Genomic DNA, 57,277 nt, shown 5'->3' with positions numbered 1-57,277 from the left:
AACAGGGTATGCCGATGACACCGATGGAGGTTCATCTGCGTCGCATCCTGTCACATCTGCGCACCATGCATACCATCTCCTCGATCGCCTGGCGTCAGCGCCCGCATCATGGGCTATGGCTCAGCCGTCGGTTACGTGATTGAGTGGCGGATGACACGCTTGTTGTCTTGGCGAAGGCATTGCCTGCTGGGGCGCGGTCGCGTCTCATAACGAAACCGGCCGCGCGAGGCGCGGCCGGCAGATCTGGCGTTGGACGGGTTACCCGTCGTGTCGCGGGCGAGCGATTAATAGTAAGAGTGATCGCCGCGTTGGTGTTCGGTCAGATCGCGCACCCCTTTGAGTTCTGGGAAGCGTTGCAGCAACTCTTTTTCGATCCCCTCTTTTAAGGTGTAATCCACCATCGAGCAGCCGTTACAACCGCCACCAAATTGTAGGATGGCATAGCCGTCATCGGTGATTTCCATTAGCGAGACGCGACCGCCATGGCCGGCCAGTTGCGGGTTGATCTGCGATTGCAGGATATACTCCACGCGCTCGATCAGCGGCGCATCGTCGGCCACCTTACGCATCTTGGCGTTGGGTGCCTTCAGGGTTAGTTGGGAACCGAGCTGATCGGTAACGAAATCGATCTCGGCGTCTTCCAGAAACGGCGCACTGATTTCGTCGACATAGGCGCTTAGCCGTTCAAAATCCAGCTTATGATCATTGGCCTCGACGGCATCCGGCGGACAATACGAGACGCCGCATTCGGCGTTGGGCGTGCCGGGATTAATGACAAAAACCCGGATCTGAGTCCCCGGTTCCTGATTTGCCAGCAATTTGGCAAAGTGCTCTTGCGCTGCTTCGGTAATACGGATCATGGCATCTGCTCAATAGTTGACTTCTCCGGTCGGTTATAATACGCCGATCGTAAAATGCTCACAAGGTGCGACACAGGCAGATAACCTCTACCGACATCACACCTTGTGCGATTAATTGTAGGCTGATTTCGCTTAAGGTACTGCCGGTGGTGATCACGTCATCGACCAGTAATACGCGGCGTCCGGCCAAGGCGGGATGGCAGACGAAAGCGCCGCGCAGATTGCCCCGCCGCTCGGCGGCACTTAGCCCCTGTTGCGCCGGTGTCGAACGAACGCGTCGTAACCAGTACGGGTGGTAATCTGTCTGTAGCCAGTGAGCTAATGGGCGCGCCAGTTCGGCAGACTGATTGTAGCCGCGCTGCCAGTGACGTAGCCAGTGCAGGGGGACTGGTAGCAGCAGGTCGGGGCGTGTCGTAAGCAGACCGCGCCGTACCTGAAGATAGCGCAACAACATCAGACGCGCCAAGGGGGAGGCCAGCGGCCACTCGCCACGGTATTTGAAGCGCTGGATCAGGGTGGCCAGCGGCGGTTGATAGTCACCGATAAAGATCAGCCGTTGCCAGGGGGGCGGCCGTTGTAGACAGCGACCACAGAGTTGGCTGGGATCGGTGCTGGGCAAGCCGCAGCGTGGACAGCAGGGCGGGGGGCGGGGGAGCGCTCGGCGGCAGGAGCTACAGATACCGACAGGCGCGCGTAGTGGAAGGCGGCAGATCGCACAGCGGCCATGAAGTGATACCATGAGGCTTTTCCTGATAGGATCAAGATGAAAGGAGACGATAACCGATGAGCGCGCTGTATTGGCATCGTTGCGGGAGCGGGAAACACGATCTTGTGCTGCTGCACGGTTGGGGGCTGAATGGCGAGGTTTGGCGTTGCATTTTGCCTCGGCTCTCCACACAGTTTCGTCTGCATGTGGTCGATCTGCCAGGATATGGTCGCAGTGAGGCAAGCTCCAGTTTTTCGCTGGAAGCGATGACGCAACAGCTCTTGGCACAGGCGCCGCAGCAGGCCATCTGGCTAGGATGGTCGCTGGGGGGGTTGTTAGCCATGATGGCGGCGCTGAGCCAACCGTGGCGTTTGCGCGGGCTGGTCACCGTGGCTTCCTCACCTTGTTTTACGGCACAGGCCGACTGGCCGGGGATTAACGGTACGGTGTTACAGGGCTTTCAACAGCAACTGAATGCAGACTTCTCGCGTACGGTCGAACGTTTCCTGGCGTTGCAGACTCTGGGCAGCGAGAGTGCGCGCCAGGATGCTCGCACCCTGAAGTCGGTGGTGCTGGCGCAGCCGATGCCTTCATCTGCGGTGTTGAACGCCGGGCTGGCGATATTGCGCGCTGCCGATCTGCGTCCCCGGTTAAGTGAGGTGACGATGCCGTGGCTGCGTCTCTATGGCGCGCTGGATGGCTTGGTGCCGCGTCGGGTGGCATCACGGGTAGATGCGCTCGCGTTGCAGGGAGATTCACTGATTTTCCCTGCGGCGGCGCATGCGCCCTTTATCTCTCATCCCGAGCTATTCTGTACGGCGTTGTGCGACTTTGCTGGCGCGTTGACGCCGGAATAAAAAAACAGCCGCATGTGCGGCTGTGAAGTCGGCTGGTGGGACGTGTTTAGCGCGTCCGAGCCTGGTAGATGAGCGTTTGGCATTTCCTCTGTGCTTCGGGGCAGCTTTTGCAGCTGCCGTTTAGGCAGCCGCTATCGATATCGTCGACCTTTTCTACACAGCCCATTTGCTCCAGGCGTTCCAGCATGGCGCGTACCATGGCCGGTGTACCACCGACCTCACGGCATAGACGTTGTAGTTCGATGCGTCCATGCAACGTAACGGTATCTCGGACTTGTAGCAACGTAGTCATGATCGTGCTCCGTTACACCGCTTAGTGGCAGTTGCCACGGTTATTGCAGCAGCAGCTGGCACTGGCAACGTTGCTCAAGCGCACAGTGACCCGATCGCGGGAGCGGCGCAGTATGACCAGCAGTGCCAGGTTGAACACGATGACGGCGCTGATAGCGATCAAGCTGTAATCGGGATGAGCGTTGAAGTTCACCACCTGGTAGTACAGGGTCGCCAGTGAGTAAGCTACATTCAGTCCCCAACCGATGGAGAACAGCATCCAGCCGCGGCTACTTTCGCGGGCGATAGCCCCCATGACCGAGACACAGGGAACATACAGCAGGACGAAGATCAGGTACGCATAGGCGGCGCTGATGCTACCAAACTTACTGCTCATTACTCCCATGGAGCTGCTACCCATCTCACCGTCACCCTTACTGGCCTCGATCGGGTTGGAGAGTACGCTGATGCTGAATGTGTCCTTCAGGCCCTGCCAGGTTTCATCCAGCGCCTCTTTCAGTCCACCGACCAGGCTGTAGCTTTGCGCATCGAACTCCTCTTCATTGATATGTTCGGCGGTGTACAGGGTATTCAGTGTACCGACCACCACCTCTTTCGCCATCGCCCCGGTGATCAGGCCGACAGTCGCTTGCCAGTTGTCCTCTTTGACGCCGATCGGTTGCAGCAGCGGTGTTAACACTTTACTGGTCGCCGCCAGCGCCGAATCGTTGAGATCGCTGACTGGCTTACCGCTAAAGGAGAAACTGTTTAGCGCTCCGATGACGATACTGACGATGATGATGACGCGTCCGGCTCGGACTACGAATGCCTTCAGGCGCTGCCAGGTTTGCAGCAGCAGGCTCTTCAGATGCGGCACATGGTAGACCGGCATCTCCATCACGAAGGGCGAGGCATCGCCGCGCATCAGGGTGTGCTTCAGCATCAGCCCGGTCAGGATCGCCATGACAATGCCCAGCAGGTAGAGCGAGAACACCACGAAGGCACCATTCTGTCCGAAGAAGGCGGCGGAGAAGACAGCGAAGATAGCCAGACGGGCACCGCAAGACATGAAGGGCGCCATCAGCACGGTGATTAGCCGTTCACGTGGCGCATCCAGGGTTCGGGCTCCCATCACCGACGGGACGTTACAGCCGAAGCCGACGATCAATGGGACGAACGATTTCCCCGGCAAGCCTAACGCCTGCATCATACGGTCGACCACGAAGGCGGCACGGGCCATATAGCCGGAGTCTTCCAGGAAAGAGAGGAAGAGATACATCATGCCGATCTGTGGCACTAACGGTAGGACGGTATTGATACCGCCTCCGACGCCCTGGGCCAGGAAGATGGTGAGCCAATCGGGGAAGTTTAACGTGGCGCCCAACCACTGAATACCCTGAATAAACAGGGTAGCGGAGCCGATGTCGAACAGCGGTTGTAATGCTCCGCCGATGTTGATGGCCAGCAGGAACATCAGGTACATCACCAAGAGGAAGATAGGGATCCCCAGCCAGCGGTTGAGGATCACCCGGTCTAGTTTTTCCGTCAGGCGGTTAGGTTGGGCCTGTTGGCTGTTGCTGACCGCATCACAGATATCGGTGATGCTTTGATAGCGTGCGTTGGCGATGATCAGCGCCGGATCGTCTTGCAAGGTGCGTTGCAGGGTTTCGCGTACCTCGGGCAATAATGCCAGGGCATTGCTGGCTCGTGATGAGCTATAGATGTCGCCTTCTAAGAGTTGCAGGGCGATCCAGCGGCGTTGTTGCATGGTCAGGGAATCGGGCATGACCTGCGACAGACGGTCGACCTGATTGAGCAACAGTTGCGGATAATCGACCAATGCCTCGACCGCGCAGACTGGCGGCATGTCGATGGCACGCTTCAGGGCGCACACGCCTTCGCTACGGGTGGAAACCATCGGGATCACCGGACAGCCGAGTCGCTTGGAGAGTGCGTCAATATCGATCTCGATCTGTTGGCTACGGGCAATATCCAACATATTGAGCGCGACGATGCAGGGAATACCTAGTTCTAGCAGTTGTAGGGTCAGGTAGAGGTTACGCTCCAGATTGGAGGCATCCACCACGTTGATGATCAGATCCGCATCACCGCTGAGGATGTAGTGGCAGGCGATCTGCTCATCAAGCGACGTTTGCTCGGAGATGGTGGTCAACGAGTAGGTCCCGGGCAGGTCGACCAGCTTGACCTGATGTTCCGGCGTGTTGAATTGCCCCTCTTTACGTTCGACGGTGACGCCAGCCCAATTGCCGACACGCTGACGAGCGCCAGTCAACTGGTTGAATAACGTCGTTTTCCCTGAGTTGGGGTTACCGATTAACCCGATGGTCAATTGTTTCATAATTTACTGTTTTTTGGCCAAGACTGACACCGGCACGGGTGTCGATAACCCGCGCTATCCCATAAACATGTTGCCGCCCTGTGGTAAGGGGGCGTGGATGTATTATTGCGCGCCGACGGCAGCAGCCGGTGCGGCGTCGTGTGCGGCATGCCGCGCCTGCTCCAGCGGCTCGATGTTGAGCAACGCGAGATCTTTTTTCCGTAAGACCAAGCTGACTCGGCGAGCCTTCACTTCAATCGGGTCACCCAGCGGAGCGATGCGTACCACCGTAAAAGGTGCGCCTGGTAGGAACCCCAGCGAGAGTAGTTTTTGGCGATAGGCGGGGCTGATGGACGGCGAGAAGCCGAGAATTTTGTATTGATGACCCGGAAGAAGCTGGTGCATATAAACCTTCTTACTTGTTACGACAGTCATTGCGTTGGGCCGGCGTGCGGAGGTGCAATGATACGCTGCGGCATACTTACGACATTCAGCAAGTTGATGCCTGCATGCCAGTCAATACGTAGTATAATTAAATTGATAACTATTTGCATCCGCATTTGGCACTAAACGTCATGCGACGCGTGTCGATGACATCGGCATGGTAACGCGGTACATAACCTGTACCATGGCTGTGTTTTAGCACTATTTTAGCAATACAGCAAATGAGAATCATTCGTTAAAAAGGTTAACGATATGTACCTGCTTTTTGTAGGGTCTTTTGGCGTGCTTAACGATGCGGCGAGAAGATTGTGGCAAATAGCCAACCGAAAATTATTTTTTTATTGTTTTTTATCATATGGATATCTTTAAACATCTGGCATGTATTCTGGCAGAGCATCGCGATGGCGGTTGTGTTATGGCCGATGCGGTATACGTGTTTTAATGCTCGAACGTAACAACTTATTCACTTTTTTATGCGATTGACAGCGCATGCGCAGCTGAGATTGCGATGGCGTCTCATTTAGATTTGTATTTTGTGATATTGGTCACGCCCTCTTACGAGAGGGCGTGACCCGCGAACTCAGCGTTTCAGTTTACCCAGTGCCGCCGCTAACGCATCACCCATGGCGCTGTTGCTGCTACTGGCGCTACGCTCGTTACGTCCCTGAGGGTGCCGTGTCGGGCGCGATGACGGGCGGGCTCGCTCACCGTTGCGCTCAGCCATTGGCCGTCGGCTACCACTCTCGCCCGGCTGCTCGTCTAAGCGCATGGTTAAGGCGATACGCTTACGCTCCAAGTCGACCTCTAGCACCTTGACCTTGACGATATCACCCGCCTTGACCACCTTATGCGGGTCGTCGACAAACTTGTGGGCGAGGGAGGAGATATGTACCAAGCCATCCTGATGTACACCGATATCGACAAAAGCACCGAAGTTGGTGACGTTGGTGACACAGCCCTCCAGGATCATACCGACGCTCAGATCGTTCAGGGTTTCGACCCCCTCGGCGAAGGTGGCGGTCTTGAACTCCGGGCGTGGGTCGCGCCCTGGTTTCTCCAACTCACGTAGGATATCGCTGACGGTCGGGACGCCGAAACGCTCATCGGTAAAGTCCTTGGCGCTCAGGCCGCGTAGCGCGTCCGGGTTACCCATCAATAGCGCCAGACTCTGCTCAGTTTTCGCCAGGATGCGCTCAACTACCGGGTAGGCCTCGGGGTGCACCGTTGACGCATCCAGCGGGTTATCGCCATGGGTAATACGCAGGAAACCGGCACACTGTTCGAAAGCTTTGGGCCCGAGGCGACTGACCTTGAGCAGTTGTTCGCGGTTAGTGAAGCGACCATTGGCGTCGCGCCAGGCGACGATGTTTTGCGCCATCAGGCGCGATAGACCGGCGACGCGGGTTAGCAAGGCGACCGAAGCGGTATTCAGATCGACGCCCACGGCGTTAACACAGTCTTCTACGACCGCATCCAGCTTGCGCGCCAACAGGCTTTGGCTGACATCGTGTTGATACTGACCCACTCCGATGGATTTGGGATCGATCTTCACCAGTTCCGCCAACGGATCTTGCAGACGACGGGCGATGGAAACCGCGCCACGCAGCGAGACGTCCAGGTCGGGGAACTCTTGTGCGGCCAGTTCCGAGGCGGAATAGACCGAGGCGCCAGCCTCGCTGACGATCACCTTTTGCGCCGTTACCTGCGGGTATTGGCGTTGGACCTCGGCATAGAAGCGATCTGTTTCACGCGAGGCGGTGCCGTTACCGATGGCGACTAGCTCGACGCCATGCTTTTGGCACAGATGGGCGACACTGGCCGCCGCCTTGGCGCTTTGTCCGGTGTGCGGGTAAATGGTATCGGTAGCGACCAGCTTACCGGTGGCATCGACCACGGCCACTTTGACCCCGGTACGCAAGCCGGGATCCAGACCCATGGTGGCGCGCAGTCCGGCCGGTGCCGCCATCAGCAGATCGTGGAGGTTACGGGCGAAGACGTTGATCGCCTCCTCTTCCGCGCGTTCGCGTAGGGCCGTCATCAATTCGGTCTCCAGGTGCAGCAACACCTTGACGCGCCAGGTCCAACTAACCACCGCCTTACGCCAGGCATCCGCCGGCGCGTGGGCCAGGCGTAACCCGAGGTGATCGGCGATAAGCTGCTCGCCATAGCTTTCCCGCGGCGGTTCGTCGAACTGGGGATCGGGATTGAGGGACAACTGCAAAATTCCCTCATTGCGGCCACGGAACATGGCTAGCGCACGGTGTGAGGGGACGCTAGCGAGCGGTTCGTGGTGATCGAAGTAATCGCGGAATTTCGCCCCTTCCTCGGCCTTGCCTTCGCTGACACGCGCAACCAGATGCGCGTTTTTCCACAGGTAATCGCGGACTTTGGCCAGCAGCGCGGCATCCTCGGCGAAACGCTCCATCAGGATGTAACGGGCGCCATCTAAGGCGGCCTTGGCGTCAGCCACACCCTTAGCGGCGTCGATATACTGCATAGCCAGCGCTTGGGGATCGTGTTGTGGCTGTTGCCACAGCGTCTCGGCCAACGGCTCCAGTCCGGCTTCGATGGCTATCTGTCCACGTGTACGGCGTTTGGGTTTATAGGGTAGATAGAGGTCTTCCAGTTCAGTCTTGCTCTGCGTGGCCAGGATCGAGGCTTCCAGCGCGCTGTTTAATTTACCCTGTTCAGTGATGGACTTGAGAATGGTAGCGCGGCGCTCTTCCAGTTCGCGCAGATAGATCAGGCGGCTTTCGAGTTGACGCAGTTGGGTATCGTCCAACCCACCGGTGGCCTCTTTCCGATAGCGCGCGATAAACGGTACCGTGTTGCCTTCGTCCAGGAGGCGAATGGCGGCGTCAACCTGCTCGGTGCGCGCCTGAAGTTCAGTTGCGATAATGCGGCTTAATGCATCATTCATAGCGTTAGATAGATCGTCTTGATGGATAAAAGCCAGGCCCCGTGATACGGAGCCGAGCGTGAAAATACCAGTACCGCGCCAGCGATAGGCGGCTGGCGTGGCGGGAGAGCGGTTAGGCTTTGGCATACTCGATGGCGTTGACATACCACACCGCCTCGCCAGACGGCGTGATAACGGTGGCTGCGTCGCCAACCTCTTTCTTCAACAGGGCGCGCGCCATCGGTGAGTCAATGGAGATATAGTCGTTACGGCCAAAGATTTCATCATAGCCGACGATGCGGAAACGTTTGGTCAGCCCATCATCGTTTTCGACCTCGACCCACGCACCGAAGAAGACCTTGCCATCCTGTTGAGGGGAATAGTCGACGATTTTCAGTATCGACATGCATTTGCGTAGATAGCGGACCCGGCGATCGATTTCACGCAGGCGTTTCTTGTTGTATTGATAGTCGGCGTTCTCACTGCGATCGCCGAGACTGGCGGCCCAAGTCACTTTCTTGGTGACCTCCGGGCGCTCTTCGCGCCACAAGTAGTCCAGCTCCTGTTTGAGTTTGTCGTAACCTTCTCGGGTAATCAGCGGGGTTTTCATCTGTCATAACCTGAAAATGGAGGACGCCGGGATGCCATATTGCCCGATGCCGCATTGCATCGTCTTGCCCGGCGCGCTACGGTGGATAGCGCTGCGCCACAGCCTAACGCATTTTGCCAGCGCGGGCGAATAATTGGCGCGATAGTGCGGCCAACCTAGCGTAACCATAAGATAAATAACCTTTGTAACAATTTAGGCTAGAATATAAACCATTATCTGCTGTTTGAATAAAGCGAGTTTTCTGACAATAGATCGCTACGCGGGCGCGCGCTATTCTGGCGGGCGATAACCTGACTACACATACAGATATATAGACAAGCGCCGGGCTTTCTGCCTTTGGGAGTACACCATGCAAGAAAATTACAAAATTCTGGTTGTTGATGACGATATGCGTCTGCGGGCATTGCTGGAGCGTTACCTGACTGAGCAGGGGTTCCAAGTACGTAGCGTCGCTAACGCCGAGCAGATGGACCGTCTGCTGACGCGAGAGTCCTTCCATTTGATGGTGCTGGATCTGATGCTGCCGGGCGAGGATGGCTTGTCAATTTGCCGCCGCTTGCGTAGCCAGAGCAACCCGATGCCGATCATCATGGTGACGGCGAAGGGGGAAGAGGTGGATCGCATCGTCGGGCTGGAGATCGGGGCGGATGACTATATTCCTAAGCCGTTTAACCCTCGTGAGCTGCTGGCGCGTATCCGTGCGGTGTTGCGTCGTCAGGCTAACGAGCTGCCGGGAGCACCGTCGCAGGAAGACGCGGTGATAAACTTCGGTAAGTTCAAGCTCAATCTGGGTACCCGTGAGATGTTCCGCGACGACGAGCCGATGCCGTTGACCAGCGGCGAGTTCGCGGTGCTCAAGGCGCTGGTGAGTCACCCGCGTGAGCCGCTCTCCCGCGATAAGCTGATGAACCTGGCGCGCGGGCGCGAGTACAGTGCGATGGAGCGCTCTATCGACGTGCAGATCTCCCGTCTGCGTCGCATGGTCGAGGAGGACCCGGCTCATCCTCGCTATATCCAGACCGTATGGGGTCTGGGCTATGTCTTTGTTCCTGATGGCAGTAAAGCATGAGACGATTGCGTTTCTCGCCGCGCAGCTCTTTTGCCCGAACCCTACTGCTGATCGTCACCCTGCTGTTTGTCAGCTTGGTGACCACCTATCTGGTGGTACTGAACTTCGCGATTTTGCCGAGTTTGCAGCAATTTAATAAGGTATTGGCCTATGAGGTGCGGATGCTGATGACGGATAAGCTCCAACTGGAAGATGGTACCCAGTTGGAGGTTCCGCCGGCGTTTCGCCGCGAGATTTACCGCGAGCTTGGTATTTCGCTGTACACCAATTCGGCGGCGGAAGAGAATGGGCTTCGCTGGGCGCAGCATTATCAGTTTTTAAGTCAACAGATGGCCCAGCAACTGGGCGGGCCGACAGATGTCCGGGTCGAAATCAGCAAGAATACGCCGGTGGTATGGTTGAAGACCTGGCTATCCCCCGATATCTGGGTGCGCGTACCGTTGACCGAGATCCATCAAGGCGACTTCTCGCCGTTGTTCCGCTATACCTTGGCGATCATGCTGTTGGCGATCGGCGGAGCCTGGCTCTTCATCCGTATCCAAAATCGTCCCTTGGTGGAGTTGGAGCATGCCGCCTTGCAGGTAGGGAAAGGACAGATCCCGCCACCGCTGCGGGAGTATGGTGCCTCGGAGGTGCGCTCGGTGACACGGGCGTTTAATCAGATGGCCGCGGGGGTCAAGCAGTTGGCGGATGATCGCACCCTGCTGATGGCTGGAGTCAGCCACGATCTCCGTACCCCGTTGACACGTATCCGCTTGGCGACGGAGATGATGAGTCCCGAGGATTCTTATTTGGCGGAGTCGATCAACAAGGATACCGAGGAGTGTAACGCCATCATTGAGCAGTTTATCGATTACCTACGTACCGGGCAGGAGATGCAGACGGAGTCGTGCGATCTGAATGGGATCTTGACCGAGGTCGTGGCGGCGGAAAGCGGCTATGAACGGGAGATCGACACGGCGTTGGCCGATGGCGAACTGCTGATTGACGCACATCCGCTGTCTATCAAGCGTGCCGCTGTCAATATGGTGGTCAATGCGGCGCGCTACGGCAACGGTTGGATCCGTGTCAGCAGCGGCCGTGAGGGAGCCCGCGCCTGGTTCCAGGTGGAAGATGATGGGCCAGGGATCGACGATGAGCAGTTAGCCCATCTGTTTCAGCCTTTTGTGCGTGGCGAGAGCGCACGCACCACCAGTGGTACTGGCCTTGGCTTGGCGATCATTCAGCGCATCATCGATGCCCACCATGGCAGTTTGGATATCGGTCGTAGCGAGCATGGCGGGTTGAAGATCCGCGCCTATCTTCGCCTGGTGTCACAATTAGTGCCGGAGGAGCGTGGTGTCAAGCCACGGAGCGCTGGGCGGCGTAAAGAGCGTAGCTAACGACGGTGCCAAAGTAAAAAGAGGATGCCTTTGGGCATCCTCTTTTTTCTAGCGCCTCGCGGCGATCGTTATCGACGCCGTCATACGGTTAACATTGTGGGCCGGCGTGAACCAGCGCGGCACCGGCAGGCGTGTCGGTGTACTTATCGAAGTTAGTGATAAAGCGCTGGGCCAGATCCTGCGCCTTCTCTTGCCATATCGCTGGGGTGGCGTAGGTAGCGCGCGGATCGAGGATCGCCGGATTGACGCCGGGTAGCGAGGTCGGAACCGCCAGATTAAAGATGGGTAGGGTGAACGTCTCTACCTGATCGATATCACCGTTGAGGATGGCGTCAATGATCGCGCGCGTATCCTTGATTGAAATGCGTTTCCCGCTCCCGTTCCAGCCCGTGTTAACCAGGTAGGCCTGAGCGCCAGCGGCTTGCATCCGTTTCACTAAGACCTCAGCGTATTGGGTCGGGTGTAGAGTGAGGAATGCGGCGCCGAAGCAGGCGGAGAAAGTCGGCGTCGGTTCGGTCACACCGCGCTCGGTACCGGCCAGTTTGGCGGTGAAGCCCGACAGGAAATGGTATTGAGTCTGGTCGGCGGTTAGACGAGAAACCGGCGGTAATACGCCGAAGGCGTCGGCAGTCAGGAAGATCACTTTCTTAGCATGACCAGCTTTCGAGACAGGTTTTACGATGTTCTTAATATGATAGATGGGGTAGGAGACGCGGGTGTTTTCCGTCTTGCTTCCGTCATCGAAATCGACGCTGCCATCGGCGAGGACGGTGACGTTTTCTAATAGGGCATCGCGCGTGATGGCGTGATAAATATCCGGCTCCGCCTCGGCGGAAAGCTTGATGGTCTTGGCGTAGCAGCCGCCCTCGAAGTTAAACACCCCATCGTCGTCCCAACCATGTTCATCGTCGCCAATCAGACGGCGTTTGGGATCGGTGGAGAGGGTGGTTTTCCCGGTGCCGGAGAGACCGAAGAAGATGGCCACATCGCCTTGCTCACCGACATTGGCCGAACAGTGCATCGAGGCAATGCCTTTTAACGGCAGCAGGTAGTTCATGATGGAGAACATCCCTTTCTTCATCTCGCCGCCGTACCAGGTCCCGCCGATTAATTGCATACGCTCAGTTAGGTTAAACGCGACGAAGTTTTCGGAGTTCAGCCCCTGCTCTTGCCATTGCGGATTGGTGCATTTGGCGCCGTTCATCACGATAAAGTCGGGTTCGAAATCGATTAATTCGTCAGCGTCGGGACGGATAAACATATTTTTGACGAAATGAGCCTGCCAGGCGACTTCGGTGATGAAGCGCACCTTCAGACGGCTATCCGGGTTAGCGCCGCAGTAGGCATCGATCACAAACAGGCGTTTGTTCGCGAGTTGGCGCGTGACCAACCCTTTGAGATGCTGCCATATTTCGGGAGATAAGGGATGATTGTCGTTCTTACCTTTACCTTGATCAGACCACCAAACGGTGTCGCGCGTGGTGTCATCGCGTACTAGGTATTTATCCTTGGGGGAGCGTCCGGTGAAGATGCCGGTGTCTACGGCGACGGCACCTAATGTGGTAACGGTGCCGCGCTCATAACCTTGCAGGCCGGGGGCGGTCTCTTCTTTAAACAAGAGGTCGTAATCGGGATTATAAACAATTTCAGTAACATCAGTGATGCCATAGGAGGCGAGATCAGCTGCGGTTAAGCCAGAGGCATGCATTACACTACTCCTTGTAGGTTATTTTTATCTGCGCCTACTGTAAGTCGTTGCTTTTTTGTTAACCGAGAGAATCATCAAAAAAACCAAAATTCAGCGGAATCCATTTAGTGGTAAATTCTTCTATTTTGATAATGCCTGTCAGGATCAATTATTGCTGCCGTATTGCTCCCCAACAGGCTGACAGCACGTTAGTGAGTCAGCGTTGATGCGGGGCCTTCGTCCTTCTCCGTAGGTCGTCCCGAGGTGATCCAACCGAAGATACCGTCGGCCAGATGAAAGACATGACGGTAGCCGAGCGCCATGGCCATCTTGGCGGCATCATGACTGGCGAGGCAGAGTTTATTCGCACAGTAGAAGATCAAGGTCGCTTGCCGGTCACGAGGCAATAGGCTCTGCCAGTGCTCGCGGTTAATGTAGATGGCGCCGGGAATGCGCCCTTGCTGCCAGATCTCTGGGGTATTGACGTCCAGGAAATAGACATTGGGCTGGCCGAGTAACGCTTCGGCTGCTCGCATGCTGATGGGCGTTGGCTCCTGTGCGTCCTGAATGTTAGAGTGCGAGGGGGCGGCAAGGGGAGCGAGCGGGAAAAGCAGGCTAAGTGTAAGATAGAGAGCGAAGTGTGGGTGACGTAACATAAAATACTCCTTGTTGTTGATGTGGGCGATTGAGGGGGAAAGCGGGTGGGCGCCAGAGACGCCCACCGTATGCTGCGACGCTTAGTGCGCCTTACCGTCTAGGATCGCTTCAGCGTGATCAATATACAGTTGGCCCTCTTCGATGCGCGTTTTGGCGTAATGCGGCGCATGGAGGCCCCAGGAGCCGTCTCGCTTGATCAGGTCTGCTTGTTGGCGGGCGTGGTTGCTGAGCAAGCGTACTTGTACCTTGTCGCTTTGCGACAGGGTCGTGGTCTTGTTCAGGCGCTTCTCGATGCGATCTAATCCGCTGTGAATACGAACATAGCCATCCTTGACCGGCGTTTGCCACTCCATCACCTTGGCATAGATGCTTTCTTGATCCTTAAATTGCAGGCGTTCGGAGAGCACGGTTTGGACCGGGCTGTGGCAGCCTCCCCCATCGATCACGTCGCCGTCGCTAAAAGCGGTGCGACCGCAAGACCACATCAGATCCAAGTAGGGTTTGCCATCCTGGCGGGCGATACTCCACCCTTTGACGTTGGCGGTGCGGGGTTGTCCCTCGGGCGGATTGAGAGTCTTGGCTTTCTCATCGACCAGGATCTTCCAGATATGCGCCCGGCGTACGTTATCGAACCCGGCATGATCGGGGAACTGGATGGTGGCGAAGTTTTCACAGCTTCCCATGTTAGGCATATGGCAGGCGGTACACTGGTTTTGTCCGTGGGTATCTCCTTGCGCAAAGAATTCAGCCTGATCGGTATGGCAATCTTGGCACCGTTTTTTCAGCGTCGCCTTAGTGAAGCCCTCCCGCCAATCGTTAGCTGTGACCGCGTGTGGATCGTGACAGGTATTGCAACGCATACCATTCTGGTAGTGTGCGGTGTAGTACATCTGCGAGCCTTCGGTGCCACAGGAGGGACAAGACGACTTGAAGTAGGAGTTGAACGGCCGTTGCGGATCGGCGGCTTCGTCGGCGGTGTTATAGGTGAAACGCTGGTGGCAACGTTCACAGTTGGACGGCATCCCCGCACCACGGGCACCATACAGGTGCGCTCCGGCACCGTGGCACTCTTCGCAGGAGATCCCCTTGGCGATGGTATGCTTACGTAGCTCTGCGGGCTTACCTAGCGCGGCGATAAACTCCTGGGAGCTCTTGAAGTCGAACTTCATGGAATGACATACCTCGCAGTAGGCGCTGGCCGGCTGGAACATCATATTGGTGCGGTTAGCGGCACCGTAAGAGGTCATACCCCAGATATTGGAGCCTTGTGCGCCGAACTGCTCCAATTTGGTGGGAAAACCGGGAACAAAGGTGGCGATCTTCTGCGCCATCTTGGGGGTGATAAACTGTGCCCAGCCACGAGAAAACTGGTTACCGCCGGCGACCATGGTTCCGGTGCCGTCTTTCAGTAATCCGCCCTCAATATGGTAGGTACCACGGACCATCCAGGCATCGATAAAACCGTATTTCGTTCGTGGAGTACCGATGATGGCATAGATAGCATCTGAGGTGACTCCTTGCGGCAGCACGGACGCTTTACTGCCATACAGTCCGCGGTGCAGATCCCCGTCAGGGATTTCGAGCATTTCGTCGGGAAATCGGACGGTTTTGGCATGGCGGGAGCGTTCCCAGGCTTGGTACTGTGCTGGGTGGCATTCCGCACACTTCTGTGGGCCAACATACTTATTGGGGAAGTCGAGGATGGACTCGACGCCTAAGCGATAGGTGATCGCCACCGGATAACCATGTTTTTCAGCGTATTTTTCACCGCCGCCGAACTCGACAAACTCCTCTTCACGATCGCTGATGGTGTATTTACCGACCAGGCGCCCGGCGGCTTCATACTTAAATAGAGGATGATGTTCGCGCAGATAGGCGAACAGATCTTTCTCTTGCTCGACATACCCCATCAGGGTGCGCGGTGTGTCGGGAGTGCCGTCGTTACGGTTTACGTCGATTTTGGTTGCGGGGGACGCTACCAGGAGCGTGGCAGATGGCGTTGATTCCGCAGGTTCATTTGGCGGAGACTGAGACACCAGTCCTGATGCGGCCATGAGCGGCATAGCGAAAAACAATAAGGGAAAACAGCGTAAGCGGGTAGGTATTTTCATCGTCAACTCCTTGACCCAGTAAATAATGGCGTGGTGCGCTGACACCAGCCTATTTTTAATATTTATGTCTTTTTTATTATTTATTCTCTACGATGTGGACTCGATGGCGATGATAACCATCGAGCATCGTCATAAAGGTTTCTTTCCATGTCTCGCCAAGCGTGCATAAATAAATATGTGCACTGATAAACATCAATCCAAATAATGATAATAATAAATGGCCTTGTAATGCCCAGTAGGCGGTACCGTGCGGAAGCCATTGCGGGATCGTCAGAACGAAGCCACTGAGAAATAATAGTGGCAGTAGACCGAACATGACTACGCCATAGCTCAGTTGTTGCAATGGATTAAATTTTTGCGCCGATGTTGTGATGAATGGGTGGGATTCGGCATGAAAGATCCCGATGAGATAAAAGCGGGCCTGGCGCCAGCAGCGAGCCGCTAAACCCGGCCAGATGATGCGATAATGCCGGCCATTGGGGCCGAAGAGGTTAACGGCGAGAAAGCCGCACCAGAGCACCACGAGCAGATAGCCGGCGTAGGGATGAGCGTGTACCAGCCAACACATGGCCGCCAAGGGCAACAGCGTGAAGTGGGTGAGTAGGCCGCTGATGAGTAAAAAGAGGAACAGTAAGGCGTTCAACCCATGCCACAGACGAAGATGAAGAGGATAGAGATAGAGATGCTCTGGTGTACCTTGTTGTGGGGGAGCGGGATAGCGCCGCCGTAGTAGGGCATGTAGTAGTAAGAGGACACAGAATACTAACCAGGCGATGGTTAAGGCGACCATTCCGATCGGCCAAACATCCGCCGCCGGGGCGGGAAGCTGTTGGGTCAGGTAGGTATGCAGTTGTACGGTGTTCATGCTCGGCTCCTAGTCATCGGCGAGAATATGGTAGATCCGGCTGTGACGCGTACCGGCCAAGTGATACTGGTAATAAGGAGCTAGCGCCAGTTTGAGCTCGAACTGCGGTGTCGCCAATTCGCCAAAGCTGAGTGCCTGCTTGGGGCAGATGCGCGCGCAGATGGGGACCTGGCCGTGGCTTAAGCGAGTAGCGCTACAGAAGTCACACTTGTCAGCGATATGGTGGGTCGGGTGGAGATAGCGCGCTTGATAGGGGCAGGTACGGATGCAGTAACCACAGCCGAGGCAGCGTTGTGCGTCGATTTGTACTAGACCGTGTTGGTCGCGGTAGGTCGCCCCGCTGGGGCAGACATCAAGACAGGGCGCAGGATCGCAGTGCTGGCAGCCGTGGCGGAAATAGTGTTGGTTCTCTTCGGCGTGTGCAGTTGAGGGCGGCAGTGGGACGATCGCTAGGCGGGTGCAACCGGGGGCGACCTGATTAATGTTATTACACGCGGTGACACACTCCTGGCAGCCGATGCATTTCGTTTGATCGTGGATCAGTGCGTACTGTTTTCCCTTTCGGTTGGGACTGGATAATAATATGCCCGGTGCGAGCACGATAAATCCGGCTCCAATGATAATGCTGCGGCGTGAATAATGCTTCATAGATTATCCCATGAAATATATTTGTTCTTATTTCTATTTTATTGTTTTTCTTTTTCCTGGCGGACGGGGAGGATTCTATTTCTGTCGGCATGATGGAAAAGAGAGAGGGATCAAAAAATGATGACTCCCTAAAAATGGGTAGATTTAAAGAGGTCTAAATAATTATCTAAATAAATGCAAGTTCATTAATAAATAAAAATGGGAGGCCAGGCCTCCCAGAAGCAGAAGATTAATGGACTTGCCCATCGTTGGTGTTCGTTGCGCTGGCACGTAAGGCATCGATGTCGACCCGATCAAACAGATAGTGGCTGCCACAATAGTCACAGTGCATATCGATGCTGCCACGCTCGTCCAATAGTTGATCCAGTTGTTGCGCTGGCAGGCTCATCAACGCGCTCGCGCTGCGCTCGCGGGAGCAACCACAACGGAAGACGATCGGTTGAGGGTCGAACAGCGTGACCTGCTCCTGATTGTACAGGCGGTATAGCACTTCATTGGCGGGCAGGGTAAACAACTCTTGCGGCGTCACGGTGGCGGTCAGGAGCGCCAGATGGTGCAGATCATCGGCATTATTTGGTTGCGTCGGTAAGATCTGTAATAGCATGCCGGCGGCTGCGGGTTTACCTTCGTGTTCACCCGTGAAGATAAACAGTCGGGTCGGTAGTTGCTCGGACTGCATGAAGTACGCCTCCAGGCAGTCGGCCAGGGTTTCGCCCTCCAGGGCGACGACGCCTTGATAGCGCTCCCCCTCCTGCGGGGTGATAGTGATCACCATTACCCCGTTCCCCAGCATCTGTTTCAGGCTGCTCCCATCGGCGATCTCGCCTTGTAGGCGGGCGACACCCCGCATCTCCTGGTGATGATTGCCATTAATGACCGCCAGTGTTAGCGGGCCATCACCTTGTAGTTGAACGGTGATATTGCCGGCAAATTTCAGGGTGGCAGTCAGCAGACTGGTCGCCACCAGCAGTTCACCCAGCAGGGTCTGTACCGGCAGCGGATAGTCATGGTTTTCGAGGATATGGGCATAGGTCTCGCCGGCGTTGACCAGCTCGCCGCGTACGGCCAGATTCTCAAACAGGTAGCGATGTAATTGGTCGTGATGGGACATAGTCATCTCTCTTCAGGCGCCGGTCATTCCGACTGGCCGTGTTTAAATTTAAGCAGATTGCGCCGCTCTTTTTTATCGGGGCGGCGATCCGGGTGCGGCATGCTCAGGGCATTCAACTTCCGCGCCTGGGCGAGGGCCTCCCGTTTCGCGATGCTCTGCGCCGTCTCTTGATAGAGTAGGCGAGCCTGTTCGGCCGCGCCGCGTTGGGTACTGAGGGCCATGACGATGACGGTGCGATCATCGTTGCCTTGACGCAGGCGGATCTCTGCGCCGACCTCAACGTTGCGGCTGGGTTTACCGCGCACGCCGTTATAATGCACTTTCCCACCGTCTATCATCTCGCGGGCGATGGCGCGAGTCTTGTAAAAGCGCGCCGCCCATAGCCATTTATCCAGGCGAACGCCTGTGTCCGTTGGCGTTGTTTTGCGACTGTCCTTCATCCAGCCCTCCTCTCTTGGCCACCTCTGCCAGCAGCGATAGCTGGCAACAGGGTGCGGTAATCATTCAGTGCCGCATGGCGAGCGAAGCGTTTCTCCGGTTTGCCGGAGTCGGGGTTGCTGACGCCCAGGCAGTAACGGATACCGAATTGGCGTGCGGCATCGAGTATCGGCTCGGCATCATCGATAAACAGCGTCCTGTTCGGATCGAATGGGCAGTGGCGCTGTAGTGCCTGCCACAGACGCTGATCCTCTTTGGGATAGCCAAATATGTGGGTGGAATAGCGTAAATCAAGATGGTTCGCCAATCCCGTCTGCGCCATTTTTACTGCTAATCCGTGTGGGTGGGCATTGGTCAGCAGGATGGTGCGCCGCCCGCTGGCACGCAGCGCTGTCAGGAGGGGCAGGGTATCCTGACGGACACGCACGCGATCACATTGTTCCTGGGTCATACGCTGGATATCCAAGCCGAGCCGGGCGCTCCAGTAGTCGAAGCAGTACCAGTCCAGGGTATGCGCTACCGCCTGATACTCTCGCTGAATCAAAGCCTGTGCCGCATCCGCAGAGATGCCACGCGTGGCGCACAACGTCTGTGGTACCAGCGTCAGCCAGAAATAGTTGTCGAAAGCGAGATCGATCAGGGTACCGTCCATGTCTAGCAGGACGGTATCGATGTCGTTCCAGTTGAGGGTGGGACTCATGGCGTACTCCGGAAAACACAGGGGGCGGGGGTATCAGCCCCTCAGTATATTTTCCTGGCGTCTCCTTGTCATGCCGCAGTTAAGGACGCGACGGGGGATCAAACGGCATAATCTTATGGTTGATGCATTGCTCGTAGTAACGCTGGATCGCCGGAATTCGCGCCCGGGCGCTGCGCCAGCGGCGGACGAAGAGGGTGGCGTTGACGGCGAGTACCACGCTCAGCGTTAAGAGCAGTGGAGGCATCAGTAGATAGCGCCAAAGGGTTAAGCCCTCCGGCTGGCTGTGCAGAGTGATGTGGCGCGTACCATTGGCGTCGCTGCGGATGTCGGTGATCACGCCGTGTGCGCGGAAAGGGGTATTCAGTAACATGCGCGACAGATTTTCCAGTTCGCGCCACTGATCTTGTGGGCCATAGTCATACAGCGAGAGGGGAGGCTGGGGGTGGGTAACCCACTGGCGTTTTTCATCGCTGCTGATCAGGAAACCGCCAGGTGGCGTCACCGCCAGTAACTGGGCCGCCTTGTGCGTTTCCCGGTTGTAGAAGGAGGAGACCGCGCTGTTGACGATGGTGGCCAGTTGGTGGGCGCTAGCCGGACGCATCAGGACATTGATGCCCTCCAAGCCGCCGGTGCGCGCTTTCTTGAGCAGGGCGCTCCATGACTTGCTGTTGCTGAGGTTCACCAGCGCGTTCTTCAGCCGAACACACTCGTTCTTTTGACCGCATAGCGCATCGGTCTTGAGTACGATCGCGGCAAAGTCATTCAGCAGGATCATCCCTGATTTTTGGATTGCGCTGGCCAGCGCAGGGCTGACCGTACCGTCGCCCTCTTGTGAGGAGAGTTGGCGGTTAACCGTAGCTTGTAGCGCGGCCGCGTTATCGATGATCTCGGAGTTAGGCTCCGCCATGGGGGGCGCGGTTCCCCAATAGATGGTGCTGCAATCGAAAGGCAGGAAGGGGTAGCGTTCCCCTTCTTGATAGAGGGCCGGTACATGACACATGCCGGTGCCTTTGAGATCCAGCACGTCACCGACTTGTAAGGGCATGGCGGCCAACTGCTGCACGCTGTCGGCGGAGAGGGTCTGTGGGCCGTGCAGCCAGGCGCTGCTGATCTTCAGCGGTACGCTCAACGATTGACTGGTTAACAATAACAACAGGCCGAGTAGCGCGGCGACGCTTAACAGCGCGCTACGTCCCCAGGGCTGTAAAGGGAATTGGGTAGCCTCATCGTTGAGCGAAAGGAAACGGCCTTGGCGAACCACCTGATGATTCAAATAGATTTCAATCTCGGTCAGTTGGCCGAGATCTTTATCGATGTAGGGTTGCCAGTGCGCTGGGTAAATCAGATCCAACGTGCCGATGGAGACGTTGTTTACTTGCTCAGAACAGGATTCGCCGAATAATCCCCAGCGCTTGGGTATGCCGCGCAACAAGTGTATCTCTTTAAGCCGTTTATGACTGGGTTTACGGTATTGGCACCCTATCCCCCAGACGAATAAGAGCGCGGCTAGGGAGAGTAGCCAGGGCATCAGCGTCGGCGGAACGACGAGTGCGAGCGCCGATAAGAAAAGGCCCAGTGCCGTTGGCAAGGCAATATAGCCGCCGCCGCGTTGTTGCAAGCGATGTTCGGCCAGGGTCTCCTTACGAACGCCGTACAGATCGAGCGGCTCGCCCTCGCTGCGGCGGATAGAGGCAGCGGCTTGTGCCGGTTGCGGTAGACGTTGGTTGTGTAGACTTTCCGCCAGGGTATGACCGTTGATAGCGATGACTAACGGCAGGCTGGCGGTCTTGATCAGCTCGAGGCTGTTCTCCTCGGCGATGTACGGTTCCCAGAAGGCCGGCAGGTGGATTTCCTGGTTATCCAGAAAGTAGCGCTGTTGGCTCGGTGTGTCGCCGGCCAGGGCGTAGCGGGTAATCGCGTGGGTGACGGCATATACCCGATCACCCTGCGGCATCAGGCGTTGATGGCGCAGCGCGAGATCGGGTTTGGCGTTAGGGGCAGCGGCATCCAGCCCCTGCAAATAGGCCGAGATCGCTTGCTGCTCTGCCGGGTGCAGTTTACGCTGCTTAGTTTTGACAAAGGGAAAGGATGCAGACAACCGCGACACTCTCTTGATTGTGTACCAATAGATATAGCCGATAATAACCGCTGTAGGGAGAAGATACAGGAGTGTTGTGATGGATGCGTTCATATCGACGCCCTCACCAAGATCATCGTACGGTCAACCCGCACACATTTCGTCGTCTCATATGACGACGAGGATTCGCAGCGTCAACGCACCTCTCCCGCGCTGGAACACGTGTTGTGACGGTGATGATTACGAATATAACGCTATGTCGTGGAATGAGTTGTTTAACTGATCTCAAGCCGTTTCCTTCCCGCCGACTCAGCCTAGCATACCCGCTCGGCGATCATATCGGTATTGTCCGATTTTTCCTACCTTACTATAGGATTATCGCCATAATTCGCTTTCCTCGCGCCAATACTATGACGCGAGGGCGGGAAGTAAAATAATGGCGACAAATGTTGCGGAAATATGAGCATCTGCGCACAATGCCGTTAGGTACCTTTGGTGATTATCAGCGAGTTATCGTGCATGGCATGCCATTGGCTACAGCCATCGCGGACCTTGAGGACAGCGGGTTAAGTATGGATAGTTCCACAAAGAAACCCAGGATCCTGGGTGTTGAGACGGTGGCGCATTCGCGCTTGTTTAATGTTGAGTCCGTCGATTTAGAGTTCAGTAACGGCGAACGTCGTGTCTATGAGCGCATGCGTCCTTCGGGGCGTGAGGCGGTCATGATCCTGCCGATATTAGGCGATGATCTGTTGCTGATCCGGGAATATGCCGTGGGTATTGAAGAGTATGAACTGGGCTTTCCCAAGGGATTGATCGATCCCGGTGAGCGGGTATTCCAGGCGGCGAACCGTGAACTGATGGAAGAGGCAGGTTTCGGTGCGCAGCAGTTTACCCTGTTGCATAAGCTCACCCTGGCGCCGTCCTACTTTTCTAGTCAAATGAATGTGGTGGTGGCCGAGGAACTGTTCGCTCAACGGTTACAAGGGGATGAGCCGGAAGAGATGCCAGTGATCCGCTGGCCCTTGGCTCGGATGATGGAGTTGTTACAGCAGCCCGACTTCCATGAGGCGCGCAATGTCAGCGCGTTGTTCTTGTTGCGCGAGTATTTGCAGCGGGGGGCGGCATAGCTGCCGGTGAGCGACATGGTGGAGGGCGGCGTCATCGTTGCCCCGCCGTCCGCATAAAAAAGGAGCCGTTAGGCTCCTTTGGGGGTTATGGCGGCGGGTCAGAATAACTCCTGACTCTGCCCCTCGTTGTTGATGATGACCGTGCCCGCATCCGGTGTCGCGTAGTCCGTCGGCTGCGTTCCTTCGATGAAGTATTCGCTACGGCTGTTGCCGCTGCCGGTCGCTAACTTACCGGTCGCTCTGTCGATTACCACGCTGACGATGCCCGGCGGCGGTGTCAATGGCTGCTCCGGTATCCCGGTCAGCGCCGCTTTCATGAAGGCGTCCCAGGCCGGCTGGGCACTCTTCGCCCCGCCTTCGCCACCGGCAATCTGATCTTTGATCGCGCCAGAGAGTGTGGTACGCCCCAGATCCCGCCGGTGATCGTCGAAGCCGATCCAGACGCTGGTGACGATACCCGGTCCATAGCCAGAGAACCACGCATCCTTAGAACTGTTGGTGGTCCCGGTCTTGCCGCCGATGTCGTGGCGTTTCAGATCGCGCATCGCGCGCCAGCCAGTTCCCATCCAGCCCGGTTCGCCCCAGATATTGCTGCTTAAGGCATCGTGCATCAGGAAGGCCAGCGGGGTGCTGATGACATGCGGAGCATAACGCTGATCGCTATCTTGGCTGACTTGACCGGGGGTAACCTGCTCGAGCTCCGGCATCGGCACATCACCGTTGACGTTGGGCGTGCTGGAGACGGCGACGTTTTCCACGTTGTCATCGCTTAACACGGCTGACTTCGGCGTCGAGCCATAGATCACCGGCAAATTGCAGCTGTCGCACACCACCTTAGGATGCGCCTCGTAGATGATCTGATCGTTACCGTCGATGATCCGGGTAATGAAGTAAGGGTCGACCAGATAACCGCCGTTGGCAAAGACGGCGTAGCCGCGCACTAATTGTAATGGCGTAAAGTTGGCGGAGCCCAACGCCAAAGACTCCGTCTTGACGATGTTCTGCGCAGGAAAACCGAAACGCAACAGGTAGTTGGCGGCGTAATCTACGCCCATCGCCCGCATGGCGCGGACCATCACGACGTTTTTCGATTCGCCTAAACCTTGGCGTAGACGGATCGGGCCCGCATAAGTTGGCGGAGAGTTCTTCGGTCGCCAATCGGTGCCGGCACCGGCATCCCAACGGGAGATCGGCAGATCGTTGAGGATGGTGGCCAGCGTTAGCCCTTTATCCATCGCCGCGGTATACAGGAATGGCTTGATGTTCGAACCGACCTGACGTACGGATTGTGTCACACGGTTGAACTTGCTCTGATCGAAGTCAAAACCGCCGACCAGGGCCTTGATGGCACCATCTTGTGGATTGATGGAGACCAAGGCCGAGTTGACATCCGGCACCTGCGACAGCCACCACTGCTGGTCACTGTCTTGGCGTACCCAGATCTGCTGTCCGGCCTGTAGGACATCGCTAACCTTACGCGGCGTAGCGCCCTGAAGACGATCGGTGCGGTAAGGGCGAGCCCAACGCACGGTTGCCAGCGGTAGGGTTACCGTATCGCCGTTCGCCAGTATGACGGCGGCGCTGTCGGCGCGGGCCGACATCACGACCGCAGGCTGAAGCGGGCCATAGGTTGGCAGGCTACGTAGCGTATTGCTGATGCGCTGTGTACTCCAGGCCGGTTGGCCGACTTTCCACAGCACGTTGGCCGGGCCGCGGTAGCCATGACGCATATCGTAGTTGAGTACGTTGTTGCGTAGTGCCGTCTGGGCGGCGACCTGGAGGTGTTTGGTGATGGTGGTGTAGACCTTAAAGCCGTCGGTGTAGGCACTCTCACCATACTTGTCCACCATCTGCTGGCGTACCATCTCGGCGAGATAGGGGGCGGAGAAGTCGATCTCCGGCCCGTGATAACGGGAGACTAAGGGCTCACTGCGTGCCTGATCGTACTGGGCTTGGGTGATGTAGTGTTCGTCCAACATTCGGCCGAGCACCACGTTACGCCGGGCGACCGCGCGCTCATGGGAGTAGAGCGGGTTAAAGGTCGACGGTGCTTTCGGCAGGCCGGCGATCATCGCCATTTCGCTCAGGGTAAGCTGGTCGACAGATTTACCGAAGTAGACCTGTGCTGCGGCACCGACGCCATAGGCGCGATACCCCAAGTAAATTTTGTTGAGATACAGCTCTAGGATCTCGTCCTTATTTAGCAATTGCTCAATGCGGATAGCGAGGAAAGCCTCCTTTATTTTACGCATCAGCGTGCGCTCAGGGCTGAGGAAGAAGTTTCTGGCTAGCTGCTGAGTGATGGTACTCGCCCCCTGTGAGGCGTGTCCGGTGAACAGGGCGACGGAGGCCGCGCGGAAGATACCGATGGGGTCGACGCCATGATGCTCGAAGAAACGGCTGTCTTCGGTGGCGATAAACGCTTTGACCATCAACGGCGGGATCTGGGTGAGCGGTAGTGGAATGCGGCGTTTTTCGCCATATTGGGCGATGAGATAGCCGTCAGCGCTATATACCTGCATCGGAGTCTGTAGGCGCACGTCTTTTAACGTCGCGACATCCGGGAGCTGAGGTTCGACGTATTTGTACAAGCCAAATACCGTAGCGACCCCCAGCAGGATGCAACAGAGCGCGAAAATGATTAAATACTTTACGAACTTCACCTGAAATTTCCCATTACATGTCAGTTGGGCAGTTTATAAACAAACGGGCAGTAGTATAAAGGCTAGCAGAGACGCTGGATACGTTCTTTTAGTAAGTTGATGATAAGCGGGAGGCAACATGGGATGTAGCCGTTGGTCGCTGGGTATCGATATTCAACCGCATCAACTGATGGCTGTGGCGCTAGCTAGACGGCGCGACGGCTTCCAATTACGCGGGTGGTGGCGCTTTCCCCTGCTGGGGGCCGACCCGGTGCGACTGCCCGCCGATCTTCCTCAAGTCTTATCGGCATTGCGTACGCGTCTGCCGCATCGCTTGTCGGTACGTGCGGCGTTTCCCGTTGAACAGGCGATCCGTCATACGTTGCCGGGGAGCGGCCAGAAGTTAACCCCAGCTCAACACCAGGCGTGGTTATTAGCCCAGAGCGAACGCCAGTTAATGTTGCCGGCAAGTGAGTTGGCGTGTGACTTTGCGCGCTTATCCGGTACGACGGGGCAGTGGCAGGTCTGTGCCATCCGCCGCACGCAGCGCGATGCCTGGTGTGCGGCTTTCGCTCAGGCCGGTCTGGCATTACAGCGCTTAACCTTGATGCCTTGCGCCCTGCGCACCTTGGCCCGTCTGGCTGGCGAAGCGCCTACGGTGCCGCTGATCCACAGTGATGGGCAGCGTTTTTGCTGGATCGCGCCTTGGGGACAGCCATTGCAATATGGCTGTATCCCGTGTGCGGCGGGGTTGGCGGCGGCCAGCGCCGCTTGGCATGAGGCCGTACCATCGGGCGAGGCCGCGCCAGCACCATTACTGTGCGGTGACGGGTATGGCCGGGCGGGATGGTCTCCTTTTTCGCTATTACGTCATCGCAGCTCGCCTTTACCGAGTGAGCCGGCGCTGTTTTGCGTCGCGCTGGGGCTGGCGTCCATGGCGGAGGAACAACCATGGACGATATAAATTTCTTACCGTGGCGCGCAACATTACGGCGGCATCGTCAGCGCACCTTGGCCTGCATGCTGGCCGCGTGGCTGCTATGTCAAATGGGGATGGGATGGGGCTATGGCCAACTGCGCACCCGGTTACGCGCGCCATTGGCTGAGCGTTTGGCACAGCAGGCGCGACAAGCGGTGACGATGGGGGAGCAGGTGCGACGGCATACGGTGGCACTGGCCGCACTCCCTGCCTGGTCGGCGGTGTTGCCTCATTCGCTCTCGCCTTTGGCGCTCCTGATACCACAATTGCGCCGGGTGAGCGCCGTGATTCCGGAGAGTGTCTGGTTGACGGGGTTACGCTATGACGCGCCTTACTGGTCGTTAGTGGGGCGGGGCGAGGAGCGTGAGGCGGTGGTGGCGTTTGCCCGGCAGATGGCGGCGTGGCAGTGGCTCGCGTTGAAGCATGCTGACGATGGCGGCTGGAGTTTTACTTTACGTCTCTGCGCGGCGGAGGTATGCCATGATTGATCGGTGGCTGGCTTTATGCCGTGCGTTTTATACCTTACCTGCGCGGCAGCTATGGGGGCGTGTGCTGCTGGGGGCGGTGTTGTTGTCATCGGCATTACTGACGGTAGCGGGGGGATGGTTGGCATGGGATCTGTACCAATTACGCCGCCATCTGGCGCAGGGAGCGGAGCGGCTTGCTGTGTTGCGGGTTCAGTCTCTGGCCATGGATGCTCAACTGGGGTTAGCGGAGAGCCTAGCCGCGTCGGTACGACGACGGCAAACATCGTGTGCGCCGTTAGTGCAAGCGGCGCTAGCGTGGCAAACACAGCCGGATGGTCGCCGTCAGATCGTGGGTGAGATGCGCTTCACGGACTTGATACCGTTGTTGGAGCGTCTTGCGGACTGTGGTCTTGGTATCACCTCGTTGGCGGTGAGCTCATCGCCTCACGGCGTGCGGGTGCAGTGGGTCGAGGCGCAGGAATGATGCGTGGGTATGGGCTTGTCATATGGCTGTTTCCTTGCCTGGTAATCGCCGCGCGCGATCCGTTTGTCGCCCCGCGCCGCGTGCCAAACGCGATAGCGACGGTGAGCGCCGTGGGTTTGGTCGGCGATGCGCGTTGCATCACATGGTGGCAACGTGACGCTCAGGGGCGCTGGCATCCGGCGCTCACTCGCCATTCTCCACGTAAAGCGCCCCCCTCTAGCGCAGGACAACGGTTCATTTTTCGTGCGTGGCCAAACTATCCCTTCAATTGCCCATCACGCTCCGCGCGTCGCGCCGGGGAGGGACTATGAGGAGAGAATTCATCGCCGTATGGTTACTGCTGGCCGGTACGGCGCATGGGGTTGATACCCCGTTGACGGTCTGGTTCGATCGCGCGCCGCTGCGCACGGTGCTGCAAGCCGTGGCTGAGTTTGCCGGATTGAATTTGATCGTAAGCGATGAACTGAACGTAGAGGCGACGGTGCATATCGTGCAGACTCCATGGCCGCAGCTACTGGATGCATTGGCCGAGATGTATGATCTCAGTGCAGTGACGCGCGATGGTATTCTGTTAGTGCAGAGCCGCGAGCGTGCGCAACGTCGGGCCCCGTCCGCCGCGCGTGCGGCGGTACCGATGCGCAGCCAGCGGTTGGTATTGCATCACGCCGATGCGGCGACAGTGGAGAAGAGCTTGCGTCAGCGGCGCGATTTGTTGGGGGAGGGCGGGAGCGTGGTAGCCGATGTACGCACCAACGCGTTGTTGTTGCGTACGGCGGCCCCGCGTTTGGCCAGTGTGGTGCAGTGGGTTGCCCAGTTGGATATCCCGCTACCTCAGATACAGTTGGCGGCGCATATCGTCTCAATTAGCCAAGAGGGGCTGCGTGAATTGGGTATTCGCTGGCGTAACGGGGGCGCGGGAGAGGCCATCCGCCGTGAGGACGAGGCCTATTTCAGCGCCGGTATTCAGGTAGCTCATATCGGTGGTCAGACCTTGGCAATGACGCTGGCGGCGTTGGAGCGGCAAGATAAGGTGGCCATCATCGCCAGTCCTCAGTTGATGGCGGCTCATGGACAGACGGCGAGTATCAAGCAGGGTAGCGAGCTTCCTTACGCCGTTTCCGGGGGCGAACGCGGCGTCAGCACCATGGAGTTTAAAGAGGCGGTGTTGGGCATGTCGGTGACCCCGCATGTGCTCGCCGATGAACGGATTGAGCTTGCTTTACAGATCACGCAAAATATGCCGGGCCGCTTGGTGCGGCAGGGCGATAGTGAGGCGTTGGCTATCGATAAGCAGGAAATCTCGACCCAGGTCACGCTGCCTGATGGCGATACCGCCGTATTGGGTGGCATTTTTCAGTATCAGCATCAGGCGGGGTACGAAGGGTTTCCTTGGCTCGCCAGTATTCCGCTCTTGGGCCATCTGTTACGTCGCGATAGCCAGCGTAGCGGGCGGCGTGAGCTGGTCATTTTCATCACCCCTACGCTTCTGCCAACCGCCTCGTCAGCGGTGATAGGGCGGCATTCCTAAGCGCGTGGAAAAATTTTTTATCACATGAATGGTTTCCGCGTTTGACGCTGGCAGGGATTTGGCATACAAGGTTAGCGGTTTGCGCCTTGTTCCGTCCCACGTCTCTCATCGCCTCCAACCGGGTGCGCATGCCGGAGCGCACGGAAATTTATTCGGTTGCCAAACGGCCTTGAGTGTTGAGATAATTTTTCATCTGATCTCGCACTATCTTCATGAGGTTTCAGTTTAGGTCCCGTCGCTAATTTGATTGGCGGGGCGGGTTATCATTAACGTATTGTCTTAGTAGTACCGAAAACATGGCAGAGAAACGCAATATCTTTCTGGTTGGGCCTATGGGTGCCGGCAAAAGTACTATTGGCCGTCAGTTAGCGCAGCAACTGAACATGGAATTTTTCGACTCCGATCAGGAGATCGAACGTCGTACTGGCGCCGATGTCAGTTGGGTCTTTGATGTTGAAGGCGAAGAGGGCTTTCGCGATCGTGAAGAGAAAGTCATCAATGAACTGACGGAAAAACAAGGCATCGTGCTGGCGACTGGAGGCGGCTCCGTCAAATCTCGCGAGACCCGTAACCGCTTGTCTGCCCGAGGCGTGGTCGTCTACTTGGAAACCACTATCGAAAAGCAGTTGGCGCGCACGCAGCGTGATAAAAAACGCCCGTTGTTGCAGGTCGATACACCGCGCGAGGTGTTGGAGCAACTGGCGCAAGAGCGCAATCCGCTGTATGAAGAGATTGCCGATGTTACCATCCGTACGGATGAGCAGAGCGCCAAAGTGGTCGCCAACCAAATTATCCATCTGTTGGAAAATAACTAAGCGGTTGGCTGAAGGTTAGTGCTGTAACGGGGGGCAGGTTGTGGAAAGGATCACCGTCACGCTCGGGGAGCGCAGCTACCCGATCAGCATCGCCAGCGGCCTGTTCGCCCAGGAGGCCGCCTTTTGGCCGCTCCGCTCCGGTGAACAGGCCATGCTGGTCACGAATGAGACCCTCGCGGGACTGTATCTGGAACCGGTTCAGCGAACGCTGGAGCGAGCGGGGGTGCGTGTCGAATGCGTGATCTTGCCGGATGGCGAGCAGTATAAGACGCTGGCGGTATTGGATCAGGTGTTCAGCGCCCTGCTGGCTAGCAATTACGGGCGTGATACGACCTTAGTGGCATTGGGCGGTGGGGTGATCGGTGACCTGACGGGGTTTGCCGCCGCCTGCTACCAACGCGGTGTACGTTTCATCCAGGTGCCGACGACGCTGTTGGCACAGGTTGACTCCTCTGTCGGTGGCAAGACTGCCGTCAATCATCCACTGGGTAAGAATATGATCGGCGCGTTTTATCAGCCGGCCAGTGTGGTGATCGATATCGACTGCCTGCAAACCCTACCAGCGCGCGAACTTTCCGCCGGTCTGGCCGAGGTGATTAAGTACGGCGTGATCATGGATGGCGACTTTTTTATCTGGCTCGAAAACCAGATGGCGGCGTTACGGCGTTTGGAGCCCGCCGCGTTGATCACCTGCATTCGTCGTTGCTGTGAGCTGAAAGCCCAGGTTGTCGCGGAGGATGAGCACGAGCAGGGTAAGCGTGCGTTGTTGAATCTGGGTCATACCTTTGGGCATGCTATCGAGGCTGGTATGGGTTATGGCAACTGGCTGCATGGTGAAGCGGTCGCTGCCGGGACGATGATGGCGGCGCGTCTGGCTTGCCGTCTGGGTTACTTGCCCGCCGTACAGGTTGAGCGTATTGCAGCGTTGTTGTTGCGCGCCGGCTTGCCGATTCAAGGACCGAGGGATATGGCGCCAGAAGCCTATCTACCGCATATGTTACGCGATAAAAAAGTAGTGGGCGGGACCTTGCGGTTGGTGTTGCCGACGGCGATTGGTCAGGCTGGGGTGTATGCCGGCGTCAGCCATGATGCGGTATTGGCTGCGATAGCGGACTGCCAGGCCTGAATAGCGATTTGCGAGTCTCCGGCGCTTGTGCGCCGGCTTTGCCTCTAAGTGGAGGGTGAGATGGATCAAGAAGAGTTTAAAGCAGACGATGAGTTAAAACCGGACGCCAGCGATCGTCGTTCGCCGCGCGCGCGTAATCGCCGTTCGGCACCACGTCTGGCGGTGTCGCGCCAACATTTGATGATCGGCGCAGGGGTCTTAGTGCTGTTGGTGGTGATCGTCGCTATCGGTTCAGCGTTGAAGTCCCCCACCAAAGGGAGCGCTGAATCTGCGGGTACGACGAGCGGCGCTAGAGAGATTAACCTCGCTGACACCTCTTCCCCAACCAACTCAACGGCTTCCAGTACCAATTTAACCGATATGCAGGACGGTAGCGGTGTGAGTAACTCGGCCCTGCCGGGTCAGCCGCAACCGATCGCTATGCCACCAGTCTCCGCGACACCGACGCAGTCTGCGCCGGCAGCGCCAGAGCGTGGTCAGCAGCGTATTGATTTAGCCGGTAACTCCATTTCTGATGCGTTGACACAGCAGCAGGGAGCATTGGACTCTCTATCGCAGATCGGAACTTTGCCGACGGGGCCGGCGACGCTAGCCAGTGGTGCTGTGCGCCAGCCCAAAGCGGCGGAGAGCGCTCTGCGTCCGTTGCCGAGCAAGACTCCGCCGCGTCGTGAGGAGAAGGCTCCGATCCGTCATAGCGAAAAACGTACGCCAGAGGCGAGTGCGCCGAAGCAGACCGCGCACCTGCCGGTGGTCGGCAGTAACGGTAAACAGGCCGCGCACCTGCCGACAGCGGCAGGCAGTAGCGCCGGCAGCTCGCTGAAGAGCGCGCCAGGTAGCCATTATACTCTGCAACTGAGTGGAGCCTCTCAGCCGAATACGCTGAATGCGTTCGCCCGTCGCCAAAATTTGAGTCATTACTGGGTCTATGAGACCTCGCGTAATGGTAAGCCTTGGTACGTGTTGGTCAGCGGTAGCTACGCCACCCCGTCGGATGCGCGGCGGGCGATTGCCTCCCTACCCGCCGAGGTACAGGCAATGAAACCCTGGGCTCGTCCGTTGAGTCAGGTGCAAAAGGACGCAAAGTAAGCGGCCAATAATGAAACGCGCGCGATGTGCTGTCCGAGAAAAGGTACGCCCCGGCGAATTGAACGAGTAGAAATAACAGACTGGCGACGGCATGAAGAAGAAGCGCGCATTTTTGAAATGGGCCGGCGGGAAATATCCTTTGATTGAAGAGATCCGCCGGTATTTGCCGGCGGGCGAAAGGTTGGTCGAGCCTTTCGTTGGCGCCGGCTCCGTGTTCTTAAACACGGATTATGATGAGTACCTGTTGGCGGATATCAACGCCGATCTGGTCGGTCTGTACAACATTGTGAAGGATGAGACGGATCGTTTCATCGGCGATGCCCGTCAGTTGTTCTGCGCCGAGCTGAACGTGGCGGAAGAGTACTATCGCATTCGTGCGGCGTTTAACGCGAGTGAGGACCGCTATCAGCGGGCGCTGTATTTTCTGTATCTGAATCGACATTGTTATAACGGCCTGTGTCGCTATAACGCCAAGGGAGAGTTCAACGTCCCCTTCGGCCGTTATAAGAAACCCTATTTTCCGCAGGAGGAGCTGGAGTGTTTTGCCCGTAAGGCCGAGCGCGCTACCTTCGTCTGTGAACATTACCAGCAGACCATGCTGCGAGCACAGCCTGGTGCGGTCGTGTATTGTGATCCGCCTTATGCGCCGCTGTCGGCTACCGCCAATTTTACCGCCTATCACGCCAACAGTTTTGGCATTGCCGAACAGATGCGACTGGCCGAGTTGGCTGCCGAATTGGCCGAGCGCCAAGTTCCGGTGTTGATCTCTAACCATGAGACGCCGCTGACGCGTGAGTGGTATGCGCAGGCTGGTGAGCTGCATGTGGTAACGGTTCGGCGCACCATCAGCCGTAAGACTGACGGCCGCAGTAAAGTGAATGAATTGTTGGCGCTGTACGGCAAGCGTTAAGCGTTGTCGTCCGCCTGTCCCTGAGCCCAGGAGAAACGGATGAACCCATATTTAATCGCCCCGTCGATTTTGTCCGCAGACTTTGCCCGACTGGGTGAAGATACTGCGCAGGTGTTGGCTGCTGGTGCCGATGTGGTGCATTTCGATGTCATGGATAATCACTATGTCCCGAATTTGACCATCGGCCCGATGGTGTGTAAGGCACTGCGTGATTATGGCATCAGCGCGCCGATCGACGTCCATCTGATGGTCAAGCCCGTCGATCGCCTTATTCCCGATTTTGCCGAGGCTGGCGCCAGCATTATCACCTTCCATCCGGAAGCCTCCGAGCATGTCGATCGGACACTGCAATTGATCCGCAGTTGCGGCTGTAAGGCCGGCTTGGTGCTCAATCCGGCGACGCCGTTGAGTTGCCTGGATTATGTGATGGATCGCCTAGATACCATTCTGTTGATGTCCGTCAACCCCGGCTTCGGCGGGCAGTCGTTCATCCCCGCCACACTGGCTAAGCTGCGCCAGGTTCGTGAGCGTATCGACGCCAGTGGCCTGGATATCCGTCTTGAGGTTGACGGTGGGGTGAAGATCGACAACATCGGCGCCATCGCGGCGGCGGGGGCCGACATGTTTGTTGCTGGCTCAGCGATTTTCGGTCAGCCTGATTATGGCAAGGTGATCGCCGCCATGCGTCAAGAAATCGCGCGGGCTTGCCATGAATAAGGGGGTTGCGATTCAGGCGTTGGCTTTTGATTTAGATGGTACGTTGGTCGATAGCGCCCCGGGGTTAGCGGCGGCGACCGATGCGGCGCTGGTGGCGTTGGGCTATCCGGCTCCGGGTATCGAGCGTGTGAAGTTGTGGTTGGGTAACGGGGCCGATGTGTTGATGCAACGTGCCCTGAATTGGGCGGGTGCACCGCAGGATGCTGAATTGTGCCGGCGCGCGCGCCTCGCGTTTGATGCGCATTACGCCGAAAGTGCACACCAGGGATGCCAGTTGTTTCCGGGGGTGCGCGAGACGCTGGGTGTGTTGGCGGCTAAGGGGTTTCCGCTGGCGGTGATCACTAATAAGCCCTCTCCTTTTGTCCGTCCGATGCTGGAGCGTCTGGGGATCGCGCGTTTCTTTAGCCAGGTGATCGGCGGTGACGACGTCGTCAAACGGAAACCGCATCCTGCGCCGCTCTATCTGGTGCTGGCCCAGTGGGGGATAAAGGCGAACGAGATGCTGTTCGTCGGCGACTCGCGCAACGATATTCAGGCCGGTCAGGCGGCCGGTTGTCCTACCGTCGGCTTGACCTACGGTTATAACTATGGCGAATCCATCGCCACCAGTGAGCCTTGCCGCGTACTGGATGATTTTTGCGGACTGCTGCCTCTCGTGGGGCTGGCTCCGTTGCACTGAATTGATAAGGACAGGAATATAACCATGAGTAAGCCCATCGTCTTCAGCGGCGCGCAGCCGTCTGGTGAACTCACCATCGGTAACTATATGGGCGCGCTGCGTCAGTGGGTGCAGATGCAGGATGAGTATGACTGTATCTATTGCATCGTCGATCAGCATGCCATTACCGTGCGTCAGGATGCAGAGCAGCTACGTAGCGCAACGCTGGACACGCTGGCGCTCTACCTGGCCTGTGGCATCGACCCACAGAAGAGCACCATCTTTGTACAGTCCCACGTGCCGGAGCACGCCCAGCTAGGCTGGGTGCTTAATTGCTATACCTATTTCGGCGAGCTGAGCCGTATGACACAGTTCAAGGATAAGTCGGCGCGTTATGCGGAAAACATCAATGCCGGCCTGTTCGATTATCCGGTGCTGATGGCGGCGGATATCCTGTTGTATCAGACCAATCAGGTGCCGGTTGGGGAAGATCAGAAGCAACATCTGGAGTTGAGCCGCGACGTGGCGGCACGCTTTAACGCGTTATATGGCGATATCTTCCAGATCCCGGAGCCGTTCATTCCCAAGTCAGGTGCCCGTGTCATGTCGCTGCTGGAACCGACCAAGAAGATGTCCAAGTCTGATGATAACCGTAACAACGTTATCGGCTTGCTGGAGGATCCCAAGGCGGTGACCAAGAAGATTAAGCGAGCGGTGACCGACTCCGACGAGCCGCCTGTGGTGCGTTACGATCTGGTCAACAAGGCCGGGGTGTCGAACCTGTTGGATATTCTCGCTGGCGTTACCGGCAAAAGTATCGCTGAACTGGAAGCGGAGTTCGCCGGCAAGATGTATGGTCACCTGAAAGGGGAGGTCGCCGAGGCTGTGTCGGGTATGCTCGCCGAGTTGCAGGCGCGTTACCATCGCTTCCGTAACGATGAAGCTTACTTACAAGCGGTGATGCGTGAGGGGGCCGCCAAGGCGCGCGCGCGCGCCGCGCAGACCCTGAGCCAGGTCTATCAGGCCATTGGTTTCGTCGCTCAGCCGTAAGCCTGCGAGGTCAATAACCGAAGAGGGGGAGCCATCGACTCCCTCTTTTTTATGCGTCGTGCGGAGCCGTAGCCGTGTCAGCCGCGCTGTGGAACCAGTTTAAGCGCGGTCGTAGCGAGACGACATCGCCGACGATGATCAGGCTGGGGCTGGCTGCTTGGGTGGCCAGTAGCGCTAAGTGCGCCAAGTCGCCGCAGATCACGCGTTGATGTACTGTGGTACCGTTCTCGACCAAGGCGACGGGGGTTTCTGTCGGCATACCGTGTCGTTGCAGCTGTTGCTGGATGGTCGCCGCCTGGCTTAACCCCATATAGAACACCAGCGTCTGGCCGGCGGCAGCCAGACAAGACCAGTCTAACTCTCCCTCCTGGCGGGTATGGCCGGTCACCAGGCGGACGCTCTGGGCATGGTCACGATGAGTCAGTGGTATGCCGCTGTAGGCGGAACAGCCTGAGGCGGCGGTGATGCCTGGCACGACTGAGAAGGCGATGCCGGCGCTGGCCAAGGCCTCCAGCTCCTCGCCACCCCGGCCAAAGATAAAAGGATCTCCTCCTTTCAAGCGTACGACCCGTTTGCCTTGTTGCGCTTGCTCCAGCAGCAGCATGTTGATCGCCTCCTGAGGGACGCAGTGGTGGCCAGCTTGCTTGCCGACGAAGAGGCGGGTGGCATCACGCCGGACCAGTGCCATGATCTCTGGTGAGACCAGGCGATCGTAGATCACCACATCGGCCTGCTGGATCTGTTGTAACCCCTTGAGCGTCAACAAACCGGCGTCGCCTGGCCCGGCGCCGACCAGCACCACCTCGCCTTGATCCGCCGGGTCGGCACTGAACAGCGCATCCAGTTGACGCGTTACTTGCGGCGTGTCGCCGTTGGCTAAGGATTGGGCTAGGCGATCATGGGCGAACAGCTTCTCCCAAAAGCGGCGACGTTGGGCGAGGGTAGCGAAGCGTGTCTTGACGCGTTGGCGTAGGCTCCCCGCCAGACGTGCCAATTGACCGAGATGTTGCGGCAGCAGTGCCTCAAGCTTTTCGCGGAGCAGGCGCGCCAGCACCGGAGCGCTACCGCCGGAAGAAACCGCCACCATCAGCGGTGAGCGATCGATGATCGATGGCATGATAAAACCGGACTGGGCGGAGGCATCTACCACATTACAGAACAGGTGGCGCGCCTCACACTGGGCGAGCACCTGTCGATTGACTTGGGGATCGTCGGTGGCGGCGATCGCCAGCCACTGTGCCGTTAACAGGGAGGGATCGAACGTGCCTGGCACCAGCGTCAGACGTCCTGCCTTCTGCCAAGCTTCAAATTGCGCGCTAAATCGTTCGGCATTGACTGTCAGGATGGCGCCGGCCTCCATCAATAGACGTGCCTTACGCTCGGCGACCTCGCCACCGCCGACTAAGAGACAGGGTTTAGCATTGAGTTGGCAAAATATTGGAAAGTAATCCATCGGAATTCCTCGGGCGCTGAGCGGAGAATGCGCTGGCGCTATGATCGTGCACGCGTGCGCGCCACCGCCGGCCAGCCTGTGCGAGTAGCTTGCCAGAGATGTGGGGGATATGCAGTGGTGTTGTTTAAAGAAACGGCCACTGATTGCCCAATCAGTAGGACGCACCAGCATGATAGGATAAAAAGGCGACAAAGAAAACGTTTGCTTTTTTCTGGTAACTCTTTAGAATGCGCCAGATTTTTTTGTCCACTGCACAGGGATTAAGGAGGATTGCGTGTCGCAGGATAACAATTACAGTCAGGGCCCCGTCCCGTTATCGGCGCGTAAGGGCGCGCTGGCGTTAAGTTGTGTCATGCTGGGGTTGACCTTCTTTTCCGCCAGTATGTGGACCGGCGGCACCCTCGGCACCGGACTTGGCTATCACGATTTTCTTCTCGCCGTACTCCTCGGGAATCTTCTCCTCGCTATCTACACTTCTACTCTCGGTTATATTGGTGCGAAAACGGGCCTCACCACACATCTCTTGGCGCGCTTCTCCTTCGGCGTGAAGGGGTCTTGGTTGCCTTCGCTGTTGCTGGGCGGCACACAGGTCGGCTGGTTTGGTGTGGGGGTGGCGATGTTCGCCATCCCGGTGAGTAAGGCGACCGGGCTGAATACTGAGTTGCTGATCGCGCTCTCTGGGCTGTTGATGACCGTGACGGTATTCTTTGGCATCTCGGCGCTGACGGTATTGTCGGTGGTTGCGGTACCGGCCATCGCCCTACTCGGCGGTTATTCGGTTTGGTTGGCGATCACCGGTATGGGCGGTTTGGCGGTACTGCGTGCGGTGACGCCGGCGCAGCCGTTAGACTTTAATCTGGCCTTGGCGCTGGTGGTGGGCTCCTTTATCAGCGCCGGAACCCTGACGGCGGACTTCGTACGCTTTGGGCGCAGCGCGAAACTGGCGGTGTGGGTGACCATGGTTGCCTTTTTCCTCGGGAACTCACTGATGTTTATCTTCGGGGCCACTGGCGCGGCGGCGCTGGGGATGTCAGACATCTCCGATGTGATGATCGCCCAAGGATTGTTGCTGCCAGCTATCGTGGTTCTGGGCCTGAATATCTGGACCACCAACGACAATGCCTTGTATGCCTCTGGCCTGGGATTTGCCAATATTACGGGGTTATCGAGCAAGCGACTTTCGGTGGCCAATGGTCTCATCGGCACCCTGTGCGCCCTGTGGCTATATAACAATTTTGTCGGTTGGCTGACTTTCCTGTCCGCCGCCATTCCGCCGATCGGTGGGGTGATCATTGCTGATTACCTAATGAATCATCGGCGTTATCGTGATTTTGCCCGCGCTGAAATGGTGGCGGTAAACTGGAGCGCGATCGTCGCGGTGGCTCTGGGCGTGGTCGCCGGTCATGGCTTGCCCGGGATCGTGCCGGTGAATGCCGTCTTGGGCGGTGCGTTGGGTTACTGCCTGCTGAGTCGCTGGTTCGGGCGCCGTCAGCAGCGTGTGTTGGAGGTTAGTCATGCAGAATAATCAGTTTCATGCTGTCATCAATGCTCGCCTACCCGCGCGTGAAGGTTGGTGGCAGATTACGTTACAGAATGAGCGCATTGCCGCCGTCACGCCGCAGCCCGCATTACGCCCGGCGCAGGTGGGAGAGCTGGATGCGGAGCAGGGGTTGGTGGTGCCGCCTTTCGTCGAGCCACATATTCACCTTGATACTACGCAGACGGCGGGCCAACCGGCTTGGAACCAATCCGGCACCTTATTTGAAGGTATCGAGCGTTGGGCCGAGCGCAAGGCGTTGCTGACGCATGACGACGTCAAGCAACGCGCTTGGCAAACGCTGAAGTGGCAGATTGCCAACGGCGTCCAGCATGTGCGCAGTCATGTGGATGTCTCCGATCCGACGCTGACGGCATTGAAGGCGATGCTGGAGGTGCGTCAAGAGGTAGCACCCTGGGTCGATCTGCAATTGGTCGCTTTTCCACAGGAGGGGATCCTCTCGTATCCGAACGGAGAGGCGTTGTTGGAGGAGGCATTGCGTCTCGGGGCCGATGTGGTCGGGGCGATCCCTCACTTTGAATTTACCCGCGAATATGGCGTAGCGTCGCTACACAAGGCGTTCGAGTTGGCGCAGCGTTACGATCGTCTGGTTGATGTACATTGTGACGAGATCGACGATGAGCAGTCTCGCTTCGTCGAAACCGTGGCGGCATTGGCACATCGCGAGGGGATGGGGGCGCGCGTGACCGCCAGCCATACCACGGCGATGCATTCTTATAATGGCGCCTATACTTCGCGCTTGTTTCGCTTGCTGAAGCTGTCGCAGATTAACTTTGTCGCCAATCCGTTGGTCAATATCCATCTCCAGGGGCGTTTCGATGACTATCCTAAGCGGCGAGGGATCACCCGAGTGAAAGAGATGCTCCAGGCGGAGATCAACGTCTGCTTTGGTCACGATGACGTGTTTGATCCGTGGTATCCGTTGGGCACCGCCAATATGTTGCAGGTGTTACACATGGGATTGCATGTCTGCCAGTTGATGGGGTACGGCCAGATCGATGATGGCCTGGCGCTGATCGGCACGCATAGTGCGCGAACCCTCAATCTACAGGGATATGGGGTGGCGCCGGGCTGCCGTGCTAGTCTGCTGGTTTTGCCAGCGGAGTGCGGTTTCGATGCCGTGCGTCGCCAGGTTCCGGTGCGTTACTCGCTACGTGATGGGCGCTTGATCGCCGAGACGCGTCCGGCGCAAAGCCAGATCTATCTGTCGCAGGTAGAGAGCGTCGATTTTCGCCGTTAAACTCTGGTGTGATGGGATAAAAAACGGGGCCGACATGTGCAGGCCCCGTTGTTATTTAGCGTTGTGTATCGCGTTACTTGGCCGCGTGGCCGTGTTGGCGATGTTTGGTGACGAAACCCAGTAGGATACACATCACGAAGACCACGAAGTAGAGGCCATTAGCGGTCGCCAGCGCCGCATGGGCGCCACTGTGGGCGACGATCGGGCCGGTGACCACGAAGGTCAGCATGGTGCCGATGGTGCCGCAAGTCAGGATAAAGTTCACCAGCTTCGGAGAAGAGACCTTAGTCTGTTGTGAGCCGAGGGTGATCAGCGTGGTGTAGATGGCGCTGCTGACGAAGCCCAGTCCCAGGATATACATGCTCAGTAGGGCGCCTTGCTGGCTGCTGACGAACATGTACATCATGAAGGTCGAGAGCGCTGCCAGTACCGTGACGATGCGTTGCAGATCGAAGAAACGCAGTACGACGCTGAAGAACCACATGCCGACCATGTAGGCGGTCCAGAAGTTACTGACCAGGCCACCGGTTTCCTCAATGCTCATACCGAAACGCTTAGCGGCGTACTCCGGTACCCACTGAATGAAACCGAGCTGACCGAGGATGTAGCACAGGGCGGCGATGGAGAGGAATAGTACGCCGATCCCCCACTTCTCTTTGCTGACCGGGGCATCGGCATTGTGGTCCTGTTTGCCCAGTTGCGGGAAGTCGGAACAGAGCGTCAGGATAAAGATGGCCAGATATAGTACGCCGATGCAGGCATAGACCCAATACCAGGTGACATGTTGCGCCAATAAGGTGGCGGCAATGATCGGGAACACCATCCCGGCCATGCTGAAGAAAGAGTCGGTAAACAGCAGGCGTGAGCCACGCTGACGGCCAGTATAGATATGGGTGATCAGGAAGGTCCCGATGGACATGGTGATCCCACTGACAACCCCCAGCACAAACATGCAGGCGGAGAAGACTGCCAGGTTATGGCCGACCATCAGACCGGCGATAGCCAAGATCATTAGGATGAAGCCGAAGATCAGCTGACGTTTGAGGGCAATGATTTCCATCAGCCAAGCGTTAAGGAAAATAGAAACCAAAATCCCGGTATTGAGGAATGTAAAAGTATTACTCATGCTGGAGATCGGCAGATTGAAATACTCTGCGATATTTCCCATCACCATCCCGGTGACAATCACCAATGCGCCGGTAAGCGCATAGGAGAAAAAACTGATCCATGTTAGGCGAATGCGGTTACTGTCGGTCATAGCAAGGCCTATCTCAGTATAGAAAGAGAAATGTGAATTACTCGTGTGTTGATCGGACAAGAAGGGTCGATTTCACGAAGCGGGCGAATCCTAACATAGCTACAGCTGTTTTTTGTGATATGAATCGATTTTTCTTTGCAAAGAAAAGGTTTGTTACTTAAAAAATGAGATGTTATCGGGGGTGGGGCGTCAACCGCACGACGTGTGTGCTCATCGGACGGAAATTCGGACAGCGGTGACTTGTTCCGTGGATGAATTCGGGTAGTGTGGGACTGGTGGGCGATTACGCTAGCCATGGCGATTGTCAGGTAAATCTGAGTAAATGGGTGGCTATCGCCTCATGGGCTATTTAGAATCATTACGCTATTCTGTTGTTTTTATGCTTTTGACAAAGCCGGTCAGATAAAGGAAGTTTTCATGTTCAAAAGAATCGTCATTACCCTGGTTACCCTATTCTCGCTGGCCGCGACGGCCCCTGCCGCGCTGGCGGCGAATACGCGCGTCATGCTGACAACCAGTGCCGGTAACATCGAACTGGAGCTGTATAATCAGAAGGCGCCAGTGACGGTCGATAATTTCCTCGGTTACGTCAACAGCGGGTTCTATAACGGGACGATCTTTCATCGTGTGATCCCCGGTTTTATGATCCAGGGCGGGGGATTTACTTCTGCGATGCAGCAGAAGACCACGCAAGCGCCGATCAAGAATGAGGCGGATAACGGCTTGCGTAACCTGCGCGGAACCATCGCCATGGCGCGTACCGCCGAGAAGGACAGTGCAACCAGCCAGTTTTTCATCAATGTAGCCGATAACGCCTTCCTCGACCATGGCCAACGCGACTTTGGTTATGCAGTATTCGGCAAGGTGATCAAAGGGATGGATATCGTCGACAAGATTTCGCAGGTGCGTACCGAAAACGTTGGGCCGTACCAAAATGTTCCGGTAAAACCGATTGTGATCACCTCGGCGACGCTGATCAAGTGAGCTGCCGCGTACCTAGAACGTCGTACCTAGAATAATGCTACGGGCGCCAGATGGCGCCTGTAGCATTATTGCTGTAGGAAGTTTTGTAGCAAAGTATGCCCTTGCTCGCTGAGAATGCTTTCCGGATGGAACTGTACCCCTTCCAGTGCCAATGTGGTATGGCGGATCCCCATGATCTCATCGCGCTGACCATCACGCTCGCTCCAGGCCGTCACCGCCAGGCAAGGCGGTAGGCTCTCCCAGTCCAAGATCAGTGAATGATAGCGCGTCACCGTCAGCGGATTGTTCAAGCTGTGGAAGATGCCTTGATGGTTGTGGCGGATGGCGCTGGTTTTACCGTGCATTACCTGACGTGCTCGGATCACCCGTGCACCGAAGACTTGTCCCAGTGCCTGGTGTCCTAGGCAGACTCCCAATATCGGTATGCGCCCTGCGAGATGGCGAATGGCGGCCAGCGAGATGCCCGCCTCATCCGGGGTCCCCGGGCCGGGTGAGATCACCACATGCGACGGCGCCAACGCATCGATTTGCGCCAGCGTTAGTTCATCGTTGCGTTTTACCAAGACCTCGGCATCGAGTTGGCAAAAGTATTGGTACAGGTTGTAGGTAAAAGAGTCGTAGTTGTCGATCAGCAGTAGCATGGCGCAGTACGGGATTAACCAGAAAAGGAGATGATAAAGCATACGCGAGGGAAATTCAGCCCGACACGCCGCCCGCTATCGTTCAGCGAGAATTCAATTGACAGTATGTGATTTATTATGCGTATATCATGCATACAAAGTCATTTTGTTTGGGTGCGACGCGTGCGGGAGGTGGGGAAATGGCGCAACAGGAACAGGTGGAACGGGCTGACTTCGAGCGGACGATGTTACCGGTTTATGCACCGGCGGACTTTATTCCGGTGCGTGGTTTGGGGAGTCGGGTATGGGATCAGCAAGGGCGCGATTACATCGACTTTGCTGGCGGGATCGCGGTAACGGCCTTGGGACATTGCCATCCGGCGTTGGTGGCCGCCTTACAAGAGCAGGGAGGCCGTTTATGGCATACCAGCAATGTCTTCACCAACGAACCAGCGTTGCGTCTGGCGCACAAGCTGATCTCGGCCACCTTTGCCGAACGGGTGTTCTTCGCTAATTCTGGTGCTGAGGCCAATGAGGCGGCGTTGAAGTTGGCCCGTCACCATGCGGCGACACGTATCAGCCCTTATAAGAGTCAGATCATCGCCTTCAACCAAGGCTTCCATGGCCGTACGCTATTTACTGTCTCCGTTGGGGGGCAGGCCAAATACTCCGATGGTTTTGGGCCGAAGCCGGCGGACATTGTCCATGTCCCTTTCAACGATTTGGCGGCGGTCGAGGCCCTGATCGGTGCACAGACCTGTGCGGTGATAGTCGAGCCGATCCAGGGAGAGGGGGGGGTACTGCCGGCCACGGTAGATTTTCTGCGTGGCTTACGCACATTGTGCGATCACCATCAGGCCTTATTGATTTTTGATGAGGTGCAAAGTGGTATGGGGCGTACTGGCGCGCTCTTTAGCTACATGCACTACGGCGTCACGCCGGATATTCTGACTTGTGCTAAGGCATTGGGCGGCGGTTTTCCCATTAGCGCCATGTTGACCCGTGAGACGATCGCCTCGGCGATGAGCGTCGGCAGCCACGGTACGACCTATGGCGGCAATCCATTAGCCTGCGCTGTGGCTGAGGCTGCGTTTGACCTCATTAGCCAGCCGGAGGTATTGGCCGGCGTGGCGCAGCGTCATCAGAGGTTTGAGCATCATCTTGACGCATTGAATCAGCGCTATGGCGTGTTTAGCGAGATCCGTGGTCAGGGATTATTGCTGGGAGCCGCACTGGCGCCAGCCTATCAGGGACGCGCCAGGGATATATTACAGGCAGCGACGCAGCAAGGGGTGATGTTGCTGAATGCTGGGCCGGATACCCTGCGTTTTACCCCTTCGTTGGTGATCCCTGAGGCGGAGATCGATGAAGGAATGGCCCGCCTCAGGCGGGCGTTGGATATGTTGGTGCATGCGACCGCCTGATGGCCGATGGCTGCCGTGTGGTTATGGCGTGTCGTTAAATGTGCGGGTCATCTCTTCCAACTGCTCCTGCGCGTCGAGCCAGCATAGTTCGGCTTCCTCTAAGCCGACCTTAGCCTGGCTTTGTTGTTGTAGGATCTGGTTTAGCTCCGCCTTGCGCGCGGGATCGTACAGTGCACTGTCGGACAGGCGCTCCTCTAGCTCATTCAGTTGGGCACCGAGCGTCTCCATCCGTTTCTCTTGGGCGGCGATCTGCTTGCGCAATGGTTGCGTCAGATTGCGGAACTCGGCTTCGCGTCGCTTCTGATCTTTCCGTGCCTGAGCACTATTGGTCGCTTGCCCCCCCTCCTGCTCTGCCGTCGAACTCTGGTTTTCTTGTCGCTGCCAGTCACTCAACCATTGCTGGTAATCCTCGAGATCGCCGGCGAAGGGTTCAACCTGACCATCGTGCACCAGATAGAGATCGTCGGTCGTCGAACGGAGCAGATGGCGATCGTGCGAGACCACCACTAACGCGCCCTCGAAATCGATTAAGGCTTCGGTCAGCGCCTGACGCATATCCAGATCCAGATGGTTAGTTGGTTCGTCGAGCAGCAGTAGGTTGGGGCGCTGCCAGACGATCAGTGCCAGCACCAGGCGCGCCTTCTCGCCACCGGAGAAGCGCTGCGTCGCTTCCCCGACCTTATCACCGTTGAAGCCGAAGCCGCCCAGATAATCGCGTAATTGTTGCTCGCTCTCCTGGGGAGCCAGGCGGGCTAGATGTTGTAGCGGGGATTCATCGGCGCGCAGGTATTCCAACTGATGTTGGGCGAAGTAACCGAGGCGTACGCCTTTCGCCAGCCCGACCTCACCATGCTGCGGCGTTAGCTCGCCGGCCAGTAGCTTGATCAACGTCGATTTACCGGCGCCGTTGCGCCCTAGCAGACCGATGCGTGATCCGGGTACCAGATTGAGTTTGATCGAGGCGAGCACGGTGTGTTCACCGTATCCTGCGCTAACCTGCTCCATCCGTAACAGTGGCGTCGGTAGGCTCTCCGGTGGACGGAAGCTGAAATGGAAGGGGTTGTCGACATGGGCTGGCGCGATGCGCTCCATCCGCTCTAGCATCTTGACCCGGCTCTGTGCCTGTTTAGCTTTGCTGGCCTTCGCCTTAAAGCGGTCGATATAACTCTGTAGATGGGCGATGCGCTGTTGTTGACTTTGATACATCGCCTGCTGCTGGGCCAGTTTGCTAGCGCGCTGTAATTCGAAAGAGGAATAGTTACCGCTATACTCAAAGAGTTGCTGTTGTTCGATGTGGATAATTTTGTCCACGATCGGGTCGAGGAAATCGCGGTCATGAGAGATGAGGATCAGCGTCCCAGGGTAGCTTTTCAGCCAGCGCTCTAGCCAGATCACCGCATCCAGATCCAGGTGGTTGGTCGGTTCATCCAGTAGCAATAGATCGGAGCGGCACAACAGGGCTTGCGCCAGATTAAGGCGCATGCGCCAGCCGCCGGAGAAGGATTTAACCGGTTGGAGTAGTTGTTCCTGGCTGAAGCCGAGGCCATGCAACAGGCTGGCGGCGCGGGCGCGAATGGTCCAAGCAGCAATGGCGTCCAGCTTGCCGTGGATCAGGGCGATGGCGTTGCCATCGTTGCGTTGGTTGGCCTCCTCCAACTGGCGCTCCAATTGGCGAAATTCGCGATCGCCATCGAGGACATACTCTAGTGCGGGTGTTTCCAGCGCAGGTGTCTCTTGGTTAACCCAGGCCATCGCCCAGTTTGCCGGGAGATTGGCGCTGCCGCTATCGGCGCTCAGCTCCTGTTTTAATAGTGCCAGTAGCGTTGATTTCCCACAGCCATTCTTTCCGACCAGGCCCACCTTCTGGCCGGGATTGATCGTTGCCGAGGCGTTATCCAGCAGCACGCGCGTGCCGCGACGAATTTGGAGCGATGAGAAAACAATCATAAAGCGTCGTCTATTGAGTCTGTGTTAAATTGGCGTTGTGGCGACGTAAATAACGCGGCGAGCTAACGGCGGCGTGCGGCGCTATTCTGTCTTTCTGGGTCGCATGGTAGCCGAAAAGTGCGGCAATGACGACGCCCTGAGATAGTGAGGAGAATGAACCATGTCGCAGCCGCCGAAGGTATTACTGATTTATGCCCATCCCGAATCGCCTTCTTCCATGGCCAATCAAGTGTTGTTACAGGCGGCCCAGCCGTTGGAAAACGTGACCATACACGATCTGTACGCTCAGTATCCGGACTTCTTTATCGATATTTATCATGAGCAAAGTTTGCTGCGTGAGCATCAGGTGATCGTGTTTCAGCACCCTTTATATAATTACAGTTGTCCGGCCTTGCTGAAGGAGTGGCTGGATCGGGTATTGGCGCGCGGTTTCGCGAGTGGGGTGGGGGGATACGCCCTACGCGATAAATATTGGCGTTCGGTGGTGACCACCGGCGAACCGGAGGGCGCTTACCAGTTGACTGGCTATAACCATTACACCATGAGTGAAGTGCTACGTCCGTTTGAACTGACGGCGTTGCGTTGCCATATGCGCTGGCTGGCGCCGCTGACGATCTATTGGGCCCGACGCCAGAAAATGGCGGTGTTGCATGCCCAGGCGCAAGCGTATGCCGACTGGTTGGCGGCACCATTACCCACAGGAGAGCACCATGCAGTCTGATCCCTCTTTGCTGCCAGCGGTGGTGTTGTTTCTGTTTGCCGCCGTGTTGGCGGTGCCGATCGCACGCCGTCTTGGCATTGGTGCGGTGCTCGGCTTCCTGATCGCCGGTATCGTCATCGGTCCGTGGGGGATCGGTCTGATCCGCGATGTCGAGGAGATCCTGCACTTCTCGGAGATGGGGGTGGTCTTCCTGTTATTCATCATCGGACTGGAGTTGAATCCCGGCAAACTCTGGCGCTTGCGGCGCCTGATCTTTGGCACCGGGACCGCCCAGTTACTGTTGAGTGCATCGCTACTCGGTGCTGTGCTAATGGCCAGCGGTTTCGCTTGGCAGGCAGCGGTCATCGGCGGTATCGGTCTGGCGATGTCGTCGACGGCAATGGCGCTCCAACTGATGCGTGAAAAGGGGATGAACCGTAACCCGGGGGGACGTCTTGGTTTCGCCGTGCTGCTGTTCCAGGATATCGCGGTGGTGCCGGCGTTGGCGCTGATGCCCATCCTGGCCGGGGGGGGGATCAGGCGATCAACTGGGGGCATATCGCGCTGAAGATTGGGGCGCTGGCGGGCATATGGATCGGCGGCCGCTTGCTGTTGCGCCCGCTGTTTCACTATATCGCCGCCACCGGGGTTCGGGAGATTTTTACCGCCGCCGCCCTGCTAGTGGTGTTGGGGGCGGCGCTGCTGATGGACGCCCTGGGTTTTTCCATGGCGTTGGGCACCTTTATCGCTGGGGTGTTACTCGCGGAGAGTGAGTTCCAGCATGAGCTGGAGATCGCTATCGAGCCGTTCAAAGGGCTATTGCTGGGGTTGTTCTTTATGTCGGTTGGCATGGCGCTCAATCTGGGGGTGCTGTACGCCTACTGGCTGCCGATCCTGCTGGCGGTAGCGGGGTTGGTGTTGATAAAGAGCATCGTGTTGTATCTGCTCGCCTGGCTGTCGGGGGTGCGCAGTGTGGTCCGTCTCCAGTTTGCGGCGGTGTTGAGCCAAGGGGGCGAGTTCGCCTTCGTGCTATTTTCTGCCGCTGCGGCACAACGGGTGTTGAGTACAGAGCAGAGCGCCTTGCTGCTGGTGGTGGTGACGTTGTCGATGATGACCACCCCGCCGTTGATGCAACTGCTCGATCGCGCGTTGGCGCAGCGCTTGAATCCATCGGAAGAGAGTGTGGAGGCGCCGTATGTGGCCGATGATGAACCGCAGGTAATTCTGGTCGGTTTTGGCCGTTTCGGCCAGGTGATTGGGCGCCTGTTGATGGCCAACCAGACCCGGGTCACCGTGCTGGAGCGTGATGTCAGCGTGGTCAGTATGATGCGCCGCTACGGCTACAAAGTGTATTACGGGGATGCCACCCAGTTGGACTTGTTACAGGCGGCGGGGGCCCCCCGGGCGGAAGCTATCGTCATCACCTGCAATGAACCGGAGGAGACCATGGCGGTGGTGCATCTTTGTCAACAGCACTTTCCACATCTTCGCATCTTGGCGCGGGCGCGGGGGCGGGTCGAGGCACATGAGTTGTTACAGGCCGGCGTGACCCAGTTTACGCGTGAGACCTTCTCCAGCGCGTTAGAGTTAGGGCGCAAGACGTTGATCGAGACCGGGATGCATCCTCATCAAGCCTATCGTGCCCAGCAACATTTCCGCCGTTTAGATATGCGCATGCTGCGCGAATTGATGCCACACCGTCAAGGGGACGTGGCACAGATCTCCCGCATCCGTGAGGCGCGGCGTGAGTTAGAGGAGATTTTCCAGCGTGAGATGCAGCATGAGCAGCATCAAATGAATGAGTGGGATGAGGAGTGGAAGGAGGAACAATGAAGCGACGTTTTATTGCCGGGGCGCGTTGTCCGGTCTGCCAGACCATGGATAGCTTAGCGCTATGGCGTGATGCGCAAGGCGAACAGGTGCAGTGCGTGCGTTGCGGTCAGCGACTGGCTTCACCGACCTCATCGTCGGAGGCGACGCCGGCATTGGCGCGGCTGATTGGTCGTTTTAAGCCTTAAGGTGGAAAACGGGTGCGATGGCGCAGCTTTTTTCATCCCGAACAGTACAGTAGCGCGAAATTCCGCTACAATCCGCACGGATTACGTTTCAAACGCTAGGAGATATCATGAAAGTAGCTAAAGACCTGGTGGTCAGTCTGGCCTATCAGGTGCGTACGGAAGACGGGGTATTGGTTGATGAGTCTCCGGTGTCTGCACCGCTGGACTACCTGCACGGCCATGGCTCTCTGATTGCCGGTCTGGAGAAAGCGTTGGAAGGGCACGATATCGGTGACCGTTTCGACGTGCATGTCCCGGCCAACGATGCCTATGGTCAGTACGATGACAACCTGGTACAGCGCGTACCGAAGGATGTCTTTATGGGTGTCGATGAGCTACAGGTCGGCATGCGTTTCCTGGCGGAAACCGATCAGGGTCCGGTACCGGTTGAAATCACTGAAGTGGGTGATGACTACGTTGTGGTTGACGGTAACCATATGCTGGCGGGTCAGAACTTGAACTTCAACGTCGAGGTCGTTGCCATCCGTGAAGCAACCGCAGAAGAGCTGGAACACGGTCATGTGCACGGCGCGCACGATCACCAACATGGCGAAGGCTGCTGCGGCGGTCATGGCCACGGTGAAGGCGAGTGCTGTGGCGGTCATGGTCATAGCCACGGTGACGGTGAATGTTGCGGCGGTCACGGTCATGAGCATGATCACGCCGAGGGTGAATGCTGCGGTGGTCAGGGTAAAGGCAAAGGCCACGGCGGTTGCGGTTGCCACTGAGTTTGCGTGCGCAATGCGTAAAAAAAGCGGTCATCTGACCGCTTTTTTTATTGGCGCGTCGCCCTGTGATCAGTAGTGGGGCGGGGGTGTCTCTTCGGAGGGATGCGCCATCTGCGAGGGCTGAACAGCACGAAACTTATCGATCAGGAGACGCATCTGTTCGCGATATTTCCCCATCTCTCGCTGTAGATCGATCACCGTCTGGTTGAGATCCTCAATGGTGATCTCCTGGAAGGCGATCCGGCTTTCCAGCTGTTCCAGACGGGCCTCCAGTTCGCTCAGGCCATGGGACGATGATTCCATAAGAAATTCCTCTATTTTTAGATTATTGCATTGGCGATATTTCTTTATTACAGCGGATGGCGAGGCTATCCGTTGGCTATGGTAGCGTGAATTGGCATGTGCTGCGTAGTCGTTAGCGTTGAAGAATCGCCTCGGGAAACTTTTTTACGCAATCCTGGTCTGAATTTACATTGTTTACTCGCTTATCGATTGTTTTCTGGTAAGCGTGGCGACTATAGTAACTCGGGTCATATCCCTAACTGTGCTCATCGTGATTTAAGGCAGGTGCCTTAATTTTGGAGAAATGGATGAAATCTTTTTTTAAAGTTACCGCGCTAGCCACGACGATGGCTCTGGCGCTGAATGCCTCGGTGTTTGCAGCGGACGCAGCCAAGGTTGATACGGCCGCTTCGGCTGCCGCCGCCAGCAGCAAGTTCAAAAATGACGATCAGCAGGCGGCCTACGCACTGGGGGCCTCTCTGGGGCGTTATATGGACAATTCTCTGAAAGAGCAGGAGAAACTGGGGATTAAGCTCGATAAAGATCAGCTGATTGCCGGGGTCCAGGATGCCTTCGCGGGTAAGAGCAAGCTGAGCGATCAAGAGATCGAGCAAACGCTGCAATCCTTCGAGAATCGTGTGAAGAGTGCCGCTCAGGCGAAGATGGAGCAAGAAGTGAAAGAAAATGCCGAAGCGGGGCAGAAGTTCCGCGCCGCGTTTGCTAAAGAGAAGGGCGTGAAGACTACGGCCAGCGGTCTGATGTATCTGGTCGAGAAAGAGGGGTCAGGCCCGACACCGACGGATAGCGATACCGTGGTGGTGAACTATAAAGGTTCGCTGATCAACGGTACCGAGTTCGATAACTCCTATACGCGCGGCGAGCCGCTTTCCTTCCGTCTGGACGGGGTGATCCCGGGATGGACCGAAGGTTTGAAGCACATCAAGAAAGGCGGCAAGATCAAGCTGGTTATCCCGCCGGATCTGGCCTACGGTAAGACTGGTGTTCCGGGGATCCCGGCTAACTCTACGCTGGTCTTCCAAGTCGAGTTGCTGGATGTGAAGCCAGCTGCGAAGGCGGATGCCGCACCGAGCGCCTCCGAGAAAGCCGCTACCGCTAACGAAAAAAGCGCAAAATAAGTCGTTTTTTCGGTATCCCTACCCCCTGATAGCCCCGCTCTCAGGGGGTTTTTATTATGCATTTCTAGTGGAACGGGTGAAAAAGACATTTACCTTGGTGTCATCAAGGATTTAAATAGATGGAGTTTGCTAATATTTTTTAAGAATTACTATATTTTTCTGGACCAGTCAGGGATGGGCGAGTCTGGTTCGAGGAGGGGAGTGGTTAATGTCAAATACGCTTGTTACGGCTGATATCAGTGAGCTAGATCTATTAGATGAACGCCCCTTTACCCCGTTGGATCAGGCGATCCTGAAATCGTATGAGGCGGTGGTGGATGGCTTGGCCATGTTGATCGGGCCGCACTGCGAGATCGTCCTGCATTCACTGGAGGATCTGAAATGCTCGGCGGTGCGCATTGCCAATGGTGAGCATACGGGACGTAAGATCGGTTCTCCGATTACCGATCTGGCACTGCGTATGTTGCACGATATGGCCGGTGAAGACAGCAGCGTCTCCCGAGCCTATTTTACCCGCGCTAAGAGTGGCGATCTGATGAAGTCAGTCACCATCGCTATCCGCAATCGCGAGCAGCGGGTGATCGGTCTGTTGTGTATCAATATGAATCTGGATGTGCCTTTCTCTCAGATCATGGAGACCTTTATTCCGAAAGCGACGCAGGAGGTCTCTTCGGCGGTGAACTTTGCCTCCTCGGTGGATGAGCTGGTGGCGCAGACGCTGGAGTACACCATCGAAGAGGTCAACGCCGATCGAACGGTATCGAATAATGCGAAAAATCGCCAGATCGTGTTTAACCTACATGAGAAGGGGATTTTCGACATTAAGGATGCCATCAATCAGGTTGCAGAGCGTTTGAATATTTCGAAACATACGGTCTATCTTTATATTCGCCAGTTTAAGAGCGGCGACGTACAGGGTAACTAAGTCATGTTGCGTTATTCTCTGGTGGTGAGTGGCGCGCCCTATGGCACCCAAGCGGCCAGCAGTGCCTATCGGTTTGCCGCTGCGCTGTTGGCAGCGGGCCATACGTTGGATAGCGTTTTCTTCTATCGCGAAGGTGTATTGAACGCCAATCAGCTGACGCGGCCGGCGGCCGATGAGTTTGATCTGGTACGGGCCTGGCAAGCCTTGGCGCAACAGCATGGCGTCACCCTCAATGTCTGCGTCGCGGCGGCTTTGCGTCGTGGCGTGTTGGCAGATGATGAGGCGGCACAGTTGGGATTGGCGGCGGGTAATTTGCAGCCCGGTTTCTCGCTGAGTGGTCTTGGTGCGTTGGCTGAAGCGATGTTGACCTGCGACCGCATCATGCAGTTTTAGGAGACCTGAGCAACAAGATGAAGAAAAGGTTAGCCTTTGTTTTTACCCAGGCACCTCATACGACGAGTGCTGGCCGCGAAGGGTTGGATGCCTTATTGGCCGCATCGGCTTTCAGCGAGGATATCGCGGTGTTTTTCATCGGTGATGGGATATTCCAGTTACTGCCGGATCAGCGCCCCGACGCGATCTTAGCCCGTGACTATATCGCTACTTTCGGCGTGATGGCTCTCTATGATATTGAGCGGATTTATTTGTGTGCCGAGTCATTGGCGCAGCGCGGGTTGGCGGCATCGATTCCATGGGTCGTTCCCGTCGAAGTTGTAACGACGGATGCCCTGCGCACCCATCTCGATTCGTGCGATACGGTTCTGACCTTTTAACCTGGGAGATGAAGCTATGTTACATACCCTGAGCCGTTCTCCGCAGGGCGGGGCCGATCTGGCGACACTGAGTGCGTTGGTGCGCCCTGGCGATGCCTTGGTCTTATTGCAGGATGGCGTCCTGTGCGCGCTTGATGGCACGGCGGCATTGGCCACCTTACGCGCCATGCCGCTGACGCTGCACCTGTTGCAGGCTGACGTCCAAGCGCGCGGGTTGACGGCGTACGTGGCGCCGGAGTGTGTGTTGATCGATGATATACAGTTTGTGGCCTTGAGCGCTGCGCATGCTCGCCAGATGGCATGGTAAGCCCACGTTATCCCGCCCGCCGATAGCGAATATCTTGTATATTTCTTGACACCCTCCCGCCTCAGCCATAAAATTCTGCGTCCCCATATTTTGCCATTGGTCTATCCAGTGAGCAGTATGGGGCGATTTATTACGTGTTTACGAAAAGCAAAAACCAGGAGCTTTTAATGGCAACTATCAACCAGCTGGTTCGCAAGCCACGCGCTAAGAAAGTTGAGAAAAGCAACGTTCCAGCGCTGGAAGCCTGCCCGCAGAAACGTGGTGTATGTACCCGTGTATATACCACCACTCCGAAAAAACCGAACTCCGCACTGCGTAAAGTATGCCGTGTTCGTCTGACCAACGGTTTTGAAGTGACTTCCTACATCGGTGGTGAAGGTCACAACCTGCAGGAGCACTCCGTGATCCTGATCCGTGGTGGTCGTGTTAAAGACCTGCCGGGTGTGCGTTATCACACCGTGCGCGGTGCTCTTGACTGCTCCGGTGTTAAAGACCGTAAGCAGGCGCGTTCTAAGTACGGCGTTAAGCGTCCTAAGGCTTAATGGTTCTCCGTTAAGTAAGGCCAAACGTTTTAACTTTAATGTCAAAATAAACTCGTAGAGTTTTGGACAATCCTGAATTCACAACGGAGTATTTCCATGCCACGTCGTCGCGTAATTGGTCAGCGTAAAATTCTGCCGGATCCGAAGTTCGGATCAGAACTGCTGGCTAAATTTGTTAACATCCTGATGGTAGACGGTAAAAAATCTACCGCAGAATCAATCGTATACAGCGCGCTGGAGACCCTGGCTCAGCGCTCTGGCAAAACTGAACTGGAAGCTTTCGAGATCGCTCTTGAAAACGTGCGCCCGACCGTCGAAGTTAAGTCTCGTCGCGTTGGTGGTTCCACCTACCAGGTTCCGGTTGAAGTTCGTCCGGTCCGTCGTAATGCCCTGGCAATGCGTTGGATCGTAGAAGCTGCTCGTAAACGCGGTGATAAATCCATGGCTCTGCGTCTGGCGAACGAACTTTCTGACGCTGCAGAAAACAAAGGTACTGCAGTTAAGAAACGTGAAGACGTTCACCGTATGGCAGAAGCCAACAAGGCGTTCGCTCACTACCGTTGGTAATATCATCGGTATGTTAGTCACCAAGCGGGCGCTTAAGCTTAAGCCGCCCGCTTTGGGTAACTTAACTTGAACGTCCTAGGATATAGAGGAATCAAATGGCTCGTACAACACCCATTTCGCGTTACCGTAACATCGGTATCAGCGCTCACATCGACGCCGGTAAGACCACTACTACCGAACGTATCCTGTTCTACACCGGTGTAAACCATAAGATCGGTGAAGTTCATGATGGTGCTGCCACCATGGACTGGATGGAGCAGGAGCAGGAGCGTGGTATCACCATTACCTCCGCTGCGACCACCGCTTTCTGGTCTGGCATGGCCAAACAGTTCGAACCGCACCGTATCAACATCATCGACACCCCGGGGCACGTTGACTTCACCATCGAAGTAGAACGTTCCATGCGTGTGCTGGATGGTGCGGTCATGGTTTACTGCGCCGTTGGTGGTGTTCAGCCGCAGTCTGAAACCGTATGGCGTCAGGCCAACAAGTATCATGTTCCGCGCATCGCGTTCGTTAACAAAATGGACCGCATGGGTGCGAACTTCCTGAAAGTTGTTAGCCAGATCAAAACCCGTCTGGGTGCTAACCCGGTTCCGTTGCAGTTGGCAATCGGTGCGGAAGACGCATTCACCGGCGTTGTTGACCTGGTTAAAATGAAAGCCATCAACTGGAACGAAGCCGATCAGGGCGTGACCTTCACCTATGAAGACATCCCGGCTGACATGGTTGAACTGGCTAACGAATGGCACCAGTTCCTGGTTGAGTCTGCCGCTGAAGCTTCTGAAGAGCTGATGGACAAATACCTGGGCGGTGAAGCGCTGTCTGAAGAAGAGATCAAGCACGCTCTGCGTCAGCGCGTACTGAACAACGAAATCATTCTGGTTACCTGTGGCTCCGCGTTTAAGAACAAGGGCGTACAGGCAATGCTGGATGCGGTTATCGAGTACCTGCCGTCACCGACCGATGTTCCGGCGATCAAAGGTATCCTGGACGACGGTAAAGACACCCCGGCTGAGCGTCACTCCGACGACAACGAGCCGTTCGCGGCGTTGGCGTTCAAAATCGCCACCGACCCGTTTGTGGGTAACTTGACCTTCTTCCGCGTCTATTCCGGTGTGGTTAACTCTGGTGATACCGTACTGAACTCCGTGAAATCTGCACGTGAGCGTTTCGGCCGTATCGTTCAGATGCACGCCAACAAGCGTGAAGAAATTAAAGAAGTTCGCGCGGGTGACATCGCTGCGGCAATCGGTCTGAAGGACGTCACCACCGGTGATACCCTGTGCGACCAGAACGCGCCGATCATCCTGGAGCGTATGGAATTCCCTGAACCGGTAATCTCCATCGCCGTTGAGCCGAAAACCAAGGCTGACCAGGAGAAAATGGGCCTGGCTCTGGGTCGTCTGGCCAAGGAAGACCCGTCTTTCCGTGTCTGGACTGACGAAGAATCCAACCAGACGATCATCGCCGGTATGGGTGAATTGCACCTGGAAATCATCGTTGACCGTATGAAGCGTGAGTTCAACGTTGAAGCCAACGTCGGTAAACCGCAGGTTGCTTACCGTGAAACCATCCGTGAGACTGTCAAGGATGTGGAAGGTAAACACGCCAAACAGTCTGGTGGTCGCGGTCAGTACGGTCATGTCGTTATCGACATGTTCCCGCTGGAGCCGGGTGGTGAAGGCTACACCTTCACCAACGACATCAAGGGCGGCGTGATCCCGGGTGAATACATCCCGGCGGTTGACAAAGGTATCCAGGAGCAGCTGAAGTCTGGTCCGATGGCCGGTTATCCGGTAGTCGACCTGGGCGTGCGTCTGCACTTCGGTTCTTACCACGACGTTGACTCCTCTGAACTGGCGTTCAAACTGGCTGCCTCTATCGCGTTTAAAGAAGCCTTCAAACGCGCTAAGCCGGTTCTGCTTGAGCCGATCATGAAGGTTGAAGTAGAAACTCCGGAAGATTACATGGGTGACGTTATCGGTGACTTGAACCGTCGTCGCGGCATGATCGAAGGTATGGAAGATACTGCGACTGGCAAGACTGTTCGTGCGCAGGTTCCGTTGTCTGAAATGTTTGGTTATGCTACTGACCTGCGTTCTCAGACCCAGGGCCGTGCTTCATACTCCATGGAGTTCCTGAAGTATGCTGAAGCACCGACTAACGTCGCTCAGGCCGTTATTGAAGCTCGTGGCAAATAAGCCTCTGCTTTAAACATATTGATCCCGCGCCCTCTCCTCCGGTGAGGGCGCAAGATAAGGAATATAACCGTGTCTAAAGAAAAATTTGAACGTTCTAAACCGCACGTTAACGTCGGTACTATCGGCCACGTTGACCACGGTAAAACTACCCTGACCGCTGCTATCACCACCGTACTGGCTAAGACCTACGGCGGTAGCGCTCGCGCATTCGACCAGATCGATAACGCGCCGGAAGAAAAGGCTCGTGGTATCACCATCAACACCTCTCACGTTGAATACGATACCCCGACCCGTCACTACGCCCACGTAGACTGCCCGGGGCACGCCGACTACGTTAAGAACATGATCACCGGTGCGGCGCAGATGGACGGCGCTATCCTGGTTGTTGCTGCGACTGACGGCCCGATGCCGCAGACCCGTGAGCACATCCTGCTGGGTCGCCAGGTAGGCGTTCCGTACATCATCGTGTTCCTGAACAAGTGCGACATGGTTGATGACGAAGAGCTGCTGGAACTGGTTGAGATGGAAGTTCGCGAACTGCTGTCTCAGTACGATTTCCCGGGCGACGATACGCCGGTAATCCGCGGTTCTGCGCTGAAAGCGCTGGAAGGCGAAGCCGAGTGGGAAGCGAAGATCATCGAACTGGCTGAAACGCTGGACTCCTACATTCCGGAACCTGAGCGTGACATCGACAAGCCGTTCCTGCTGCCGATCGAAGACGTATTCTCAATCTCTGGTCGTGGTACCGTTGTTACCGGTCGTGTAGAGCGCGGTATCATCAAGGTAGGCGACGAAGTTGAAATCGTAGGTATCAAGCCGACCACCAAGACTACCTGTACTGGCGTTGAAATGTTCCGCAAACTGCTGGACGAAGGCCGTGCTGGTGAGAACGTAGGTGTTCTGCTGCGTGGTACCAAGCGTGACGAAATCGAACGTGGTCAGGTACTGGCTAAGCCGGGCACCATCACTCCGCACACCAAGTTCGAATCAGAAGTGTACATCCTGAGCAAGGATGAAGGCGGCCGTCATACTCCGTTCTTCAAAGGTTACCGTCCGCAGTTCTACTTCCGTACCACTGACGTGACTGGCACCATCGAACTGCCGGAAGGCGTAGAGATGGTAATGCCGGGCGACAACATCAAGATGGTTGTTACCCTGATCCACCCGATCGCCATGGACGATGGTCTGCGCTTCGCAATCCGCGAAGGCGGCCGTACCGTTGGTGCGGGCGTTGTTGCTAAAGTTATCGAA

Annotated in this window: 54 protein-coding genes and 1 pseudogene (1 of these 55 cut by a window edge); 33 read left to right on the top strand and 22 right to left on the bottom strand. The window is 56.7% G+C overall.

Annotated elements, in window-relative coordinates; genetic code table 11:
- On the top strand, positions 1-143 hold the 3' end of the coding sequence (locus EHO01S_RS03405; RefSeq protein WP_024522642.1) for a YccS/YhfK family putative transporter. The gene continues 1,930 nt to the left of window position 1, outside the view; 143 of the gene's 2,073 nt are visible here — the last part of the coding sequence; the start codon falls outside the window, past its left edge; the stop codon is at positions 141-143.
- Between the two features lie 141 nt (positions 144-284).
- Here the strand turns inward: EHO01S_RS03405 and nfuA are convergent, their stop codons facing one another.
- Together nfuA and EHO01S_RS03395 are read right to left on the bottom strand one after the other, a co-directional pair.
- Positions 285-860, bottom strand: coding sequence for a Fe-S biogenesis protein NfuA (gene nfuA, locus EHO01S_RS03400; RefSeq protein ID WP_024522641.1), 576 nt, complete (start codon positions 858-860; stop codon positions 285-287).
- Positions 861-918: 58 nt separating this feature from the next.
- Positions 919-1,599: a double zinc ribbon domain-containing protein gene (locus EHO01S_RS03395; protein WP_024522640.1), complete on the bottom strand. Its 681-nt coding sequence runs from the start codon at positions 1,597-1,599 to the stop codon at positions 919-921.
- Between the two features lie 44 nt (positions 1,600-1,643).
- On the opposite strand from EHO01S_RS03395, the gene bioH reads away from it, so the two are divergent.
- Positions 1,644-2,423 (top strand): pimeloyl-ACP methyl ester esterase BioH, encoded by a 780-nt coding sequence (bioH, locus tag EHO01S_RS03390; RefSeq protein WP_024522639.1) that lies wholly within the window; start codon positions 1,644-1,646, stop codon positions 2,421-2,423.
- 46 nt (positions 2,424-2,469) lie between these two features.
- On the opposite strand, the gene EHO01S_RS03385 is transcribed toward bioH, so the two are convergent.
- The 5 genes from EHO01S_RS03385 to greB form a co-directional block, all read right to left on the bottom strand.
- A complete protein-coding gene (locus EHO01S_RS03385; RefSeq protein ID WP_024522638.1) occupies positions 2,470-2,715 on the bottom strand; it encodes a FeoC-like transcriptional regulator in 246 nt (81 codons plus the stop codon).
- A gap of 21 nt (positions 2,716-2,736) precedes the next feature.
- Entirely contained in the window at positions 2,737-5,052 is a 2,316-nt protein-coding gene (feoB, locus tag EHO01S_RS03380; RefSeq protein ID WP_024522637.1) for a Fe(2+) transporter permease subunit FeoB, read from the bottom strand.
- Positions 5,053-5,154: 102 nt separating this feature from the next.
- Positions 5,155-5,436 carry a ferrous iron transporter A gene (gene feoA, locus EHO01S_RS03375; protein WP_024522636.1) on the bottom strand — a complete coding sequence of 94 codons (282 nt, stop codon included), beginning with the start codon at positions 5,434-5,436 and terminating at the stop codon, positions 5,155-5,157.
- Between the two features lie 619 nt (positions 5,437-6,055).
- Positions 6,056-8,395, bottom strand: coding sequence for a Tex family protein (locus EHO01S_RS03365; protein WP_024522635.1), 2,340 nt, complete (start codon positions 8,393-8,395; stop codon positions 6,056-6,058).
- A gap of 112 nt (positions 8,396-8,507) precedes the next feature.
- Positions 8,508-8,984: a transcription elongation factor GreB gene (greB, locus tag EHO01S_RS03360; RefSeq protein ID WP_024522634.1), complete on the bottom strand. Its 477-nt coding sequence runs from the start codon at positions 8,982-8,984 to the stop codon at positions 8,508-8,510.
- Between the two features lie 349 nt (positions 8,985-9,333).
- On the opposite strand from greB, the gene ompR reads away from it, so the two are divergent.
- Together ompR and envZ are read left to right on the top strand one after the other, a co-directional pair.
- The gene (gene ompR / locus EHO01S_RS03355; RefSeq protein WP_005290509.1) at positions 9,334-10,053 is read left to right on the top strand and encodes an osmolarity response regulator transcription factor OmpR; all 720 of its coding nucleotides are present in this window, start codon (positions 9,334-9,336) and stop codon (positions 10,051-10,053) included.
- Positions 10,050-11,435, top strand: coding sequence for a two-component system sensor histidine kinase EnvZ (gene envZ / locus EHO01S_RS03350; RefSeq protein ID WP_024522633.1), 1,386 nt, complete (start codon positions 10,050-10,052; stop codon positions 11,433-11,435). The genes ompR and envZ overlap by 4 nt, the downstream gene beginning before the upstream one ends.
- 88 nt (positions 11,436-11,523) lie before the next feature.
- On the opposite strand, the gene pckA is transcribed toward envZ, so the two are convergent.
- The 9 genes from pckA to EHO01S_RS03305 all read right to left on the bottom strand — a co-directional run bounded on the left by pckA (position 11,524) and on the right by EHO01S_RS03305 (position 21,843).
- Positions 11,524-13,143 (bottom strand): phosphoenolpyruvate carboxykinase (ATP), encoded by a 1,620-nt coding sequence (gene pckA, locus EHO01S_RS03345; RefSeq protein WP_024522632.1) that lies wholly within the window; start codon positions 13,141-13,143, stop codon positions 11,524-11,526.
- A gap of 188 nt (positions 13,144-13,331) precedes the next feature.
- Complete coding sequence (locus EHO01S_RS03340; RefSeq protein WP_024522631.1) at positions 13,332-13,778, bottom strand: rhodanese-like domain-containing protein; 447 nt, start codon at positions 13,776-13,778, stop codon at positions 13,332-13,334.
- Positions 13,779-13,859: 81 nt separating this feature from the next.
- A complete protein-coding gene (locus EHO01S_RS03335) occupies positions 13,860-15,890 on the bottom strand; it encodes a cytochrome c3 family protein (RefSeq protein WP_035370197.1) in 2,031 nt (676 codons plus the stop codon).
- A 76-nt stretch (positions 15,891-15,966) separates the two neighbouring features.
- On the bottom strand, positions 15,967-16,755 hold the full coding sequence (gene phsC, locus EHO01S_RS03330; RefSeq protein WP_024522629.1) for a thiosulfate reductase cytochrome B subunit: 789 nt from the start codon (positions 16,753-16,755) through the stop codon (positions 15,967-15,969).
- A 9-nt stretch (positions 16,756-16,764) separates the two neighbouring features.
- Positions 16,765-17,403, bottom strand: a complete 639-nt coding sequence (locus EHO01S_RS03325; protein WP_024522628.1) for a 4Fe-4S dicluster domain-containing protein — start codon at positions 17,401-17,403, stop codon at positions 16,765-16,767.
- A 229-nt stretch (positions 17,404-17,632) separates the two neighbouring features.
- Positions 17,633-18,514, bottom strand: coding sequence for an Hsp33 family molecular chaperone HslO (gene hslO / locus EHO01S_RS03320; protein ID WP_024522627.1), 882 nt, complete (start codon positions 18,512-18,514; stop codon positions 17,633-17,635).
- Between the two features lie 23 nt (positions 18,515-18,537).
- Positions 18,538-18,954, bottom strand: a complete 417-nt coding sequence (hslR, locus tag EHO01S_RS03315; protein WP_024522626.1) for a ribosome-associated heat shock protein Hsp15 — start codon at positions 18,952-18,954, stop codon at positions 18,538-18,540.
- Positions 18,951-19,652 carry a GMP/IMP nucleotidase gene (yrfG, locus tag EHO01S_RS03310; protein WP_024522625.1) on the bottom strand — a complete coding sequence of 234 codons (702 nt, stop codon included), beginning with the start codon at positions 19,650-19,652 and terminating at the stop codon, positions 18,951-18,953. Before yrfG ends, hslR begins: the two co-directional genes overlap by 4 nt.
- A gap of 79 nt (positions 19,653-19,731) precedes the next feature.
- Entirely contained in the window at positions 19,732-21,843 is a 2,112-nt protein-coding gene (locus EHO01S_RS03305; protein ID WP_024522624.1) for an IgaA/UmoB family intracellular growth attenuator, read from the bottom strand.
- 458 nt (positions 21,844-22,301) lie between these two features.
- Here EHO01S_RS03305 and nudE point away from each other — a divergent pair, with 458 nt between their 5' ends.
- Positions 22,302-22,859 carry an ADP compounds hydrolase NudE gene (gene nudE, locus EHO01S_RS03300; RefSeq protein ID WP_024522623.1) on the top strand — a complete coding sequence of 186 codons (558 nt, stop codon included), beginning with the start codon at positions 22,302-22,304 and terminating at the stop codon, positions 22,857-22,859.
- Between the two features lie 98 nt (positions 22,860-22,957).
- Here the strand turns inward: nudE and mrcA are convergent, their stop codons facing one another.
- Positions 22,958-25,522 carry a peptidoglycan glycosyltransferase/peptidoglycan DD-transpeptidase MrcA gene (gene mrcA / locus EHO01S_RS03295; protein ID WP_024522622.1) on the bottom strand — a complete coding sequence of 855 codons (2,565 nt, stop codon included), beginning with the start codon at positions 25,520-25,522 and terminating at the stop codon, positions 22,958-22,960.
- Between the two features lie 118 nt (positions 25,523-25,640).
- Here mrcA and EHO01S_RS03290 point away from each other — a divergent pair, with 118 nt between their 5' ends.
- The 11 genes from EHO01S_RS03290 to trpS all read left to right on the top strand — a co-directional run bounded on the left by EHO01S_RS03290 (position 25,641) and on the right by trpS (position 35,321).
- Positions 25,641-26,465 carry a type IV pilus biogenesis protein PilM gene (locus EHO01S_RS03290; RefSeq protein WP_024522621.1) on the top strand — a complete coding sequence of 275 codons (825 nt, stop codon included), beginning with the start codon at positions 25,641-25,643 and terminating at the stop codon, positions 26,463-26,465.
- Positions 26,453-26,968: a PilN domain-containing protein gene (locus tag EHO01S_RS03285; RefSeq protein WP_024522620.1), complete on the top strand. Its 516-nt coding sequence runs from the start codon at positions 26,453-26,455 to the stop codon at positions 26,966-26,968. Before EHO01S_RS03290 ends, EHO01S_RS03285 begins: the two co-directional genes overlap by 13 nt.
- Complete coding sequence (locus EHO01S_RS03280) at positions 26,961-27,431, top strand: hypothetical protein (RefSeq protein WP_024522619.1); 471 nt, start codon at positions 26,961-26,963, stop codon at positions 27,429-27,431. Before EHO01S_RS03285 ends, EHO01S_RS03280 begins: the two co-directional genes overlap by 8 nt.
- 307 nt (positions 27,432-27,738) lie before the next feature.
- Positions 27,739-28,959 (top strand): secretin GspD/PilQ domain-containing protein, encoded by a 1,221-nt coding sequence (locus tag EHO01S_RS03275; protein WP_024522618.1) that lies wholly within the window; start codon positions 27,739-27,741, stop codon positions 28,957-28,959.
- Between the two features lie 296 nt (positions 28,960-29,255).
- The gene (aroK, locus tag EHO01S_RS03270; RefSeq protein ID WP_005290467.1) at positions 29,256-29,774 is read left to right on the top strand and encodes a shikimate kinase AroK; all 519 of its coding nucleotides are present in this window, start codon (positions 29,256-29,258) and stop codon (positions 29,772-29,774) included.
- 40 nt (positions 29,775-29,814) lie between these two features.
- Positions 29,815-30,900, top strand: a complete 1,086-nt coding sequence (gene aroB, locus EHO01S_RS03265) for a 3-dehydroquinate synthase (protein WP_024522617.1) — start codon at positions 29,815-29,817, stop codon at positions 30,898-30,900.
- Positions 30,901-30,960: 60 nt separating this feature from the next.
- On the top strand, positions 30,961-31,986 hold the full coding sequence (locus EHO01S_RS03260) for an SPOR domain-containing protein (RefSeq protein ID WP_024522616.1): 1,026 nt from the start codon (positions 30,961-30,963) through the stop codon (positions 31,984-31,986).
- A gap of 91 nt (positions 31,987-32,077) precedes the next feature.
- Positions 32,078-32,896 carry an adenine-specific DNA-methyltransferase gene (gene dam / locus EHO01S_RS03255; RefSeq protein WP_024522615.1) on the top strand — a complete coding sequence of 273 codons (819 nt, stop codon included), beginning with the start codon at positions 32,078-32,080 and terminating at the stop codon, positions 32,894-32,896.
- Positions 32,897-32,935: 39 nt separating this feature from the next.
- Positions 32,936-33,613, top strand: a complete 678-nt coding sequence (gene rpe / locus EHO01S_RS03250; protein ID WP_024522614.1) for a ribulose-phosphate 3-epimerase — start codon at positions 32,936-32,938, stop codon at positions 33,611-33,613.
- Positions 33,606-34,292 carry a phosphoglycolate phosphatase gene (locus EHO01S_RS03245; protein ID WP_024522613.1) on the top strand — a complete coding sequence of 229 codons (687 nt, stop codon included), beginning with the start codon at positions 33,606-33,608 and terminating at the stop codon, positions 34,290-34,292. Before rpe ends, EHO01S_RS03245 begins: the two co-directional genes overlap by 8 nt.
- A 24-nt stretch (positions 34,293-34,316) precedes the next feature.
- Positions 34,317-35,321 carry a tryptophan--tRNA ligase gene (trpS, locus tag EHO01S_RS03240; RefSeq protein WP_024522612.1) on the top strand — a complete coding sequence of 335 codons (1,005 nt, stop codon included), beginning with the start codon at positions 34,317-34,319 and terminating at the stop codon, positions 35,319-35,321.
- A 49-nt stretch (positions 35,322-35,370) separates the two neighbouring features.
- On the opposite strand, the gene cysG is transcribed toward trpS, so the two are convergent.
- Entirely contained in the window at positions 35,371-36,774 is a 1,404-nt protein-coding gene (gene cysG, locus EHO01S_RS03235) for a siroheme synthase CysG (protein WP_024522611.1), read from the bottom strand.
- Between the two features lie 274 nt (positions 36,775-37,048).
- Here cysG and codB point away from each other — a divergent pair, with 274 nt between their 5' ends.
- Positions 37,049-38,299 (top strand): cytosine permease, encoded by a 1,251-nt coding sequence (codB, locus tag EHO01S_RS03230; protein WP_024522610.1) that lies wholly within the window; start codon positions 37,049-37,051, stop codon positions 38,297-38,299.
- Positions 38,289-39,572: a cytosine deaminase gene (locus tag EHO01S_RS03225; protein ID WP_024522609.1), complete on the top strand. Its 1,284-nt coding sequence runs from the start codon at positions 38,289-38,291 to the stop codon at positions 39,570-39,572. Before codB ends, EHO01S_RS03225 begins: the two co-directional genes overlap by 11 nt.
- A 73-nt stretch (positions 39,573-39,645) precedes the next feature.
- On the opposite strand, the gene tsgA is transcribed toward EHO01S_RS03225, so the two are convergent.
- Positions 39,646-40,830, bottom strand: a complete 1,185-nt coding sequence (gene tsgA / locus EHO01S_RS03220; RefSeq protein WP_024522608.1) for an MFS transporter TsgA — start codon at positions 40,828-40,830, stop codon at positions 39,646-39,648.
- Positions 40,831-41,247: 417 nt separating this feature from the next.
- Here tsgA and ppiA point away from each other — a divergent pair, with 417 nt between their 5' ends.
- Positions 41,248-41,814, top strand: a complete 567-nt coding sequence (gene ppiA, locus EHO01S_RS03215; protein ID WP_024522607.1) for a peptidylprolyl isomerase A — start codon at positions 41,248-41,250, stop codon at positions 41,812-41,814.
- A 65-nt stretch (positions 41,815-41,879) separates the two neighbouring features.
- Here ppiA and EHO01S_RS03210 read toward each other — a convergent pair whose 3' ends face one another.
- Positions 41,880-42,455: an aminodeoxychorismate synthase component II gene (locus EHO01S_RS03210; RefSeq protein ID WP_024522606.1), complete on the bottom strand. Its 576-nt coding sequence runs from the start codon at positions 42,453-42,455 to the stop codon at positions 41,880-41,882.
- Between the two features lie 179 nt (positions 42,456-42,634).
- On the opposite strand from EHO01S_RS03210, the gene argD reads away from it, so the two are divergent.
- Positions 42,635-43,858: a bifunctional acetylornithine/succinyldiaminopimelate transaminase gene (gene argD, locus EHO01S_RS03205; protein WP_024522605.1), complete on the top strand. Its 1,224-nt coding sequence runs from the start codon at positions 42,635-42,637 to the stop codon at positions 43,856-43,858.
- Positions 43,859-43,879: 21 nt separating this feature from the next.
- On the opposite strand, the gene EHO01S_RS03200 is transcribed toward argD, so the two are convergent.
- Positions 43,880-45,805, bottom strand: a complete 1,926-nt coding sequence (locus tag EHO01S_RS03200) for an ABC transporter ATP-binding protein (protein WP_024522604.1) — start codon at positions 45,803-45,805, stop codon at positions 43,880-43,882.
- 160 nt (positions 45,806-45,965) lie between these two features.
- On the opposite strand from EHO01S_RS03200, the gene kefG reads away from it, so the two are divergent.
- From kefG to slyD, 4 genes and pseudogenes are all read left to right on the top strand, one after another.
- On the top strand, positions 45,966-46,526 hold the full coding sequence (kefG, locus tag EHO01S_RS03195; protein WP_024522603.1) for a glutathione-regulated potassium-efflux system ancillary protein KefG: 561 nt from the start codon (positions 45,966-45,968) through the stop codon (positions 46,524-46,526).
- A pseudogene (gene kefB / locus EHO01S_RS17385) lies at positions 46,516-48,338 on the top strand (glutathione-regulated potassium-efflux system protein KefB). Before kefG ends, kefB begins: the two are co-directional and overlap by 11 nt.
- Complete coding sequence (locus EHO01S_RS03185; protein ID WP_024522602.1) at positions 48,335-48,523, top strand: YheV family putative zinc ribbon protein; 189 nt, start codon at positions 48,335-48,337, stop codon at positions 48,521-48,523. The pseudogene kefB and the gene EHO01S_RS03185 overlap by 4 nt, the downstream one beginning before the upstream one ends.
- Positions 48,524-48,630: 107 nt before the next feature.
- Positions 48,631-49,290: a peptidylprolyl isomerase gene (gene slyD, locus EHO01S_RS03180; protein WP_024522601.1), complete on the top strand. Its 660-nt coding sequence runs from the start codon at positions 48,631-48,633 to the stop codon at positions 49,288-49,290.
- Between the two features lie 69 nt (positions 49,291-49,359).
- On the opposite strand, the gene EHO01S_RS03175 is transcribed toward slyD, so the two are convergent.
- On the bottom strand, positions 49,360-49,593 hold the full coding sequence (locus EHO01S_RS03175) for a protein SlyX (RefSeq protein WP_024522600.1): 234 nt from the start codon (positions 49,591-49,593) through the stop codon (positions 49,360-49,362).
- Positions 49,594-49,880: 287 nt separating this feature from the next.
- On the opposite strand from EHO01S_RS03175, the gene fkpA reads away from it, so the two are divergent.
- The 9 genes from fkpA to tuf all read left to right on the top strand — a co-directional run.
- Positions 49,881-50,708: an FKBP-type peptidyl-prolyl cis-trans isomerase gene (gene fkpA / locus EHO01S_RS03170; RefSeq protein ID WP_024522599.1), complete on the top strand. Its 828-nt coding sequence runs from the start codon at positions 49,881-49,883 to the stop codon at positions 50,706-50,708.
- Between the two features lie 208 nt (positions 50,709-50,916).
- On the top strand, positions 50,917-51,633 hold the full coding sequence (locus EHO01S_RS03165) for a helix-turn-helix transcriptional regulator (RefSeq protein ID WP_024522598.1): 717 nt from the start codon (positions 50,917-50,919) through the stop codon (positions 51,631-51,633).
- 3 nt (positions 51,634-51,636) lie between these two features.
- A complete protein-coding gene (gene tusD, locus EHO01S_RS03160; RefSeq protein WP_035370196.1) occupies positions 51,637-52,026 on the top strand; it encodes a sulfurtransferase complex subunit TusD in 390 nt (129 codons plus the stop codon).
- 17 nt (positions 52,027-52,043) lie between these two features.
- Positions 52,044-52,406 carry a sulfurtransferase complex subunit TusC gene (tusC, locus tag EHO01S_RS03155; RefSeq protein WP_024522596.1) on the top strand — a complete coding sequence of 121 codons (363 nt, stop codon included), beginning with the start codon at positions 52,044-52,046 and terminating at the stop codon, positions 52,404-52,406.
- 16 nt (positions 52,407-52,422) lie between these two features.
- Positions 52,423-52,713, top strand: coding sequence for a sulfurtransferase complex subunit TusB (tusB, locus tag EHO01S_RS03150; protein ID WP_024522595.1), 291 nt, complete (start codon positions 52,423-52,425; stop codon positions 52,711-52,713).
- A gap of 167 nt (positions 52,714-52,880) precedes the next feature.
- A complete protein-coding gene (gene rpsL, locus EHO01S_RS03145) occupies positions 52,881-53,255 on the top strand; it encodes a 30S ribosomal protein S12 (protein WP_005297501.1) in 375 nt (124 codons plus the stop codon).
- Between the two features lie 96 nt (positions 53,256-53,351).
- On the top strand, positions 53,352-53,822 hold the full coding sequence (gene rpsG / locus EHO01S_RS03140) for a 30S ribosomal protein S7 (protein WP_005290410.1): 471 nt from the start codon (positions 53,352-53,354) through the stop codon (positions 53,820-53,822).
- Positions 53,823-53,917: 95 nt separating this feature from the next.
- A complete protein-coding gene (gene fusA, locus EHO01S_RS03135) occupies positions 53,918-56,026 on the top strand; it encodes an elongation factor G (RefSeq protein ID WP_024522594.1) in 2,109 nt (702 codons plus the stop codon).
- Positions 56,027-56,095: 69 nt separating this feature from the next.
- Positions 56,096-57,277 (top strand): elongation factor Tu (tuf, locus tag EHO01S_RS03130; RefSeq protein ID WP_024522593.1); only part of this gene is annotated, 1,182 nt, incomplete at its 3' end.

This window comes from Edwardsiella hoshinae NBRC 105699 = ATCC 33379 (assembly GCF_000474215.1).
GTDB classification, from domain to species: domain Bacteria; phylum Pseudomonadota; class Gammaproteobacteria; order Enterobacterales; family Enterobacteriaceae; genus Edwardsiella; species Edwardsiella hoshinae.
Note: the sequence above shows the minus strand (reverse complement) of the source record. Positions and strands in the feature narration are given on the sequence as shown.

Coding starts and splice junctions, on each gene's coding strand:
- nfuA (WP_024522641.1), bottom strand. CDS start 860: ATGATCCGTATTACCGAAGCAGCGCAAGAGCACTTTGCCAAATTGCTG.
- EHO01S_RS03395 (WP_024522640.1), bottom strand. CDS start 1,599: ATGGTATCACTTCATGGCCGCTGTGCGATCTGCCGCCTTCCACTACGC.
- bioH (WP_024522639.1), top strand. CDS start 1,644: ATGAGCGCGCTGTATTGGCATCGTTGCGGGAGCGGGAAACACGATCTT.
- EHO01S_RS03385 (WP_024522638.1), bottom strand. CDS start 2,715: ATGACTACGTTGCTACAAGTCCGAGATACCGTTACGTTGCATGGACGC.
- feoB (WP_024522637.1), bottom strand. CDS start 5,052: ATGAAACAATTGACCATCGGGTTAATCGGTAACCCCAACTCAGGGAAA.
- feoA (WP_024522636.1), bottom strand. CDS start 5,436: ATGCACCAGCTTCTTCCGGGTCATCAATACAAAATTCTCGGCTTCTCG.
- EHO01S_RS03365 (WP_024522635.1), bottom strand. CDS start 8,395: ATGAATGATGCATTAAGCCGCATTATCGCAACTGAACTTCAGGCGCGC.
- greB (WP_024522634.1), bottom strand. CDS start 8,984: ATGAAAACCCCGCTGATTACCCGAGAAGGTTACGACAAACTCAAACAG.
- ompR (WP_005290509.1), top strand. CDS start 9,334: ATGCAAGAAAATTACAAAATTCTGGTTGTTGATGACGATATGCGTCTG.
- envZ (WP_024522633.1), top strand. CDS start 10,050: ATGAGACGATTGCGTTTCTCGCCGCGCAGCTCTTTTGCCCGAACCCTA.
- pckA (WP_024522632.1), bottom strand. CDS start 13,143: ATGCATGCCTCTGGCTTAACCGCAGCTGATCTCGCCTCCTATGGCATC.
- EHO01S_RS03340 (WP_024522631.1), bottom strand. CDS start 13,778: ATGTTACGTCACCCACACTTCGCTCTCTATCTTACACTTAGCCTGCTT.
- EHO01S_RS03335 (WP_035370197.1), bottom strand. CDS start 15,890: ATGAAAATACCTACCCGCTTACGCTGTTTTCCCTTATTGTTTTTCGCT.
- phsC (WP_024522629.1), bottom strand. CDS start 16,755: ATGAACACCGTACAACTGCATACCTACCTGACCCAACAGCTTCCCGCC.
- EHO01S_RS03325 (WP_024522628.1), bottom strand. CDS start 17,403: ATGAAGCATTATTCACGCCGCAGCATTATCATTGGAGCCGGATTTATC.
- hslO (WP_024522627.1), bottom strand. CDS start 18,514: ATGTCCCATCACGACCAATTACATCGCTACCTGTTTGAGAATCTGGCC.
- hslR (WP_024522626.1), bottom strand. CDS start 18,954: ATGAAGGACAGTCGCAAAACAACGCCAACGGACACAGGCGTTCGCCTG.
- yrfG (WP_024522625.1), bottom strand. CDS start 19,652: ATGAGTCCCACCCTCAACTGGAACGACATCGATACCGTCCTGCTAGAC.
- EHO01S_RS03305 (WP_024522624.1), bottom strand. CDS start 21,843: ATGAACGCATCCATCACAACACTCCTGTATCTTCTCCCTACAGCGGTT.
- nudE (WP_024522623.1), top strand. CDS start 22,302: ATGGATAGTTCCACAAAGAAACCCAGGATCCTGGGTGTTGAGACGGTG.
- EHO01S_RS03290 (WP_024522621.1), top strand. CDS start 25,641: ATGGGATGTAGCCGTTGGTCGCTGGGTATCGATATTCAACCGCATCAA.
- EHO01S_RS03285 (WP_024522620.1), top strand. CDS start 26,453: ATGGACGATATAAATTTCTTACCGTGGCGCGCAACATTACGGCGGCAT.
- EHO01S_RS03280 (WP_024522619.1), top strand. CDS start 26,961: ATGATTGATCGGTGGCTGGCTTTATGCCGTGCGTTTTATACCTTACCT.
- EHO01S_RS03275 (WP_024522618.1), top strand. CDS start 27,739: ATGAGGAGAGAATTCATCGCCGTATGGTTACTGCTGGCCGGTACGGCG.
- aroK (WP_005290467.1), top strand. CDS start 29,256: ATGGCAGAGAAACGCAATATCTTTCTGGTTGGGCCTATGGGTGCCGGC.
- EHO01S_RS03260 (WP_024522616.1), top strand. CDS start 30,961: ATGGATCAAGAAGAGTTTAAAGCAGACGATGAGTTAAAACCGGACGCC.
- dam (WP_024522615.1), top strand. CDS start 32,078: ATGAAGAAGAAGCGCGCATTTTTGAAATGGGCCGGCGGGAAATATCCT.
- rpe (WP_024522614.1), top strand. CDS start 32,936: ATGAACCCATATTTAATCGCCCCGTCGATTTTGTCCGCAGACTTTGCC.
- EHO01S_RS03245 (WP_024522613.1), top strand. CDS start 33,606: ATGAATAAGGGGGTTGCGATTCAGGCGTTGGCTTTTGATTTAGATGGT.
- trpS (WP_024522612.1), top strand. CDS start 34,317: ATGAGTAAGCCCATCGTCTTCAGCGGCGCGCAGCCGTCTGGTGAACTC.
- cysG (WP_024522611.1), bottom strand. CDS start 36,774: ATGGATTACTTTCCAATATTTTGCCAACTCAATGCTAAACCCTGTCTC.
- EHO01S_RS03225 (WP_024522609.1), top strand. CDS start 38,289: ATGCAGAATAATCAGTTTCATGCTGTCATCAATGCTCGCCTACCCGCG.
- tsgA (WP_024522608.1), bottom strand. CDS start 40,830: ATGACCGACAGTAACCGCATTCGCCTAACATGGATCAGTTTTTTCTCC.
- ppiA (WP_024522607.1), top strand. CDS start 41,248: ATGTTCAAAAGAATCGTCATTACCCTGGTTACCCTATTCTCGCTGGCC.
- EHO01S_RS03210 (WP_024522606.1), bottom strand. CDS start 42,455: ATGCTACTGCTGATCGACAACTACGACTCTTTTACCTACAACCTGTAC.
- argD (WP_024522605.1), top strand. CDS start 42,635: ATGGCGCAACAGGAACAGGTGGAACGGGCTGACTTCGAGCGGACGATG.
- EHO01S_RS03200 (WP_024522604.1), bottom strand. CDS start 45,805: ATGATTGTTTTCTCATCGCTCCAAATTCGTCGCGGCACGCGCGTGCTG.
- kefG (WP_024522603.1), top strand. CDS start 45,966: ATGTCGCAGCCGCCGAAGGTATTACTGATTTATGCCCATCCCGAATCG.
- EHO01S_RS03185 (WP_024522602.1), top strand. CDS start 48,335: ATGAAGCGACGTTTTATTGCCGGGGCGCGTTGTCCGGTCTGCCAGACC.
- slyD (WP_024522601.1), top strand. CDS start 48,631: ATGAAAGTAGCTAAAGACCTGGTGGTCAGTCTGGCCTATCAGGTGCGT.
- EHO01S_RS03175 (WP_024522600.1), bottom strand. CDS start 49,593: ATGGAATCATCGTCCCATGGCCTGAGCGAACTGGAGGCCCGTCTGGAA.
- fkpA (WP_024522599.1), top strand. CDS start 49,881: ATGAAATCTTTTTTTAAAGTTACCGCGCTAGCCACGACGATGGCTCTG.
- EHO01S_RS03165 (WP_024522598.1), top strand. CDS start 50,917: ATGTCAAATACGCTTGTTACGGCTGATATCAGTGAGCTAGATCTATTA.
- tusD (WP_035370196.1), top strand. CDS start 51,637: ATGTTGCGTTATTCTCTGGTGGTGAGTGGCGCGCCCTATGGCACCCAA.
- tusC (WP_024522596.1), top strand. CDS start 52,044: ATGAAGAAAAGGTTAGCCTTTGTTTTTACCCAGGCACCTCATACGACG.
- tusB (WP_024522595.1), top strand. CDS start 52,423: ATGTTACATACCCTGAGCCGTTCTCCGCAGGGCGGGGCCGATCTGGCG.
- rpsL (WP_005297501.1), top strand. CDS start 52,881: ATGGCAACTATCAACCAGCTGGTTCGCAAGCCACGCGCTAAGAAAGTT.
- rpsG (WP_005290410.1), top strand. CDS start 53,352: ATGCCACGTCGTCGCGTAATTGGTCAGCGTAAAATTCTGCCGGATCCG.
- fusA (WP_024522594.1), top strand. CDS start 53,918: ATGGCTCGTACAACACCCATTTCGCGTTACCGTAACATCGGTATCAGC.